Origin of the sequence: Lentisalinibacter orientalis (genome assembly GCF_040706535.1) — a bacterium.
GTDB lineage: Bacteria > Pseudomonadota > Gammaproteobacteria > Steroidobacterales > Woeseiaceae > Lentisalinibacter > Lentisalinibacter orientalis.
The window spans coordinates 281087-335859 of record NZ_JAPDRJ010000005.1; the positions used below are offsets into that span (position 1 = coordinate 281087).

A 54773-nucleotide genomic window follows, 5' to 3' on the forward strand; every position below is an offset into this window, starting at 1 on the left:
TCGCCGGCGGGCGCCTGGGCCATGGCGCGGCGGCCCGGCCGCGAGCGTTCGAATATCAGTGTGTCGCTCATCTTCGTCCTCGTCCTTGTCTTACTGTTCGAAGCCGAGCGCCCTCAGCGCCGCCTCGTAGTCGGGTTCGTCGCCGATGTCGTCGACCAGCTGGCGATGCACGACCGTGTCGTTCTCGTCCAGCACCAGCACGGCGCGGGCGAAGAAGCCGGCCAGCGGCCCGTCCTCGATCAGCACGCCGTAGTGCTCGCCGAATCCCTCCGAGCGGATGGCGGACAGCGTCTCCACCCCCGCGAGTTCGCATTCCCGGGCGAAGCGCTGCTGCGCGAACGGCGTGTCCACCGAGATCATCAGCATCACGATGTCCTCGTGCTCCCGGGCGTGGCGGTCGAAGACCTGCACGGACTGTCCGCACACGGGCGTGTCGATGCTCGGGAAGATGTTCAGGATCTTGCGCCGTCCCTGCCAGTGGGAGAGGTGCAGGTTGCGCAGGTCGCCGTCCACCAGGCGGAAGTCCGGCGCCCGCGAACCGACGGCCGGGAGATCGCCGGCCGTGTTCCAGCGCTTGCCGCGGAATGTGACGCCCGCCATCGCTCAGCCCGCGGCGCGCGCCGCTCTTCCGGCGCCGAGCACCTCGGCCATCGCCTCGGCGTAATGCCGGATATCCCCGTCGGTCTTGGTCTCGGTGGCGCAGACCAGCAGGACGTCGCCCAGCTCCGGATAGTCCGCGCTCACGTCGTAGCCGCCGAGCACGCCGCGGGCGGACAGCTCGGCCAGCACCGGCGCCACGGGCCGGTCCAGCCTGAGCAGGGCCTCGTGGAAGTAAGGCGTGTCGAACGCGCTTTCCACGCCGTCGATGGCGGTCAGCGCCTCGCACAGCGCCGTCGTGCGGTCATGGCATTCGGTGGCCACACGGGCCAGGCCTTCCTCGCCCAGCAGCGACAGATAGATGGTGGCCGCCGTCACCATCAGTCCCTGGTTCGTGCAGATGTTGGAGGTCGCCTTGGAGCGGCGGATGTGCTGCTCGCGCGCCTGCAGCGTCAGGGTGAAGCCGGGCTTGCCGTCCAGGTCCACGGTGCGGCCGACGATGCGGCCGGGCATCTGCCGCACGAAGTTCCTGCGGGCGGCCATGAAACCGAAATACGGGCCGCCCGAGGACAACGGCACGCCGAGGGGCTGGCCCTCGCCGCAGACGATGTCGGCGCCCTCCTCGCCCCACTCGCCGGGCGGCTTCAGCACCGCCAGCGAGGTGGGATTCACCACCGCGATCACCAGCGCGCCGAGCGCCCGGGCCCGGTCGGTCAGCTCGTCCATGTCTTCCAGCGTGCCGAGGAAGGACGGCTGCTGGATGACCACGGCCACCGGCGGCTCGCCCGCTTCCGCCAGCGCTTCCAGCCGTGTGAGGCCCGTGGCGGGATCCAGCGGCAGGTAGTCGAACTCCAGCCCCTGGGTGCCGGCAATGGCCTCGGCGACCTTGCGGTAGACCGGGTTCACGCCGGCGGCCAGCAGCACGCGCCGCGACTTCGCCCGGCGGTTGGCGCGCACGGCCATCAGGGCCGCCTCGGCGAGCGCGGAGGCGCCGTCGTACAGCGAGGCGTTGGAGACGTCCATGCCGGTGAGACCCGCCATCATGGTCTGGTACTCGTAGATCACCTGCAGCGTGCCCTGGCTCGCCTCCGCCTGATAGGGCGTATAGGCGCTGTAGAACTCGCCGCGGGTGGTGACCTCCCAGACCGCCGCCGGGATGTGGTGCTCGTAGGCGCCGGCGCCGATGAAGCAGAGCGGCGAGCCGTCCCGCGCCGCGCGCTCGCGCATCAGCCGCGTCACTTCCATCTCGCTCAGCGCGTCCGGGACGCCGGGCAGCTCGTCGATGACCAGCTCTGCCGGAATCTCCTCGAACAGGCGCTCGATGGAATCCACGCCGATGGCGTCCAGCATCGCGCGTATGTCTTCTTCGGTGTGCGGGATGAAAGGCATGTTCGTCTCCGTCGCTCAGTCTTCCGCCTCGGCCAGCAGCTGTTCGTACGCTTCCGCGTCCATCAGGTCGTCCAGTGCCGCCGGCGATGCGGGCGTGAGCCGCGCGATCCAGCCGTCGCCGTAGGGGTCGCTGTTCACCTTCTCGGGCTCGTCCGCCAGCGTGCCGTTGACCTCGTCCACCGTGCATTCGAACGGCGCATACACATCCGATGCGGCCTTCACCGATTCCACCACCGCGATGCCGTCGCCCGTCCCGGCGCTGTCGCCCTGCTCGGGCAGTTCGACGAAGACGAGGTCGCCGAGCGACTCCTGGGCGTGATCCGTGATGCCGAGCGTCACGGAGCCGTCGTCCTCGAGGCGGATCCACTCATGGTCTTTCGTGTATTTCAGGTCGCCCGGTACTTCGCTCATCTCTCTTCCTCCTGGCCGGCACGTCGCCGGATATCGTCTTGTCCGAATAGCGCTGTCAGACTTTCACTTCGCCGTTGCGCACGAACGGCGGCCTGACGATGCGCACGGGCAGATGCCGCCCGCGGATATCCACCGTCAGAGGCTCTTCCGCCCCGGCATCGATGCGGGCGAGCGCGATGGACCCGCCCACGGTGGGGCCGAAGCCGCCACTGGTGATCTCGCCCACCGTCGCATCGCCCGCGAGCACGGGCTGATGGTTGCGCAGCACGCCCTTGCCCTCCAGCACGAGCCCGACGAGGCGGCGCGGCACCCCGGCTTCCTTCTGCCGCTCCAGCGCCGCCCGGCCGATGAAATCCCGTCCGGGCGGGTCGAAGGCCACGGTCCAGGCGAGGTTCGATTCCAGCGGCGTCGTCGTCTCGTCCATGTCCGAGCCGTACAGGTTGAGGCCGGCCTCCAGCCGCAGCGTGTCGCGCGCGCCGAGGCCGCAGGGCTGCACGCCGGCCTCGGCCAGCGCCTGCCAGGCGGCGATCACCGTGTCTCCGCCGGCGATGATCTCCCAGCCGTCCTCACCCGTATAGCCCGTGCGGGCGACGAAATAGTCACCGTACTCGCCGGCGGTGAAGGGTTTCATGGCCAGCGCCGCCTCGCGCCGGTCGGCAGGCAGGAGGGCGGCAGCCTTCTCCCGTGCCTCCGGCCCCTGCACGGCCAGCATGGCAAGATCGGCGCGCTCGGTGATCCCGACGGCGTGGCCCTCGGCCTGCCGGCGCATCCAGGCGATGTCCTTCTCCCGGGTTGCGGCGTTGACCACCAGGCGGTAGTCGCCCGGCCCGCGATGATAGGCGATCAGGTCGTCCAGCACGCCGCCGTCCTCGTTCAGCATGCAGGTATACAGAGCCCGGTTGGTACCCTCTATCTTGCCGATGTTGTTCGCCAGCAGTCGGGCCAGGAAATCCGTGACCCCGTCGCCGGCGAGATCGACGACGGTCATATGCGAGACGTCGAACATGCCGGCCGACTCCCGCACGGCACGATGCTCGGCGAGCTGGGAGCCGTAGGCCAGCGGCATGTCCCAGCCGCCGAAGTCCACGATACGGGCGCCGGCATCGACATGCAGGGGGTAGAGTGGTGTGCGATTGCCCATGCTGGCTCCTCCGTTGACGGAAACGCGACGGACGTGGTCGTCCATCGCCCCTCTGTCCGGTTACCTGAGAGATCGGGCGGGCCTCGCCATGGGCCTTCCGCCGCACACCTTCGGTGGGCCGTTACCGGCCACTCTCCAGAGCCAATCAGCGTCCGCAGTCCCTATGCCTGAGCGTTTCCGGGCGAGTTGCGCCTTCGGCGATCCGGTCGTGCCGGATGCTCTCCCGCGGAGCCTGTCGATCGAGCTTCGGATCATAACTTATCCGCCGACCGGGTGACCAGCGGCCGCGGCGTCACAGCGGCAGGGCGGAGGTGGACTTCTTCTGCTTCAGCACGAAACTGGTGTTGGCCGTCTGCACGCCGGTGAGGCGGAGCAGCTTGCCGCTCAGGAAATCCTCGTAGCCCTCCATGTCCCGCGCGACCACCTTGATCAGGTAGTCGTACTGGCCGCTCATCGAGCAGCACTCCTGCACCTCGTCGCAGCGGCGGATCATCTCGTCGAACTCCCGGATGGTGTCGGGATGATGATCCTCCAGTGAGATCTGCACGTAGGCCAGCACCGGGAAGCCGAGCTCCTGGCGTGAGAGCCGCGCCACGTACTGCTCGATGACGCCCGACTCCTCCAGCCGCCTGACCCGCCGCCAGCACGGCGAGGGCGACAGCCCCACCTCCTTCGCGAGCTGCTGATTGGAGATGCGGGCGTCGCGCTGCAGCACCGAGAGGATGCGGCGATCGTAACTGTCCATAGGCAGTATATTTCTCTTAAACAAAAATCTGAAAAAGGATATTGCCGCCAAAGCGCTACAGAATGCAAATTTGAAATTGTTTTGCGCCTTGGAGGAGTTATTCTTTTCCTACGTACAAGCAACGGCAGAACCATGGGCAAAGGAATCACCTACACCGCGAAGACACCGGACGCCGACGGCCTGATCCAGTACACCGACACGGAGAATGCCGTCTGGCGTGAACTGATCACCCGCCAGAAGCAGGTGCTGCCGGGGCGGGCCTGCCGCGCGTTCGTGGACGCGCTGGACGTGCTGGGATTGCCCGAGGACCGGGTGCCCCAGTGTCCGGAGGTCTCCGCCGTGCTGCGCGAATGCACGGGCTGGGGCGTCAGGCCGGTGCCGGCGCTGATACCGCTGGACGAGTTCTTCTCGCTGCTGGCGAACCGGATGTTCCCGGCGGCCTCGTTCATCCGCGCCCCCGAGGAACTGGATTACCTGGAAGAGCCGGACATCTTCCACGAGATCTTCGGCCACACGCCCCACCTCACGGACAGCCGGTTCGCCGCCTTCACTGAGGCCTACGGCAAGGCCGGTCTGGCGGCGAGCGACGCCGACCGCGAGATGCTGGCGCGGCTCTACTGGTTCACCGTGGAGTTCGGCCTGGTCGAGACCGACGAAGGCATTCGCAGCTACGGCGCGGGCATCTGCTCCTCGCCGGGTGAGACCCGCTATGCGGTGGAAAGCGACGAACCGGAACGCGTGCCCTTCGATCCGATCGAAGCGCTGCGCACCCCCTACCGCATCGACATCTACCAGCCGCTGTACTTCGTGCTGGAGAGCTTCGACCAGCTGTTCGATCTGGCCAGGAGCGACCTGTCGGCGATGATCCGGGAGGCGCGCAGACTGGGCGACCGGCCGCCGAAATTCCCGCCGCTGCCGGAAGCGAAGAGCGCCTGAACCAAAACCGTAGGAGGGCCTTCAGGCCCGATCCATCTTTCGAATCGGGCCTGAAGGCCCTCCTACATGCCTCCTACATGGCTCCGTGCGCCGGGAATCGTTCCCGGGCGAACGCCGCCCGCTGCGCCGGCGTCGCCGCCGCATCATAGTCCCGGTCCACCGTCTCCAGCCGGGGCCGCAGGCCTGCCCGGTTGGCCAGCTGGATGTTGAGTCCGGGGCGCGCGTTCATCTCCAGGATCAGCGGGCCGAGATCCCGGTCGAGCACCATGTCCACGCCGACGTAGCCAAGGCCGGTCACGTCGATGGCCCTTGCTGCCGAAGTCAGGATGAAATCCCACTCGGGAATCCTGAGGCCGGCAATAGGGTGATAGGTATCCGGATGCTCCTCCACGATCTCGTTGCCTCTGACACCGTCCAGCGTGACGCCCCCGGCCATGTCGATACCCGCGCCGACGGCACCCTGGTGCAGGTTTGCCTTGCCGTGTGACGCCTTGGTGGGCAGACGCACCATGGCCATCGCCGGATAGCCCCGGTAGGTGATCACCCGGATGTCCGGCACGCCCTGGAAACTGACCTGCTCGAACAGCGGATCGAACTGCACGCAGTACTCGATCAGCGCCGTATCCGGCTCGCCGGTGAGGCTGTACTGGCCGCCGACGATGTTAGAGATGTGGAAATCGAGGGTGTCGCCGTCCCAGATCTGGCCGTCCACCAGCCGATAACGGTCGCGGCGCCGGCCCGACACCACGACGATGCCGTCGCCGCCGCTGCCGTGGGCGGGCTTCACCACGAAGCTCTGGTGATCGCCCACGATCTCGGGGATGCGGCCGGTATCGCCCTGGTTGTCGATGATCCCGTAGAGTTCGGGTACCGCCATGCCCGCCTCGATGGCGAGCTTCTTCGTGAGTACCTTGTCGTCCACCCGCGGATAAAAGCGGCGCTGATTGTGCTCCATGATGAACCGCGCGTTGCGCAGGTTCAGGCCGAGGACGCCCGCCTTGCGCAGCGCCCGCGCCCTGACGGCAGGATTGAAAAGGCGCAGGCTCATCGCTCCAGCACACCGCGAAAGCGCGCGAGCTCCACCAGCCGATAGCCCGTATAGCGGCCGGCCAGCAACACGAGCGCCAGCACGATCAGGAGCAGCTCGGGGAACGTGAACACGATGTGCTGCAGCCAGTCGATGCCCATCGCCAGATAAGCGAGCGCCGCCACCAGCAGGCTGCCCACCCCCGCCTTGAGGGCATCCCGCGGCCCGCGCTCCTCCCAGATGACGGACATCCGCTCGATGGTCATGGCGATGATTACCATCGGAAACAGCGCGACCGAGAGACCGGTCTCGATGCCGAGCTTGTGGAAGACGATGCTGATCAGCAGCATCAGCAACACCACGACGATCAGCACGGCCGTCAGCCTGGGCACGAGCAACAACCTGAGGCGCTCCAGCAGGAAGCGGATCGACAGACCCAGAGATACCAGCAGCGTGAACAGGAGAATGCCGCCGATCAGCTGCGTCTCCCGGAACGCAAGCGCGATCAGCACCGGCATGAACGTGCCGAAGGTCTCCACCCCGACGAAATTGCGCATGAACACCATCACGAGCGCGCCGATCGGGATCATCAGCAGCACGGCGTACACCGCCTGGGTACGGATGGGCAGGCTGAACAGGGAGAACTCCACCAGCCGGGAGCGGCGTTTCTCGGCGCGCTGACCGGCCACCTCAAGGGTATCGAGCTGGTTCTCCTGTACGGCGAGGTTCACTTCGAGCCCGCTGCCGCCCTGCACCGTCGCCAGCGGCTGATTGCCACGCCACCACACCAGGTAATCGTCCGGCAGGCCCTCCTCGCCGGTAAGCGGATCGAAATTCACCCAGCGAAAGCCGTCGTGGATTTCCAGCCAGGGGATGACCTCGGCCTGGCGGCTCTGTCCGGTCAGCATGATGCCGCGCATCATCCGCGCCGGGATGCGTGCAGCGGCCAGTATCTTCGTGACCGTGGAGACGAACCCGGCGCGGGTCTCCGACAGGCTGAGCAGCAGCTCGACGTTCTGCCCGGGACTGGGGTCGTTCAGCCGATGCAGCAGTTCGGCGGTGAACGAGGCCGGATCCGCGGATTGCTCGCGCACCTCGCCCACCAGCACCTGCACGGCCGTGTTGAAGGGTTCCTCCAGCGTGGGCGGCGGCGGGAACGGCGGCGTCGTGTCCGACTGGCGGCTGGACGGGTCCTCGTACAGCACCGCCCGGTAGTAAAGCGTCTGCGGACCGTCCGCGCGGCGGATCGCCCACTGGGCCTCGCGCCCGCCGCTATCGAAATTGACGCTGAACCCGTAGCCCTTCGAGACCGAGTTCTCGGTCATGAGCGTGTAGCCGGGAATCAGCGTGGGCAGTTGCAGCGTAGCCTTGATCGAGCCCGGCCCGCCGATGAAGCTGACCGCCGCTTCCACCGTCCAGACACTGGTCTGCTGGTCCTCGGTGACCGGCAGGCCCAGCACCTGCCACTTGTAGGCGAACATCGACAGGCCCGTCGCTGTGAGCAGCGCGGCGATGACGATGAGATAGCGTCTGCCCATGTCGCTCACGCGGCCGTCAGGCCGTCTCCGCCAGTCCCGTGGCATGGCGCACGGCCATGCGCTTCAGTGGGCCGATGCGATTGAACAGGCGCATGCCGTCCATGCGGATCCGGGCCACGGCCGGCGCCTCCACGCCGAAGAAACGCTGCAGCGCATCGAGGAACAGCAGCGTGCGCATGTTCTCGCCCTTGCGCGCCCGCTCGTAGCGCCGCAGCACGGGCCGGTCGCCGGGATCCTCGCCGCCGCGCCGGGCCGCCGCGATACAGCGCGCCAGTTCGCCGGCGTCGCTGAAACCCAGATTCACGCCCTGACCGGCCAGCGGATGCACCGCATGGGCCGCGTCGCCGGCCAGCACCAGCCGATGGCCGACATAGTCCGGGGCATACGAGGCGGCCAGCGGGAAGCTCCCCCTCGGACCGGCCACCGTGAGCGTGCCGAGCACGCCGTCCGTGGCCTCGGTCAGGCGCGCGCCCAGCTGGTCGTCGTCGAGGGTCATCAGCTGCTCGCACTCCGCGGTTGCGGTGGACCAGACGACGGAACAGCGCCCGTCGCCCAGCGGTAGCAGTGCCACGGGCCCGGTCGCCAGGAAGCGCTGCCACGCGGTCCGGCGATGGTCGCGCTCGGGCCGCACGTGGGTCACGAGGGCATCCTGGGGATAACGCCGGCTGCGCACCGGCAGTCCCGCCAGCCCGCGCACGGCGGAACGGGCACCGTCCGCACCCACGACCAACGCAGCGTCGACGCAGCCGCCGTCGGCGAGCACGAGCCTGGCCGCACGCTCGCCCGCCTCGAATCCCTCGACCCGGGCGCCGAAATGCCAGCGCAGCCCGGCTTCCTCGCGGCCCAGCGCGCCGTAGAGCGCGTCCCGGATCAACTCGTTCTCGACGATGTGCCCGAGTTCCGGCAGGCCCAGTTCGTCGGCGCCGAAGCGCACGGCCTCGCCGCCGTCGGCGCGGCCGCGGGCGTCCCAGACGCACATGGCGCCGTAGGTCCCGATGCGCGTGCGTTCCACCGCCTCCCACGCACCGCAGCACGCCAGCAGCGCGGCGGAGCCGGGCGAGACCGCGGAGACGCGCAGGCCGACGTCGGCGCTTTCGTCGAAGGACGGCGGGACGCCGGCATCGATCACGGCGAGGCGCAGCGATTCGTCTTCCCGGCGCAGCAGGGCGGCCAGCGCGAGGCCGACCATGCCCGCTCCGACGATGGCGACGTCGACCTCCGGCCTCACCTGAGCGGCACCCCCCGTGACAGACGCGGCAGGCGCCCGGCCAACCCCATGGTATGCCGCGCGAACGCCCGCTTCGCGCCGGGAATGATATCCAGACCGAGCATGCCGATACCGCGGGCGGCGCGGGCCGTCTCCAGCTCGCTGCCAAACAGCCGCACCAGGCCGTCGGTGAAGCCCACCACCTTGCGCTGATCGCCGCGGCGCCAGTCCGCATAGCGCGCGAGCAGCGCGGGACTGCCCGGATCGCCGCCCTCCGCGATGGCCTCGGCGACGAGGTCGGCCAGCGCCGCCACGTCGCGCATGCCCAGGTTGTAGCCCTGTCCCGCCACCGGATGCAGCCCGTGCGCCGCGTTGCCGATCGCGACCACGCGGCCCGCATGCAGGTGCTCCGCGCGGGTAAGCGCCAGCGGATAGGCCACCCGGCGGCCCACCCGGCTCAGGCGGCCGAGACGCCAGCCGAAAACGGCCTGGAACTCAGCCAGGAACGCGTCGTCGTCCAGCGCCGTCACCCGCTCCGCCTCTGCGGGCGGCAGTGTCCAGACGAAGGCGCTGCGGCCTTCCGTGAACGGCAGCAGCGCCACCGGTCCGTCCTTCGTGAAGCGCTCGTAGGCGACGTTGTCGTGGGGGCGGGACGTCGCCAGGTTGCCGGTGATGGCCACCTGTCCGTAGGGACGCTCGCGCATGCCGATGCCGACGGCGGCGCGCACCGCCGACCGTGCCCCGTCGGCTGCCACGAGCAGCGCCGCCTCCAGGCGCTCCTCGCCATCGCCATCGCCATCGCCGTCGCCACCGTCATGGCCATCCCCCCACGCCACGGTGGCGGTCACCGACTCTTCCGTCTGCGTCACCGCGGTGATCCGCGCGGGGCGATAGAGTTGCGGTCCGCCCTCTTGCGCCAGGCTCGCGAGCAGGGTCTGTCCCAGTACCCGGTTCACGACGACGTAGCCCAGGGCTTCCACGCCCTGTTCTTCAGCCTCGATGCGGCAGAAACCGAAGCTGCCCCGGTCCGAGACGTGGATGGCGCGGATGGGCGTGGCCGCCGCCGCGATGGCGGGCCACAGGCCCATGGCGGTGAACGCCCGCTGGCTGGCTCGCGACAGCGCCGTGGAACGGTCGTCGAAGCTCGGCTGGGCGGCGGCACCAGGTTCCACCGGCTCCACGACGGCCACGCGCAGGCCCAGCGGCGCGAGCGCCCGCGCGAGGCTCGCGCCCACCATGCCGCCACCCGCGATGATGATGTCGTATCGCTCGGTCATGGTCTCATCCCGACGCCATGAGCGCCTCGACCTCGTCCGGGTCCTTCGCCAGACCCTTCGACAGCACGTCCGGGTCGTCGCGGGTCACGGCCACGTCGTCCTCGATGCGCACGCCGATGCCCGCGTAGCGTTTCGGAATGCCGCGCTTCGCCGGGATATAGATGCCCGGCTCCACGGTGGTGACCATGCCCGGCTCCAGCACCCGCCATTCGTCGCCCACCTTGTAGTCGCCGACGTCGTGCACGTCCATGCCGATCCAGTGACCGGTGCGGTGCATGAAAAACGGCTTGTAAGCCTCGTCCTTCAACAGCCGCGGCAGGCTGCCGTCCAGCAGCTTCAGCTTCTTCAGCCCTTTGGTGATCACACGCACCGCCGCATCATGGGGGTCGTTCCAGTGATTGCCGGCGCGAGTCTTGTCGATGGCGGCGAGCTGCGCCTCCAGCACGACCTCGTAGACCGCGCGCTGCTCCGGCGTGAAGCGCCCGTTCACCGGGAACGTGCGCGTGACGTCCGAGGCGTAATAGTCGTACTCGCAGCCGGCATCGATCAGCAGCAGATCGCCGTCGGCGAGTTCGGCCGCATTGTCCGTGTAATGGAGGATGCACGCATTCGCGCCCCCGCCCACGATCGGCGGATAGGACGGCTCGGCCCGGCGCCGGCGGAACTCGTGCAGGAACTCGGCTTCCACCTCGTATTCGTGCATGCCCGGTCGCGTCACCTGCATCGCCCGTTTGTGCGCGTCTACGGCGATCTTCGCCGCCTTGCGCATGGCGGCGATCTCCGCGCGGCTCTTGTACAGGCGCATGTCGTGCAGCAGGTGATCCAGCGCCACGAACTCCTGCGGCGTATGGCCGCCCAACTTCACGGTGCGGCGTAGCGTGTTCACCCACTCGGTCACCCGGTGGTCGAATTCCTGGTAGATGCCCATGGTGTAGAACACCCGCGGTTTCGACTCCATGAGGCCGGGCAGGATGTCGTCGATGTCGGCCACCGGGAAGGCGTCGTCGGCTCCATAGGTCTCGACCGCCCCCTCCGTGCCGGAACGATGCCCGTCCCACTGCTCGCGTTCGGCGTCGCGCTCGCGGCAGAACAGCACGAACTCGCCCTGCTCGCGCTCCGGCACCAGCACGGCCACGGCTTCGGGCTCGGCGAAACCGGTGAGGTAATAGAAGTCGCTGTCCTGACGATAGCCGAACTCCACGTCGCGGCTGCGATGCCGCAGGGGCGCGGCAGGCAGGATGGCGATGGAGTCGCGGCCCATCATGCGCATCAGCTGGCGGCGGCGTCTGGCGAATTCTTTCGGGTTCATAGGATCCTGTCGGTCGGCCGGGTCGGCGCCCCCCGCGGGGCGTGAGTGCGCATTGTACCGGAGCGCGCTGCGCCCCGGCGCGGCAGCGGCTACTGGAGCCCGGACGGCGCCTCGTGCCGATCGCCCCGGATGGAGGCCAGTTCCAGGTAGAACAGCTGGACGGCCACGCGCAGGTACTCCACCAGCTCGGCCCAGGCCTCCTCGTCGCCGTCCGCGCCATCCTCCGCGCCTTCCTCCGCGCCATCTGCCTCGCCGGCCGTCGCCCGCGTGATCTCGCTGAGATCGGACAGCAGCTCGGCGAGGGGCTCCTGCCCGAGCCGCTCCGCGAGCGCCGGCCGGCTGCCCGCCTCCCCGAAGCCGTGCAGGAACCCCTGGGTCCAGTGCGCCATCGCGCCCGCTCGCTCGCCCATCGGCGACCTGTCGCCCGGTAGCAGGGGCGCGAAGCGGAAGGCAGGGTCTTCGAGTTCCGCGGCGGTCTCGCTCGCGATGTCCAGCAGCGCCCGGCGCGCGTCCGCCGGCACCGGCTCTTTGCCGAACAGGCTGGTTATCCAGCGCGGCCCGGCACGGCTGCCGTGCAGGCAGACGAGGCTGCACAGGGTGCCGTGTGCCTCGGGCGCATCGCAGGTGGCCCCGGCCGCAGACAGGGTCTCGTGGAGTCTCGTGTGGATGGCGTGGGGGTGGTCCGGCATGTCGATCCGAGGTGCTGGTCAGCCGTTCTGGTCCTGAGACGCGTTCGACGAAACGGGCTGCGGCCGGCTGCACGAAGCCCGGAGGCCATCGTAACATCGCCGCCGCCGTGGCGGCCCGCGTACGGGACACCGTCGATTGACCGGATACCCGCTCACTACTATATTGCCCTCATGAGCGATCAGGTACATCAGGCGTTCGCGCACGAACTGAAGCGTCTGGAGAAGCGTCTGGACGAGCTCGTGGCGGTCTGCAATCAGCTCCGCGAGGAGAACCGCTCGCTCCGCCACCGCCAGGACACGCTGATCGAAGAGCGGGCGAGCCTGTTGCAGAAGAACGAGCAGGTACGTGCACGCGTCGAGGCCATGATCGGCCGGCTGAAATCCATGGAGCACGGCGCCTGACGCCGCGCCCGGAACACGGCGGCAACGGGTAGACGACGATGGACGACATGTATGCCCATGTGAGCGTGCGTATCCTGGAGAAGGAATACCAGGTATCGTGTCCGGCGAACGAGAAATCGGATCTGCTGGACAGCGCAGAGCTGCTCAACTCGAAGATGAAAGAGATCCGCGACAGCGGCAAGGTCGTCGGTACGGATCGGATCGCCGTCATGGCAGCGCTGAACATGGCCAACGAACTGATCAAGGCACGTGCCCGCGACGAGGCGCTCGAAGGCAACGTGGCCGGACGTATCAGGGCGCTGTCCGACAGGGTGGAGGCTGTGCTGGGCGACAGCCGCCAGCTAGACTTCTGAACCCGGGCCGCCGCGGGCGGTCATAGACAAGTTACGGCACCTCCTGCAGTGTTCGACACCGGCTGGGAAGCCTTTCGACCCTAACTATCAACGTCGGGGTCAAAAGCCTGAAGGCAACATTGCGCAGATCCGCGATACGGCGGAAAGCCTGCGTTGTCTCGGCCGACCCCACCTTACGCTCTGGTTCGAGAGCGACGGCTGGTGACGGCACAGGCGGGAGGTGCCACCTCTCTCCCGCAGGACTAGGGCCCCATGCAGGCCGAGCGCGCAAGACACAGGCAAGCCGGACAGCGGGCCCGCCTCGCACTCGATCACGCGGCGCGTGAGCGTCATTCCGCCGCCATCTGCCGCCACCTCTCGCACAGCCCGCCCTGGCACGCGGCGCGGCGCATCGGCCTGTACTTTGCGGCCGCCGCCGAAGTCGACGTCAGCGATCTGTTCGTGGAAGCGTTCGCCAGCGGGCGCATGGTCCACGTACCGGTGGTCGGAGCGACAGGCCGCATGCACTTCGTCCGCCTGTCACGGGACGCGAACCTCGTCCGCAACCGTTACGGCATCTGGGAACCCGAGCGCGCATCCGACGCAATCTCTGCGCGGCAACTCGACCTCGTCGTCACGCCGCTGGCAGCGTTCGACGAAGCAGGAAACCGCATCGGCATGGGCGCCGGTTACTACGACCGGTGCTTCGCTTTCCTGCGTCATCGCCGACAGTGGCTGCATCCGAAACTCGTCGGCGCTGCCTTCTCCTGTCAGCGAGTCTCCGCCATACCCGCCGCCGCATGGGACATTCCGCTGTTCGCAGTCGCAACCGAGAACGGCATGTATCGCTTCCGGCGTTGACGTCGTATCGATCGCATCGCATCGATCACATCACATCGATGACGGCGACGAACAACTTCATCGTTATCGCAATGCTGTTCGCGCAGCCGTGCATGTGTCTGGAAACTTGCTGGAATTTTCAGTGTTTATGTATATACTCAACGCCGGGTACCCCGACACGGAGATGACATATGGCTACTACAGCTAGATCGAAGAAGAAGACGACGCGAAAGAAGAAGACAGCGTCGAAGCGCAAGACGACTGCGCGTAAGGCACCGGCAAGGAAGAAGGTGTCGAAGAAGAAGACCACTGCGCGTAAGACGGCAGCGAAGAAAAAGCGCACCGTGAAGAAGAAGGCGACCAAGAAGAAAGCAACGAAGAAGAAGGCCACCAAAAAGAAAGCCGCCAAGAAAAAGGCGACCAAGAAGAAGGCCACCAAAAAGAAAGCGACCAAGAAAAAGGCCGCCAAGAAAAAGCGGACCGTGAAGAAGAAGACCAAGAAAAAGGCGACCAAGAAAAAGGCAACCAAGAAGAAGGCTGCCAAGAAAAAGCGGACCGTGAAGAAGAAGGCGACCAAGAAAAAGGCCTCGAAGAAGAAGGCTAGCAAGAAGAAAGCTAGCAAGAAGAAAGCTAGCCGGAAGCGCTGAGCGCAGTGGGAATCGGTAAGTAGCCCAGAGCCTTACCGGTCGCTGACACCCTCCGCCGGGAGACGTGCAGCGATGGAATCCCGACTTGAGGAATGTGCCCGCTCCGGCGGGCACATTCCGTTAGGGCACGGGGATGGCGCAACGGCCGGGGCCGGTGGTACAAGAGGCCGGTAGACGACGGCCGCCACGATGCCGATCTCACGGACAACGAACAGAGCCGGAAACCGCGATGGACCAGACAGAGAAGAAACGCCAGGCCGCCCGGGCGGCGCTCGAGTACATAGAGATGGGGACTGCCCTCGGCGTCGGCACGGGCTCCACCGTCAACGAACTGATCGAGTTCCTGCCGGAGGTGGCCGATCGCCTCACCAGTGTCGTGTCGAGTTCCAGCGAGACGACTCGGCGCCTGCAGGCTAAAGGCATCGAGGTCAGCGAACTCAACAGCGTCGGCGATCTGGACCTCTACATCGACGGTGCGGACGAGGCCACCAAGCACTTCCACCTGACCAAGGGCGGGGGCGGCGCGCTCACGCGCGAGAAGGTGATCGCCGCTGCCTCGCGCAAGTTCGTGTGCATCATCGACGACTCGAAACTCGTCGGCATGCTCGGCGGTTTCCCGCTCCCCATCGAGGTGATCCCGATGGCGCAGGCCTATATCGCACGGCAGATCATCCGCTACCGCGGACAGCCTATCTGGCGCGAGAACTTCGTGACCGACAACGGCAACCACATCATCGACGTGCACAATCTCTCCATCGCCAACCCGGTGGAGATGGAGACTCGCTTCAACCAGCTGCCCGGCGTCGTAACCGCGGGGCTGTTCGCGCATCGGCCGGCCGACGTCCTGCTGGTTGCGGGACGCGACGGCGTGCGCACGATGCAGCGCTGAGGGCCGCCGAAGACCGGCCGGCCCGCAGGCGGGCCTCGGTTCGAACCAAGGGTCTCATCCGCGAAGTCCCCACAAATACAAAAGGGCCCCTGACGGGGCCCTCTTGTATTTGGCTGGGGGACCAGGATTCGAACCTGGGTTCTCGGAGTCAGAGTCCGATGTCCTACCGCTAGACGATCCCCCAATAACCCTGTCGCGCGGCCGCGATCAACGCTTCGAGAACTGGGTGGCGCGGCGGGCCTTGCGCAGGCCGACCTTCTTGCGCTCCACTTCACGCGCGTCGCGCGTCACGTATCCGGCCTTGCGAAGGCCGCTGCGCAGAGACTCGTCGTACTCCATCAGCGCCCGCGTCAGGCCGTGGCGGATGGCGCCGGCCTGGCCGGTGGTGCCGCCGCCGATGACGGTCACGTCCACGTCGAAGCGATCCTCGAGCTTGGTCAGCTCGAGCGGCTGGCGGACGATCATCCGGGCCGTCTCGCGGCCGAAGAACTGATCCAGCGGACGCTTGTTGACCGTGATCCTGCCCTCGCCGGGCTTCAGGAACACCCGTGCCGTGGAGGTCTTCCGCCGGCCCGTACCGTAAAACTGCATGTCACTCATGTTCTGTTCCCTGTGCCGCCGGCTCAGATGTCGAGCTCGATCGGCTGCTGTGCGCTGTGCTGATGCTCCGGCCCCGCATAGACCTTGAGCTTGCCCATCATCTGACGGCCGAGCCGGTTCCTGGGCATCATGCCCTTGACCGCCGACTGGATCACCCGCTCGGGTGCCTTGTCCAGCATCTGTTCCAGCGAGCGGGACTTCAGGTTGCCGATGTAGCCCGTGTGATGGTGGTACATCTTGTCCTTGAGCTTGTTACCGGTCACCCGCACCTTTTCGGCGTTGATGATGATCAGGTAATCGCCGGTATCCACGTGGGGCGTATATTCCGGCTTGTGCTTGCCGCGCAGCCGCCGCGCGACCTCGGTGGCGAGGCGGCCCAGGGTCTTGCCCGTGGCATCCACGATGTACCAGTCGCGCCGGACTTCGGCCGGTTTTGCAGAGAAGGTCTTCATCAACAGTTACTCAAATGTCGTCCGGTAACCCGGTTCTGGTTGAAACCCGGCTCCCGTCGGGGCCGGAGGCCGTCGGCGCGGCACGGAAAATGCTCGTGCCAACGACGAAAAGCGCGAAATTATAGCCTCCGCAGGCGGGCGATGCAACGGCGGCTGCCGCTCCGGCCCCGCAGCCCGCCGGCACCGGAGCCCCCGGCCCTCACGGCGCCGGCACTCGTCCTGGAACTGTCGTCCTGGAACTCTCGTCCTAGAACTCGTACTCCAGCGAGATGGCCGTGAACGTATCCGTCTTCTCGCTGCCCGCGGGCACGGTGGTATTGCGGCGGATGGTGTAGGACGCCTTGAGGGCGAGCTCGCCGATCAGGCTGGCCTTCACCTCAGTCACCGATTCCATGAAAGTGTTCTCCGCGCCGGACTCGACGAGGAAGTTCTGGCCGAATTCCGCGTTTTCGCTCAGCTTCAGGGTGTAGTCGAGCGAGCCGCGCAGGATGGTCTCGTTCTCCGAGGTCCCGTCCCGCAGGTCCGACTGGCGCAGACCGATGCCGGCTTCCCCGTTCAGGGTATGGCGATCGCTGTGCAGGATCCGCCGACCGTAGCCGACGGTCTCGGACATCTGCTGGTCGTAGCCGCTGAACTTGTCCTTCTGCCAGCGCACCCGGCCGAAGACGTAATTGAACTCACTGAAGGAGTATTCGCTCTTCCACGCGGCGAGATAAGCCTCCGCCGTGGTCTGTTCGTCCTGCTGGGCACCGACGGCCGAGACCTGCGCCAGATGGTCCCAATTGCCGCTCGTGTACTCCACCTCGGCGGCCGCGGAGACATTCAGCGTCTCGGAGTTACCAGTCGTCGAGAGGTAGCCCAGGCTCGCCTTGCCGCTCCAGGGGCCCTCGTCCTGGGCGTGACCGGGGGCGGCGGCGAGAACCATCAGCAACGAAAGGGCCGTGGCGAGTGTCTTGCTGTTCATTGGTCTTGCTCCGTAAGCTCCATCCTGCGCATCGACGGTGCATCCCGGCGATCCGTGCGCAAACCGCGCGCAATCCTAGGCCAACTCCCCGGAAATTGCATCCGCTTTGTCCAGCCGCGAAACCGCGACACCGGAGGGGCCGTTGCTATAATCGACGCATGCATGGACGGAACCGCAGCCTGCCCGATCGCTTCCTGGCGAGTGCCGACAACGCACTGCGAACCCTGTTCGCGCCGCCGGGCGGCAGCCGGCCCAACCCGGGTGCGGAACGGCCGAAGGCGGAACTCTCGCCGGAGCAGGCCAGACACGTCGCCGGGCTGATGCGCATCAACCATTCCGGGGAGGTCGCCGCGCAGGGCCTGTATCAGGGGCACGCAGTCGTCGCCCGGGACCCGGCCGTGGCCGAGGAGATGCAGCACGCCGCCGAGGAAGAGACGGATCACCTGCGCTGGTGCGCGCAGCGGCTGCAGGAACTGGACGCGGCGCCCAGCAGGCTGGCGCCGTTCTGGTATGCCGGCGCCTGGACCATCGGCGCGCTGAGCGGACTGGCCGGGGACCGCTGGAGCCTGGGTTTCATCGCGGAGACCGAGCGGCAGGTGGTCGAGCACCTGAACGGCCACCTGGACCGGCTGCCGGTCGAGGACGAACGCAGCCGCGCCATCCTGCAGCGGATGGCGGAGGAAGAGGCGGTGCACGGCGCCGCCGCCGCCGAATCCGGCGGCAGCCGCCTGCCCGCCCCGGTACGGGGGCTGATGCGGGCCACGGCGAAGGTGATGACACGGACCGCCTACTGGTTCTAGCCGGCTGCGGGGGCCGCCGGCTTGCCCTTGTTGAGCGTCTGTCACAAAATAGCTGTTGGATCCAGCGAGGGGGCTCGAATGCCAACGACAGCGAAGAATCTGAGCGACGTACCGGCCATCAACCGGTTCCTCAGCTACTGCCGCGTGCGCACCATCCCGTCGAAGACGGTGATGATCCACGCCGGCGACCTCCCCGACATCCTCTACTACATCGTCGACGGCTCGGTCGAGGTCATGATCGAGGACGAGGACGGCAACGAGATGGTGCTGGCCTACCTCAACAAGGGTCAGTTCTTCGGCGAGATGGGCCTCTTCTACGAACAGCCGACGCGCAGCGCGTGGGTGCGCACCCGCACCGAGAGCGAGATCGCGGAGATGACCTACCCCCGCTTCCGCCAGATCGCCAGCGAGAGCCCGGGCCTGGTCTTCGAGCTGGCCACGCAGCTGGCGAGCCGGCTGGATCGCACCAACCGCAAGCTCGGTGATCTGGCTTTCGTGGACGTCACCGGCCGCGTGGCCCACGCCATCATGGATCTGTGCAACGAGCCGGATGCCATGACCCATCCCGACGGCATGCAGATCAAGGTCAGCCGCCAGGAACTCTCGCGTCTGGTGGGCTGCTCCCGCGAGATGGCCGGCCGGGTCCTGAAAGTGCTCGAGGAACAGGGACTGGTCTCCGCGAACGGCAAGACCATCGTGGTCTACGGCGCGCGGCCGAAACGCTAGCCGCTCGCGGGCGGCCGTTCAGTCGGACTGCCCGGCCTTCGCTATATTCCCTTTCATGGCGCGGATGGTCGCGGCGTAGTCGTCGCTGCCGAATATCGCCGAGCCCGCCACGAACGTATCGGCACCCGCGGCCGCCACCGCGCCGATATTGTCCACCTTCACGCCGCCGTCGACCTCCAGCCGGATCTCCCTGCCTGATTCGTCGATGAGCCGGCGCACCGCGCGCAGTTTGGTCAGCGCCTCCGGAATGAACTTCTGCCCGCCGAAGCCCGGATTCACCGACATGATCAGGATCATGTCCAGCTTGTCCATCACGTGGTCCAGCCAGGAGAGCGGCGTCGCGGGATTGAACACCAGCCCGGCGCCGACACCCTGCTCGCGGATCAGCGCGAGGCTGCGGTCCACGTGGCGCGAGGCCTCCGGATGGAACGTGATGTAGCTCGCGCCGGCCGCCGCGAAATCGGGGATCAGGCGGTCCACGGGTTCCACCATCAGGTGGACGTCGATGGGCGCCGTCACGCCGTAGTTGCGCAGGGCCTCGCAGACCAGCGGGCCCACCGTCAGGTTCGGCACGTAATGGTTGTCCATCACGTCGAAGTGGACCATGTCGGCGCCGGCCACGAGCACGGCGTCCACGTCTTCGCCGAGCCGGGCGAAGTCCGCCGACAGGATGGAAGGAGCGATCACGGGCTGCACGACGCTGTCTCCGGTGTTGTGTGGCACGGCACTGTAGCCAAGCGCGCGCGCCGTGTATAGCCGGCCCGACCTATCTGAAACCGCGCCGGGCCTTCAGCGACTCGTAGGCGTTGCGGATCTCGCGGGTGCGCTGCTGCGCGCCCGCCAGGTCCTCCGGGCTGATATCCTTCGAGGCGAGCTTGTCCGGATGGTAGCGGTTCATCAGGCGACGGTAGGCCTGCTTGATGTCCGTATCGCTGGCGGACTCCGGCACCCCCAGGACCTCGTAGGCGTGGTCGACGAGCTTCCTCTCGGCACGGCCCCGTTCCGAACGGGCGAAACCGCGCTGGGCCCGCAACACGGCCTCCATCTGGGCGAACTCCACGCGGCCGATGCCGAACTCGCCCGCCATGGCCCACAGGAGCGCGCGTTCGCGTTCGTGCATGCGTCCGTCGGCGAGGGCGATGCGCAGCTGCAGGCGCAGGAACGCGCGGCCGAGATCGCCGCCGCGGCCGGCCAGCGCGGCCAGACGCTGCAGCCGGCCGCGTAACGGGTAGTCCGGGCGCTTGCCCTGGTTGAACCACTCGATGGCGGAACGGGTATCGTCGGCCGACAGCCCGAGTTCGTGCATGATCCGGCGCGCGGCTCCGATCTCGGCTTCGCTCACCCGCCCGTCGGCCTTGGCCAGGTGGCCCATGGTCTCGAACGTGATGCGCAGGAACTCGGCGGGCAGGCGGGCAGGCCCAACCCGGGACTGCCGCCATTTCGCATAGCCCCGGTCGAACTGGTGGCCCAGCAGCACGCCGAGCAGGGCCAGCAGGGGCCGGCCCGTGGCGAGACCCAGCAGGCCGCCTGCGAGCTTGCCCCACCAGTTCAACGACGCCGTCCATGCCCTTGCATAAGCGGGGATGCTACCCCGTTTGCTGGCGCCGTTGCACTGCGCCGGGCGGGGCGGTTGCCCGCGTCGCGCCGCCGGTCCATCATCCCGGCTTTACCGCGGGGAAGCGCCCATGGCCGAGCAGAGCAGCGACGTCGTATTCGAGTCCAGCGTGACCGGGCTGGAGCTGATCGGCCGGGGCAAGGTCCGCGACCTGTGGGCGGTGGACGACGACCATCTGCTGATCGTCGCCACCGACCGGCTGTCGGCCTACGACGTCGTGCTGCCGGACCCGATCCCGGGCAAGGGCGGCATCCTCACCCGCATCTCCCGGTTCTGGTTCGCGCGCACGGCGGGCATCGTTCCGAATCATCTGAGCGACCTGCCGCTGGAGGCCGTCATCACCGATCCTGCCGAGCGTGCGCTGCTCGGCGAGCGCAGCATGGTCGTGCGGCGGCTGCAGCCACTGCCGATGGAGGCCGTGGTCCGCGGTTACCTGATCGGCTCCGGCTGGCGTGACTACCGGGCGAGCGGCGCCGTGTGCGGCATCCGGCTGCCGCCGGCCCTGCCCCAGGCCGCGCGGCTGGACGAGCCCCTGTTCACGCCGGCCACCAAGGCCGCCGTCGGCGATCACGACGAGAACATCAGCTTCGACACGCTAACGCAGATCATCGGACGGGAGCGGGCGATGCAGGTCCGCGAGCTGTCCCTGCGCATCTACACCGAATGCGCGGACTACGCCCGGCAGCGGGGCATCATCATCGCCGACACGAAGTTCGAGTTCGGCGTGGACGAGACCGGTACCCTCTACCTGATAGACGAGGTGCTCACGCCCGACTCATCCCGATTCTGGCCGGCGGCGTCCTGGCGCACCGGCGCGAGCCCGCCGAGTTTCGACAAGCAGTTCGTCCGCGACTACCTCGATACCCTGGACTGGGACAAGCGCGCACCCGGTCCGCGTCTGCCGGCGGAGGTCATCGCCCGCACGCGGGAGAAATACCTCCGCGCTCTGGAGTTGCTCACCGGCGAGACCGTTCCGACCAGCCGCGGATGATGGCGGCGATCTCGCGCACGCCGTCAGTCAGCGCCGCCGGACCCGGCTGCAGTATCTGCGCCGACTTCACCTCGTAGAGGTCGCCATGGCGCACCGCGGGCACCGCGTCCCAGCCCGGGCGCTCCGCCACCCGCTCGGGGCGGAACTTCTTGCCGCACCAGGAACCGATCACGATGTCGGGGGCAGCGTCGATGATGGGGGCGTCGTCGGCGAAGATGCGGTTCTTCGCCAGCGGCTCGTCCGCCATCGCCGGGAAGCAGTCCTCGCCACCGGCAATGCGGATCAGCTCGGCCACCCAGCGTATGCCGGTGATGCGCGGCTCGTCCCATTCCTCGAAGTAGACGCGGGGCCGATGCTCCAGCGCGGCGGCGCCGGCGCGGATGGACTCCAGGCCCGCCTCCAGTTCCCCGGCATAGGCCCGGGCCCGGGATTCGCAGCCGACCATGCCGCCGAGCACCCGGATCATCTGCAGGATCTCCGTCACCGAGCGATGATTGAACACGTGCACCGGCACGCCGCGCCGGATCAGCTCGGCCGCGATGTCGGCCTGCAAGTCGGAGAAGCCCAGCACCAGGTCCGGCTCGAGCGCCATGATGCGGTCGATCTTCGCGCTGGTGAACGCGGAGACCTTCGGCTTCTCGCGCCGCGCGCGCGGCGGCCGCACCGTGAATCCGGAGATGCCGACGATGCGGTCCTCCTCGCCGAGCGCATACAGCGTCTCGGTGGTCTCCTCGGTCATGCAGATGATGCGGTTGGGATAGTCGTTCATGCGCAGGCCCTTCGTCCGCCCGTCTCGCTCGTGCCCATTCGAATCCACTCGTCTCTATTCGTGCCGCAGACTCGGGCGCAGGGGGCTAATGTACAATCGGCGACGGCCCGTGCCAAAGAAGGCGACACCGCACCCATGCTGGATTCCCTGATCCGTTACCTGCAGCGATTCCTGTGGAGCCCGCAGTTCTCCGGTCTCCCGCCCGTGCCGGCCTTCGGCATCGCTTTCCTGCGCTATGTCTGGGCCATCGTCCGCGATCTGATGAGCGGACAGCTGACGATGCGGGCCATGAGTCTGGTCTACACCACCCTTCTCTCCATCGTGCCGCTGCTCGCGTTCAGCTTCTCGGTGCTGAAGGGATTCGGCATCCACCGGGAACTCGAGCCCCAGCTGACCGAATTCCTCGCGCCGCTCGGCAGCCAGGGGGAGCGGATCGTCACCACCCTGATGAACCTCGTCAACGACGTGGACGGCGGTGTGCTCGGCGGCGTCAGCCTCGCGTTCTTCATCTACACCGCCTTCTCGATGGTGCAGAAGATCGAGGAGAGCGTGAACTACGTCTGGCACGTCAGCAACCCGCGCAGCATAACGCGGCGCTTCACGGAGTATTTCAGCGTGCTGCTGATGGGGCCGGTCGTGCTGGTGGTCGCCCTCGGCATCATCGCCTCCATCCGCAACAACGCGCTCGCCGAACGGCTGATCGAGATCGAGCCCTTCGGCACGGCCATCGTCGCGGCAGGCCAACTCACGCCCTATCTGCTCGCCATTCTGGCCCTGACCGTCCTGTACAAGCTGATCCCGAATACCCGGGTGAAGTTCCGCGCAGCGTTCGTCGGCGGGCTGACCGCCGGCATCCTGTGGGCGACCACGAGCGCCGTGTTTGCCAGCGTGTTCGTGGGCGCCGGAGGCCGAATCCAGGTGGTGTACGCCAGTTTCGCCATCGCCATCCTCGCACTCATGTGGCTGTATCTGAACTGGCTCATCCTGCTGCTCGGCGCCCAGATCGCGTTCTATAACCAGAATCCGGGCTTCCTGCGCCTGGGCCACCGGGAGACCCGGCTCGCGAACAGCCTGCGCGAGCGGCTGGCGCTGAACGTCATGTATCTGGTGGGGGCCGCCTTCCGCGGCGGGTCCGGTTGCCGGACGGTGCGCGAGCTGGCGAAGGAGCTGGCGATCCCGGGCATCGTCATCTCCCAGGTCGTCACGAATCTGGAGGACGCGGGCCTCATCACCAGCACCGAGCAGGAACGGCTGGTGCCCGCCCGGGAGCCTGCGCGCATCGGACTGCAGGACATCCTGGACGCGGTGCGCGAGGGCGGCGACACCGGCTCCTGGCGGCCGCCGTCGTGGACGCCCGCCATCGCGGACCTGGGCGAGCGGATCGACGAAGCGCTGGAGGCCGTGGTGGACGAACGGACCCTGAGCGATCTCCTGGATCAGCTCGAAGACCGCAATAGCCAGGCCGGGTGACGGTCCCCGGTGCCAGAGCCTCAGGGCCGCCGGAAAAGGCCGGGCGCGTTCAGTTGCCGGCGACGGTCATTTCGGCGACGAGCACCGAGCCGCAGCGGATGACGCCCCTCAGATCCTGGTCCCGGCCCACCGCGACGATGTTCCGGTACAGCTCGCGCAGGTTGCCCGCGATGGTGATCTCGCTGACCGGATAGGCGATCTCGCCGCCCTCCACCCAGAAACCGGCGGCGCCCCGGCTGTAATCGCCGGTGACCGCGTTCACGCCCTGGCCCATCAGCTCGGAGACGATCAGGCCGCGGCCCATCTGCCGGGTGAGCGCCTGCAGACCGTCGGCGTTACCCTCCACCAGCAGGTTGTGCACGCCGCCGGCGTTGCCCGTGGTCTCCAGCCCCAGCCGGCGTGCCGAGTACGTGGAGAGCACGTAGCCCTGCAGCACGCCGGCGGAGACCAGATCCCGGTCCGCGGTGGCCACCCCCTCGCGGTCGAACGGGGCGCTGCCGAAGGCGCCGGGGATGTGCGGGCGCTCGAGGATATTCAGGAAGTCGGGGAACAGCGTCTCGCCCGCGGCATCCAGGAGGAACGACGAGCGCCGGTACTGGGCCGTGCCGCTGACGGCGCCCACGGCATGGCCGATGAAGCCCCGGGCGAGCTCCGGCGGGAACAGCACCGGGACCTTCGCCGTCGTGACCTGACGGGCACCCAGGCGCCGCAGGGTGCGCTCTGCGGCCTTCGCGCCTACGGCTTCCAGCGCCTCGAGCGCCGCCGGGTCCCGGGCGGCGGTGTAGTGGTAGTCCCGCTCCATGCCGCCGTCGTCGCCGGCCAGCACCGCACAGCTGATGCTGTGGCTGCTGCGCCGGTAGGCGCCGAAGAAGCCGTGGCTGTTGCCGTAGGCCCTGACGCCCCGGCTGGTCGCCACGGTGGCGCCCTCCGAGTTGCTGATGCGCCGGTCGCTGTCGAGCGCGGCACCCTCGCAGCGGATGGCCATCTCCCGCGCCGCCTCCGGGGAAATCTCCCAGGGATGATCCAGCGCCAGGTCGGGCGGATCCACGGCGAGCCTGGCGGGATCCGCGAGGCCGGCGCAGGGATCCTCGGCGGTGCGCCGGGCGATGGAGCAGGCCCGCTCCACCGCCTCCGTGATGGCCTCCGCGCGGAAGTCGGACGTGCTCGCGCTGCCCTTGCGGCGGTCGAAGTAGACGGTGACGCCGAAGGAGCGGTCGTTCTGATACTCCAGCGTCTCGATGTCGCGCATCCGTGCGGTCACCGAGAGGCCGAGATCGTGGCTGACCGCCGCCTCGCACTCGTCGGCGCCGGCCCGCGCCGCCGTCTCCAGCGCCTGCGACACCAGGTCGGCGAAGCGCCGCTCCTCCGCCGGGCTGATCTCCAGGGTATGACTCATGGGGGCTCCTTCGCGATCCGGCACTGTCGTGGACTGTCGTACACGACAGTGCCGGGGATTCTAAACGGGCGCGGGGCCGGTGACGAGGCGGCACGCTCCCCACCCCGGGTCACCGCTCGCCCCTGGTCGCGATACAACCGGCGCGTCCGCCCCTGTAGAATGCCGCCATGGACGTGAAGGTCGGCATCATCATGGGTTCGGTCTCCGACTGGGACACCATGGCCCACGCGAGCGAGACACTGCACGAGCTCGGCATCCCCCACGAGACCCGGGTGGTCTCTGCACACCGCACCCCGGACCTGCTGTTCGAGTACTGCGAGACGGCGGCCGGCCGGGGCCTCGGCGTGATCATCGCCGGTGCCGGCGGCGCGGCCCACCTGCCCGGCATGGCCGCCGCAAAGACGCCGCTGCCGGTGCTGGGCGTGCCGGTGCAGTCGAAGGCACTCTCGGGCATGGACTCGCTGCTCTCCATCGTGCAGATGCCCGCGGGCATCCCGGTGGGTACGCTCGCCATCGGCAAGGCCGGCGCCGTAAACGCCGCTCTGCTCGCGGCGGCCATCCTCGCTGTCGGCGACGCGGACATCCGCCGTGCGCTGGAGGACTACCGCCGGCAGCAGACCGAGAAGGTGCTCGCGCGTCCCGACCCGGCTGCCGACGACCCGGCCGCAGTCTGACCGTCATGCGCGTCGGAGTGGTCGGCGGGGGACAGCTGGGCCGCATGCTCGGCCTGGCGGGCCTGCCGCTGGGACTGGAATTCGTGTTCCTCGACCCTGCGCCCGAAGCGCCCGCCGCGGCGGTGGGCGAGCACATCGCCGCCGACTTCGACGAGCAGGACGCCATCGCCGAGCTGGCAGCCCGGTGCGACGTCGTCACCTACGAATTCGAGAACGTGGACGTGGACTCCCTCGCTACTGCGGCCGGCGACACGCCCGTGTACCCGCCGCCCGGGGCGCTCGCCACCGCGCAGGACCGGCGCAACGAGAAGCTGGCGTTCGAGGCGGCCGGCATCCCGGTGGCGCCCTGGCGGACGGTCGACAGCCGGGAGGAGCTGGAGGCCGCGTGCAGCGCCATCGGCCTGCCCCTCATCGTGAAGACCCGGCGCCTCGGCTACGACGGCAAGGGCCAGCGTCGCATTCTGCGCGAAGCCGACATACCGGCGGCCTGGGAGGCACTGGCCGGCGTGCCGCTGCTGGCCGAGCGGCTGGTCCCCTTCGACCGGGAGGTCTCCGTCATCGGCAGCCGCGGCGCAGACGGGACACTCGCCTGCTACCCCCTGACGGAGAACGTCCACCGGGACGGCATCCTGCACACCTCCTCGGCTCCCGCGGCGGACGCCGGGCTGCAGACACTGGCCGAGACTCATCTCCGGTCGCTGGTCGATCGGCTCGACTACCGCGGCACCATCGCCGTCGAGTTCTTCGTCGCCGGAGGGCGTCTGCTGGGCAACGAGTTCGCCCCGCGGGTCCATAATTCCGGCCACTGGACCATCGAGGGCGCCGCCTGCAGCCAGTTCGAGAACCACCTGCGGGCGATCTGCGGACTGCCGGCCGGCGACTGCCGCGTGCGGGGCCATGCCGGCATGCTGAACCTGATCGGCGCGATGCCGGCGGCCGCCGGCATCCTGGCGGTGCCCGACGCCCACCTGCACGACTACGGCAAGTCCCCGCGCCCCGGGAGGAAACTGGGCCACGTCACGGTCGTCGCCGACGCGCCGGAGGAGCGGGACCGGCGCCTGGCGCGGCTGGAGGCGCTGGTCGCTGCCGGGACTGAGAACCGTTCCCTGTAAGAGCGCCTGCTTTTGGTGTTAATGTTTAAGGTTGTTCCGGGGTAAGCCCGGAGGATCGACCGGCAGACCATGTCCTATCTCGAGCACTTCAAACTCGCCGAACAGCCCTTCCGGCTCACCCCGGACCCGGCCTTCGTCTACTGGAGCAAGCAGCACGCTCGCGCCAAGGCGTACATGGAGTCGACCATCTGGCTCGCCGACGGGTTCGTGGTCATCACCGGCGAGATCGGCTCGGGCAAGACCACCCTCATACAGTCGTTCCTGAACGAGCTGGGCGACGACGTCGTCTACGCCATGGTGTCGCAGACCCAGCTCTCGCCGAGCCAGTTCCTGCAGGCCGTGCTGGCGGAGTTCGGCTTCAAGCCGTTCCAGGCCCGCAAGGCCGAACTGCTGGACATGCTGAATATGTTCCTCGTCGAGCAGTACGGCGAGGGCAAGAAGGTGGTGCTGATCATCGACGAGGCGCAGAACCTCAGCCCGAAGGTGCTCGAGGAGATCCGGCTCCTGTCGGGCATCGAGACCCACAAGGAGAAGGTGCTGCGCATCATCCTGGCCGGCCAGCCGGAGCTGAAGGACAAGATCGAGTCGCCGCGGCTGAAGCAGCTCACCCAGCGGGTGCGCCTGCGCTTCCATCTCGGCCCGCTCACCAACCGGGAGATGCGCGAGTACATCGGCCATCGGCTGAAGGTGGCCGGCGCGGACGCAGAAGAAATCTTCGCCGAGGATTGCCTCGACCTCATCTATCGCCGCACCGGCGGAGTGCCCCGACTGATCAACACGCTGTGCGACACGGCGATGCTGTGCGCTTTCGCCGAGGAGCAGACGCTCATCACGCCGGAGATCATCGAGACGGCGCTGGAGGAGCTCGCCTGGGAGGTCGAGGCCCCGGCGGCCGAGCCCACCGAACATGCCGAACCCGGCAACACGGGGCAGATCCTGCGCCCCGTCTCACTGGACCCGCGGGATACCGGCGAGATGACGCTGGCGCGCATCGACGTGCGCCTGCAGGGCAAGGTGGTGGAGACTCACAACCTCGAGGTGGGGCGCACGGTGATCGGACGCACGCCGGACAACGAGATCCGCATCGACAGCAAGTACGTTAGCCGGCACCACTGCCAGATCGTGAGCGACCTGGAGCGCTCGGTGCTCGAGGACCTCAACAGCACCAACGGCGTGTTCCTCGGCAAACACCGCATCAAGAAGAAAAGCCTCGAGGACGGCGACGTCATCGTCCTCGGCAAGCACGAACTCGTCTACACCGACCTGCGCGACGCGGAGCTCGAGGAGGACGAGGAAGCGGACGAGGACGAGCTGGCCGAAGCCGCCGAAGAGGCGGAAGACGAGGACGATGACGACGAAGAGGACGAGGACCTCTACGCCACCTGATCCCTACTCGGGTACGTCGCTCTCCCGCTCGCGCTCCATGCGCCGCTGCCGGTGGTCCCGGCGCTTCAGCAGCACGACGATGCCGCCCAGCAGCGAGAACATGCCCACCACGAAACAGATGGAAGGCCAGTACCAGTAGTCGAGGTACAGCGACGCCGCCAGCGCGATACAGCCGGCCAGCAGGTAGAAGTACGGGACCACCTCGTAGATCGGTTTAGAAAGCCACATCGCTCCCCCTGAGCTCGACGACGGTCCCCGGTGACGGGCGTCCGTGCTGGTCGGACCCATCTAATTAATGCAGCGCGGGGACCGCGTCAAGCGCAGGATGCCCGGGGAGCGGGCCGGAAACGATACGGAAACGGTCGGGAAACGGTCCGGAGACGGGCCGCGGAGCCGGCGTCTCAGTCCTTGCCGCCGCGGAACAGGCGCAGCAGACGCGCGCCCAGGGACTCGCCGAAACTGTCGATATTCATGTCACGCGGGGCCTCCATGGGCCGCTCGCGCAGGCTTCTGGCGAATTCCAGTGCGGCCGGATCCAGCTCGGATTCCGTATAGGTGCGTTCGAAGTCCATGATCAGTGCCACCTTTGCTGACAGTGGCCATGGAGATTAGCCGGACGGGCAACGGATTGCAGTGACGCCTTTCACAGAGCGGGCTGCCAAGCCGGCCGCCTGCCGGCGGGTTCAGCTCGTGCCGCCCACCGTGATGCGGTCCACCTTCAGGGTAGGCTGGCCGACGCCGACGGGCACCGACTGCCCCTCCTTGCCGCAGACCCCGACGCCCGTGTCGAGCTTGAGGTCGTTGCCCACCATGGACACCCGCGTGAGCACGTCCGGGCCGTTGCCGATCAGGGTGGCGCCCTTGACCGGCGCGCCGATGCGGCCCTTCTCGATCAGGTAGGCCTCGCTGGCGGAGAACACGAACTTGCCCGACGTGATATCGACCTGACCGCCGCCGAAGCTGGGCGCGTAGAGCCCGTACTCCACCGACTCGATGATCTCGCCCGGATCGTGCGGCCCCGCGAGCATGTAGGTATTGGTCATGCGCGGCATGGGCAGATGGGCGAAGGATTCGCGGCGGCCGTTGCCGGTGGGCGCGACACCCATCAGGCGCGCATTCATCTTGTCCTGCATGTAGCCCTTGAGACGGCCGTTCTCGATCAGCACCGTGCAGGACGACGGCGTGCCCTCGTCGTCGATGGTGAGCGAGCCGCGACGTCCCGGCAGGGTGCCATCGTCGACGATGGTGCAGAGCTCGGAGGCGACCTGCTGGCCGATGCGCCCGGAGAAGGCGGAAGTGCCCTTGCGGTTGAAGTCGCCTTCGAGGCCGTGGCCGATGGCCTCGTGCAGGAGCACGCCCGGCCAGCCCGGTCCCAGCACCACCGGCATGCTGCCGGCCGGCGCCGGCACCGCCTCGAGCTGGACCAGCGCCTGGCGCACCGCCTCCCGGGCGTAATCCATGACACGGTCGTTCTCGAGGAAGAAGGTGAGGTCCGTGCGACCGCCGCCGCCGCTGTAGCCCTGCTCCCGGCGGCCGCTCTGCTCCACGATGACGTGGACGTTGCAGCGGACCAGCGGACGGGAATCGGCCCCCATGGTGCCGTCGCTGCCGACGATCATCACCAGGTCGTGGGAGGCGACCAGGCTCACCACCACCTCCTTCACCCGGGAGTCCAGCGCGCGGGTCTCCCGGTCGACACTGCGCAGCAGTTCGGTCTTCTGCTCGTCGCCGAGACTCGACACCGGATCGGTCGCCGGGTAGAGCGCCGGCGGCTGGTTGCGGCTCCAGGCCTGCACCTGCGCGTCGCCGCCGCCTGCGGCGATGGCGCGGGCGGCATCGGCGGCCTGCTCCAGCGCCGGCAGCACGAGTTCGTCGGAATAGGCGAAACCGGTCTTGTCGCCGTAGATCGCCCGCACGCCCACGCCCTGCTCCTGGCTGTAGCTGCCTTCGCGGACGATGCCGTCCTCGAGGCTCCAGCCCTCGAAACGGGAGCTCTGGAAATACAGGTCGGCCGCGTCGATGGAACGCCGCATGATGGCGCCGAGCGTCCGGCTCAGGTGACCCTCGTCGAGCCCGGCGGGGTCCAGCAGTTCCTTCTGCGCCGTCTCCAGCGCGTTCGTTTCGGTCACAGTGAAAGCCTCCGTTCGGGCCTGGCTGTCCGGCCAGGCGCCCGTCCTTGCCGGTAGCCGTCTATCCTATCAGACGGGGCAGCGCTCACTCGCCCTGGTTCAGGCAGCCCGCCAGCTCGCTGGTGGCCCCGAAACGGCGCGCATCCGTGCGCTCGATGGTCGGGTCGTCGAAATCGCCGCTCACCTGGTAATAGGCCTGGCCGAGCTCCTGCAGGGGCTTCTTGAATATCTGGGAGAACAGCAGCAGCGCCGCCGCGGCCGGTGGGCCGCCGACGACGGCGCCGACCGCGGGCAGGCTGCTGCCGACGTCGGCGCTGACCAGCGCCGTCTGGTTGTAGTCCCGCTGGGCCAGCCCGGCGCGGCCCACCACGCCGATATCGGCCACCGAGCCTTCCAGGGTGAGGTCGCAGGTATAGGCGTCGCCGTTGACGATACGGAACGTGCCTTCGATCTTGTCGAAACCGAGGCCCTTGTTGAACACGTCGCGGAAGTCGAGGGACAGGCGGCGGGGCAGCGCCGCCACAGACAGCAGGCCGAAGACCCGCCCCGCGCCGGGATCCACCTCGTCCAGCTGGCCGTTCAGGATTCGTAAGGAGACCTCGCCATCGAGCTCTTCGAGGAACTCGGCGCGCGGCGGACCCGAGATCGACAGGTCCAGGGTCACGGTGGCCTCGTCGGCATTGATGCCCGGGAAATAGCCGAGCGCGCTCAGCGTCTCCTTCACGTCGGTACTCTGGAGGCGCCCGGAAAGGCCGGCACGCTGACCCGCCGGATCCGTGAGGTCCACCCGCCAGCCGGCGCCGCCGGTGAACTCGAAGGTGGCTGCGCTCGCGGTGAGGTCGTCGCTCTCGATGCCGGTCTCGGTCTTGCGGAAAGTGGCCGACACCGCGCCGAAATCCCGCTCGCCCAGCCGGAAGTCGGCAATCCGCACGTCCAGCGGCGGATACTGGGCCGGGCTGCCCGGATCGCCGGCTTGCGGATCGGCCTCGACGAGGTGCAGGCGTTCCATGTCCAGCACCAGCGGGCGGCCGTCGGCGAGGTCGGCCGGCACGATGATCGAGCCCGCGGCGGTGGGTCCTTCCACCTGCACCAGCCAGTCGCTGGGGTTGCGCTCGAGTTGCAGGCCGACGCTGCGGGCGCGCTGGCCGTAGGCATAGAGATCGCCCACGGTCAGATCCGCGGCGCGGATCAACCCGCCAGGCGCGGTTTCTCCCGCCGTGGCTCGATCGAGCCAGTCGCCGAGCCGCAGCCGCTCCAGGCTGCCCGTGAGGTAGAGACCGGAACCCGTCGGCAGCGATGGCAGTCCCGGGCCGAGGTGGACGTTGCCGCGTCTGAGGCGCCAGCCGTCGGCTTCCCGGCCCACCTCCGCGGTCCACTTGGCGGTCTGGCCGTAGAAGCCGGTGATCCCGAGCAGGCCCGGTTCCGGAAATACGACCTCGAAACTGAACGGCCAGGACTCGTCCGCTGTCTTGGCCACAGGCTCGGGCAGGCTCACGCTCATCCCCTCCAGGCGGGACTCGACCCGGATGGTGACCGGCGGGCCGTCTTCCTGCCCGGCCTTCGGAAAGCGCACCGTGGCCCGATAATCGGTCTCACCCGCGATCTCTCCGGCGAGGGGGAGACCCGCCTCCTCGACCAGCGCCTCCGCGCCGATGCGGCTCTCCGCCAGTGCGATCGCCGCGACGTCGCTGCTCGCCTCGCCGGCAGAGGTCAGCTCGATCTGCACCGGGCTGCCGAGGAAGACGGCCTCGATATCCTGTCCCTCGACGCCGGAACGAGTGATGCGCGCGGTGCCCGCGATCGCCGTGAGGGGATGCGGGAACCCCGCCAGGGAGAGCCGCCCGTCCGTCGTGCTGACGGCCGCCTCCACGGCGTATTCCTGGATACGCGTCACGGGCATGGTGAGATCGAGTGCCACGCTCGCCGGACCCGCGGCCGTGACGTCGGCGAGGCGGCCGCCGAACAGGCCCGAGAGCGGCGACGCCTCGGCGTAGGCGACGACGTTAGCCAGGGTGCCGGTCGCCGCGCCGCGCACCTCCAGCATGCCCTTGCGCAGGTCTTCGATCGCCGCATAGACGTTCTCGATGGCGGCGCCCTTGGTGACGGCGGAGTTCTCCGTGCTGGAGAGGCGCATGCCCTCCAGCACGACTTCGCCGTCGAGCTGCTCGATATCCGGCCACTGCAGCGCGAAACGCATGACGGCGTCGCGGATGCTGGTGCGGGCACGGAAGACGCCCTCGCCGTCGTCGAACGGGAAGTCGGCCAGCGCACCGTCGAAACGCACCGTGCCCCGCTCCGCCCGGCCCGCGACGAGGGCCTTCTCCACCCATTCCACGGCGAGGCGCGGCATGACGCGGACGGGCAGATAGCGGGGTGTGCGCGACAGGTCGGTGAGCCGCCACTCGCCGGTGAAGTCCAGCCGCGGCGAAGATGCCTCGGGGCCGCCGGGCAGATCCAGCTCGAAGCTGCTCTCTGTGGCGAGCCACTCGTCCTCCAGGATGAACCGGTCGCACAGCACGGTGAGTCCGCTGCCGGTGCCGCGCCAGACCACCGTGGCATCCGCCCGGGTGAAATCGATCGGCGCGGCCAGAACCTCCGGTGCATCCAGGACCAGCGTCCGGCTGTCGATCACCAGGCGGCCGTTGGACTCGTCGGCCCGCACGCTGCCCGAGATACCTCGGACACCGGGAACGGAGCCGTGGGGCGCGATACCGGCATCGCGCAGCTCGGCCTCCAGCGAATAGGTGAGCGGCACGGCCTCGGGCAGGCCGTCCACGCGCAGCCGCAGCGACACCAGATCGCCGCTGGGGTCGTAATCGGCATAAGGCTGCGCCACGGCGGCGGGCAGCCAGGCCGCGAAGGGGCGGATGTCGTCCATGGAGAGGAAACCGGACTCGACCTCGAGAGCCGTGAGGCGCGAGTCCCCGTCCGTCTCCGCCGAGACCTCGAGGAAGCTGTCCGGGCGCAGGGTGTCGCCGCGTTCGATCCTGAGATCGTTCACCGCCGCCAGCCAGCCGCCGTCGTTCAGCGCCCACTCCAGCCGGGCGCTCAGATCGTAAGGCGTCGGTGGCGGTGCGTCGCCGGCGACCGCGGGCGCCAGCCCGCGCGCCTCCAGCGTGGCCCCCGCCCTGCGCAGCAACCCGTCGCGGAACCGGGACCAGATCTCCACATCGGCAATACCGGCCGCCGGCGCCGGCCACTCCTCGGGCAGGATGGAGGCCAGCCGGCCCAGGTCCAGATCGCTGGCTTCCACGTTCACGTCCCACACGGGCGCGCCGCCTTGCCGGCCTCCCCGGCGCGTCGCCAGGATGCGCAGCGCGCTGCCGAGCTCGCTGCCGGGCTCGAGCCGGGCCTCCAGCTCCTGGTCTTCGCCGGAGCGGTTCCACTCGAGACTGGTCAGCCGCGCCTCGAGCGGGCCGCCCCGGGCACGGGGATCGCTGTAGGTGAAATCGACGTCCTCCAGCACGATGCGGATGTCCCGGGGCAGGTCGCTGCCGGAGACGTCCTCGGAGGTCTCGGCCGCGCGGCCCTGGACGGCGAAACGGCCGTCGCCGAGCCGCTCCACGGTCACGCTCGTGCCGGTCACCGCGAGCCGGCCGACGCTGATGCGACGTTCCCGGAGCACACGCAGGATGGCCGCGCCCACGCTCACCTCGTCGGCATCCAGCACCGCATCGCCGGTGCCGGGGTCGATCAGCGTGACGTCGGTGAATATCAGCTCCGGACCGTTCAGCCGCCAGCGGGCGTCGATGCGCTCGAATTGCACGTCGAGGCCGATGGCGGCGCTGGCCCGCGCACGGATCTCCTCCCGGTACTCGGGCAGCTCCGGCAGCATCAGCCGCAGCAGCCCCACCCCCACCGCCAGCAGGATCACCAGCGCGGCGACGGTGTAGGCGAAGAACTTCAGCGCGCTTGCGGCGTAGCGGTTCATCTGCGTCCGGTCAGAGCAGCACCACGTCGAAGTGGTCCTGGGCGTACAGCGATTCGGTCTGCAGCCGGATGGGCTTCCCGGTCAGCTCCTCCAGTTCCGCCAGGCCGGCCGATTCCTCGTCCAGCAGCAATTCGATGACGTCCTGGTGGGCGAGGACCATCAGGCCCTCGAAACTGAACTGCCGGTGCTGGCGCAGGATCTCGCGGAAGATCTCGTAGCAGACCGTCTGCGCCGTGCGTACCTGTCCCCGGCCCTCGCAGGTTGGACAAGCCTCGCACAGGATATGTTCCAGGCTCTCCCGGGTGCGCTTGCGCGTCATCTCGACGAGCCCCAGCGGCGAGACCTGGGTGATCTGGTGGCGGGCATGGTCGGCGGCCAGCGAGCGCTCCAGTACCTGCATGACCCGGTCCCGGTGCTCGGCCTCCTCCATGTCGATGAAGTCGATGATGATGATACCGCCCAGGTTGCGGAGCTTGAGCTGGCGCGCGATCGTTACCGCGGCTTCGAGATTGGTACGGTAGATCGTCTCTTCCAGGTTGCGGCTGCCCACGTAGCCGCCGGTGTTCACGTCGACGGTGGTCATCGCCTCCGTCTGGTCGATGATGACGTAGCCGCCGGACTTCAGGGGCACCGTGCGGTCCAGGGCCTTGCGGATCTCCTCCTCCACGCCGTACAGGTCGAAGATGGGCCGGCGCTCGTCGTACAACTCGACGATGGGCTCGAGGTCCGGCAGGAAACGCCGCGTGAAGCCTTTCATCTTCTCGAAGGTGCGCCCGTTGTCCACGCGGATGCGCTCGATGTTGGCGCTGACGAGATCGCGCAGGATGCGCACGGGCAGCGGCAGGTCCTCGTGGATCAGCCCGATGCCGCGCTGCGCCCGCGCCTGCTCCTGAATGACCTCCCACATGCGCTGCAGGAAGATCATGTCCGCCCGCAGCGCCTCGACGCCGGCTCCCTCGGCCGCCGTACGGACGATGTAGCCGTGCTCCGGTGCCTCCGGCATGATCGCCTCCATCAGGCTCTTCAGCCGCGCGCGCTCGGCCTCGTCCTCGATGCGCGAGGAGATGCCGATGCCGCTGCCGTGGGGCATCAGCACGAGAAAGCGCGACGGCAGCGTGACGAAGGTGGACAGCCGCGCGCCCTTGGTGCCGATGGGGTCCTTCAGCACCTGCACCACGATCTCGGCGCCCTCGCTGACCAGTTCGCGGATATTCGCCTGGCGGGGGCGCTCGCCATTGGTGGCGCCATTGGTGGCGCCATTGCCGGTGCCACCGCCGGGGACGTCCTCCACCGGCGTGGGTGCGACGATGTCGGAGGCGTGCAGGAACGCAGTGCGCTCGAGGCCGATATCGATGAAGGCCGCCTGCATGCCCGGCAGCACCCGCGAGACCTTGCCGCGATAGATATTGCTGATCAGGCCCCGCCGCGCGGCCCGCTCGATGAAGATCTCCTGCAGCACGCCGTTCTCGAGCACGGCGCCGCGGACTTCCCGCGGCGTGACGTTGATCAGGATCTCTTCACCCATCGCTCTCTCGCTTCCCTCCGGCCGCCGCCAGCGCCAGCAGGTTTACTCCCACGGCGGCCAGCAGCTCCCCGGTCTCGTACAGCGGCAGTCCCACCACACCGGAGTAGCTGCCCTCGAGTCCGGTCACGAACAGCGCACCGAGGCCCTGGATGGCGTAACCGCCGGCCTTGTCTCGCGGTTCGCCGCTGGCCCAGTACTGCCGCATCTCCCCCTCATCGAGTTTCCTGAGCCGGACCCGGCTCACCGCCGTGCGGACCGCAGTCCGGCCTCCCTGTACGACCGCGACGGCCGTGTAGACCTCGTGGGAGCGTCCGCCCAGCGCGCCCATCATACGCCGGAAGTCCGCCGCCGAGGCAGGCTTGCCGTAGATCTCGCCATCGAGAACCACCGCGGTATCGGCCCCGATCACGACGGCTTCCGGGGCGTCCGCGGCCGCCGCCTCCGCCTTGGCAACCGCGAGCCGCTCCACGTAGTCCCGCGGCGTCTCCCCGGGGCGGGCGGTCTCGTCGACGCCCACCGGTCGCACCACCGTTTCCAGACCGTACGCGGCCAGCAGCTCCCGGCGCCGGGGCGATGCCGATGCCAGCACCACCGCTCCGCTGTGGGGATCCGCGCCGCTCATCATGCCCGATTCATGCCAGAGTCATACCGGATTCATACTCGATGGTACGGATGGCCGGCGATGATGGTGGAGGCGCGGTACAGCTGCTCGGCCAGCACCGCGCGCACCATCTCGTGGGGCAGCGTCAGCGGCGAGAGCGACCAGCGGAAATCCGCCGCGGCGAGGAACGATGCGTCCAGCCCGTCGGCGCCGCCGATCACGAACGCGATGTCCCGGCCCTGGGCGAGCCAGCCGGACAGCCGGGCGGCGAATGCTTCGCTGTCGAGTTCGCGGCCGCGCTCGTCGAGGGCGACGACCCGCTCGTCCGGACGCAACACCCCGCGTACCCGGTCCGCCTCGGCGGCCTTCACCTCGGCGTCGGGCTGTCGCGCGGAGCGCCGGGCGCCCGGCACTTCCACGAGCTCCGTGCGCCACTGGGGCGGCAGGCGCTTCGCGTACTGCTCCCAGGCCTGCGCGACCCAGGAACGGGGCCGGCCGCCGATGGCCACGACTCGCACGCGCACGGCAGCCGCTCAGCGCTCTGTCGACGCGGCGCTGTTCCGGGGCTCGCTGATGTCCCAGAGCTTCTCCAGGTTGTAGAAGTCCCGGGTCTCGGGCTGCATGACGTGGACCAGCGCATCCTGCAGGTCGACGAGGATCCAGTCGCCCTTCTCCTCGCCCTCCACACCGTAGGGCTTGAGCCCCGCCTCGCCGGCACGCTCGATGACCCGGTCGGCGACGGATCTGACGTGGCGGTCCGAAGTGCCGCTGGCGATGATCATGTAATCGGTGATGGTCGTGAGATGGCGCACGTCGAGCACCTTGACGTCCCTCGCCTTCAGATCCTCCAGCGCCTCCACCACCAGATCGCGCAGCTCTTCACTGTTCATGCAGTCTCCCGTAGTCGTTCGTCATCCGTACCGTCTCCGCTCATTCCCCGCCGCCGTCGTCGCCCGCCGGCGCCCGGTAGCAGCCGCTCTCGTGGATGAGGTCCCGCACTGCGTCCGGCATCAGGAAGCGCGGATCGCGCCCGGCCCTGACCAGCGCCCGGATGTCCGACGAGGAGATCTCGAGCTGGGTCACGGCATGGATATAGATGCTGCCCGCGCGTGACTCGTGCAGATCGCCGATGCGTCCGGTGCCGCGGTCCACCAGGAGCTCGCCGAGGGGTCCCATGTCGGGCGCGCGCCAGCCGGGCCGGTGCGCCACGATGATGTGGGCGAGCTGCAGGATCTCGCGCCAGTGGTACCAGCGGGGCAGACTCAGGAACGCATCCATGCCCACGATCAGGCAGAGCGAGCGGGTGGGATACTCCGCGCGCAGAGCCGCCAGGGTGTCGACGGAATAGGACGGCCCCTCGCGCTGCAGCTCCCGGTCGTCCACCACGAAACCGTGCTGGGCCTCCGTCGCCAGTTCCACCATGCGCACGCGCAGGGCGGCATCCGCGATGGGCGTGCCCCGATGCGGCGGCGTGCCGCAGGGCATGAACCTGAGCTCCGACAGCCGCAGTTCCTGCAGCAGCTCGAAGGCCGTCCGCAGGTGACCGTAGTGGATCGGGTCGAAGGTCCCGCCGAATACGCCCATGGGATTCATCGGCGCGCGACCTCCCCGCCTGTGGCCCGTCTCCTCACGCGGCCCGCCGCACCCGGGGCCCCTGCGCCATGCCCGTCGTGAGCGCCACGAGCTCCTGCCAGGGCTGTCCCGGTGCGCGGCCCTTGACCACCTGGTCGGCGAGGGCCGCCCGGCGCATCAGCGCATGCAGGCTGGCCGGGCTGTGCCGCCCGATGCAGGCGCGCAGCAGGTCCTCCCGGCTCGACCAGACGCCCCGTTGCTTCAGGCTGCGCGCCAGCGCGACCCCCGCTTCGAGGTCGTCGCGGACCAGCGCGGCGGTGCGCAGCTCCCGGGTGAGCGCCCACAACACCAGCACCGGCTCGACGCCTTCCGCGCGCAGCGAACCCAGGATGCGCAGCGCCCGATCCGCGTGACCGGCGACGGCCGCATCGCTCAGTTTGAAAATATTGAAGCGGGCGCTGTCCGCGACGGCGGCCTCCACCTGGTCCGCGTCCACGGGCCCCTCGCCGTGCACCAGGCGCAGTTTCTCGAGTTCCTGGGCAGCCGCGAGCAGATTGCCCTCGACCCGGTCCGCCAGCAGCCGCACCGCATCGCGGGTGGGCTCCAGGCCCAGCTCCCGCATTCGTCCGGCGATCCAGTCAGGCAGAGCGCGGGCATCCACGGGCCAGACCTGCACGACAGCGCCCGCCGCGTCGAGCGCCTTCACCCACTTCGAAGACAGCTGGGCGCGTTCCAGCTTCGGCGCCGATACCAGCACCAGCGTGTCCGGCGGCAGGGAGGCGGTGAGTTCCACCAGGGTTTTCGACCCGGCATCGCCCGGCTTGCCCGTGGGCAGGTGCAGCTCGAGGATCCGCTTCTCGGCGAACAGCGACAGGCTCGCGCCGCCGGCCAACACCCGGTTCCAGTCGAAACCGCGCTCCGCCGTCAGGACCTCGCGGTCCGCATAGCCCTGCTCCCGGGCCCGGGCCCGGATCGCGTCCAGTGCCTCGGCCACGAGCAGCGGCTCGTCGCCGGTCACGAAGTAAAGCGGCAGGATGCGTTCTTTAAGGTCGGCCTTGAGCTGGGCGGCGCTGATTTTCACTCTGCAATTTCGGGCTCGGTATTGCGCCGATCATACATGGGCGGCGCGCGGGCAGGGAACCTCGGCGACCCGGTCAGGGCGTGGACAGCTGAGCGAGCGCGATGGCCTCGTCTTCCAGAAGCACCGGGATGCCGTCCTCGACGGGATAGGCGATCCGGTCGTCCTCGGTCACCAGCGCCTCGTCCAGACGCCGCTCCACCGGACTGCCGTCGTGGCGCAGCAGACGCCCCTCGGAGACGGCCGCGTTCAGTCGCTCGAGCACGTCCGGCGTCGCCGGGTGCAGGGACTTGTGGGTGACTGGGCAGCAGAGGATTTCCAGCAGTTTTCGCTTCACGGGATGTTCTTCCGTCAGGTTTCCACAGATGATTTCGCGAGGGTGATGCCGCTCGACTGTCGCGTGGCAGTGGCCGCGGTTCGGATGCCGGCATTGCCGCCAGAAATGTAATGTTATATCTTTCAATACCGGCCGGCGCCGGATCACCCCGCTAGCGTAACCCCAGGTTCCCGTGGAAAACACCCCCTCACTACATCGACGGCGCCTCGATCGCCTCGCGGTCGCGTTGTCCGGGCTCTGCCTGTTGCATTGCCTCGCCCTGTCGCTGGCGACGGTGGCGGCGCCGGCCATGGTCGGCCTCGGCTTCGACGGCGGCTGGACCCACGTGGCCATGCTGGCGCTCGTGATACCCCTGAGCGCCATCGCCCTGCCGAGAGGCTACCGCGAGCACCGCCGCAACTCGGTGCTCTGGCTGGGCGGCGCCGGGCTCACCCTGCTGGTGCTGGGCGCCACGCTGGGGCACCACGTCTACGGCCCGGCGGCCGACACCGCACTGACGATGGCGGGTGCCGTCGTTCTCGGACTGGCCCACGTGATGAACGCGGTGTGGTGCGGCCGGCCCGCGCCGCGGCACGGTTGAGCGAGCGGCCGGGAGCAGTCAGGCACTCGGCCAGGGCCCCTGCGCCGACCCCGGATACGGCTCGCCCCGGAGTACGGCTGCCAGCCCGGCCCGGCCGTGGCGTTCTGCGGCAGCCAGCAGCGGCTTCCTGTCGTCGTCCCGCGGGCGGAAGCTGCCGTCGAGAGCGAGGCACCGCTCCAGTACCGCCAGAGCCTCCTCCCAGGCGCCGGCGCGCCCCAGCCGTGCGATGTAGTCGCGGCCGAAATTGATCTGGGCGCGGGTGGATTCCCACTCGCCGAATGCGTCGAAGAACCATCGCCAGGCCTCCACGCCGTCGTCGTTGCGCTCCAGCCACTGGCGGACGTAGGCCAGGCCGGCCGGACCGTTGCCGCGGCTGACGTGGGCGTACGCGTGGTCCAGCACGGACCTGCGCTCGCGCTCCGCCGCCTGCCGGCGCCGGGCTGCGTCGACCTCCGGCGCGCGCCGCACCGGAAGACCGAGCGCATCGCGACGGGAATAGAACACCGCACCGCTCAGGCTGAACAGGAGCACCACCTGGTAGGCGGCCGCGAGGAATCGAAGCAGTTCCGGCAGCCCGGCGGCGAGGCGGTTCACCAGCGCAGCGACCGCAGCGGCGGCGAATATCCAGCCGTAGGTGGCACCCGTCTTCCCGATCGTGTCGAGCAGTGCGAGCGGGCGCAGCATCTCCAGCGGCGACTGGGTCACCGCCAGCCGTAACGCGGCGGCAGGGAAGAGGAAGGCGGCCGCGTAGAGCAGGACGTTCGCCGCGCCGCCGTGGCCTGCACTTGCCAGCAGCACCGCCCCGAAACTCGCGATCGAGATGGCCGCCCAGGCGCCGAGCATCCACAGCCGCGTGGCTGGATTGAACAGGTCCACTTCCGCCACCGGCGGCTCCTCGCCCAGTGCCCGGGCCCGCAGCACGGCGAGCAGGTATTTGGCGCCGCCGACGCTCAGCAGCACCGCCAGCCAGAGGCCGAACAGGCCCGCCTTGACCGCCAGCAGCGCCAGCGCCGCGAAGCAGACGATGGCGACGGCGAGGCCGCCGTGGGTGACGGGATATACGAGTTCGCGGAGAAACTCCCGCGGCGTCATCGGCGCGGCTGGGGTTCGCCGGCGGCGTCCTCCGGCTCCGGCACCGGGTCGTAGCCGCTGCCGCCCCAGGGATGGCAGCGGCCGATGCGGCGCAGCGCGAGCGCCCCGCCCTTCAGCGCACCGTGGCGGGTGATGGCCTCGCGGGCGTATTCGGAACAGGTCGGCTGGTACCGGCAGTTCGCGCCCAGGAACGGGGAGACCAGGATCTGGTAGCCGCGGATCAGGCCGAGGAGCAGGCCGCGCAGGAGCCGGGCGCCCATCAGGCGGTCGTGCCGGCGCACTCCGCCGCCGCCCGCGCGCGGATGGACTTCAGCATGGCCATCAGCCCGTTGCTGCGGGTGGGGCTCAGGTGCTCGTCGAAACCCAGCGCCGCAATGAAGGAGGGCTCCGCCGCCGCGATGTCCTCCGGCGGGCGGTCGTCGTAGACCCGCAGCACCACCGCGATGAGCCCCTTGACGATGGCCGCGTCGCTGGTAGCCCGGTAATGCATGCGGCCGTCCTCGGCGGAGGACACCAGCCAGACCTGGGACTGGCAGCCCTGCAGCTTGTTCTCCTCCGTCATCTCGTCGGCGGGGAACTCGGGCAGCCGCCGGCCCAGTTCGATCAGGTACTGGTAGCGGTCCATCCAGTTGTCGAAGAAACCGAATTCCTCGATGAGTTCCTGCTCGGCCTGGTCGATCTCGCTCATAGTCCTCAGCTCGCCACACGCCAGCGCGTGCCGTCCGGTCCGTCCTCGATCACGATGCCCCGCGCCTCCAGCTCGTCGCGGATGCGGTCCGCCTCGGCGAAGTCCCGGGCCTTGCGGGCCGCCTGGCGCTGCGCGAGCAGTGCCTCGATCGCCTCGGCATCGGGCAGCTCGTCGCCGCCGGCTGCGAACCAGGCCTCCGGGTCGTCCTGCAACAGGCCCATCACGTCTCCGCTGGCGACCAGCATGGCGGCGAGACGGCGCCGCTCTGTTTCGTCCTGCGCCTTGTTCACCCGCCGGGCCATATCGAACAGCGCCGCCATGGCCCGCGGCGTGTTCAGGTCGTCCTCCAGCGCCGCCAGGAAGTCCGCCGCCGGTTCCGCGCCGGCAACCTCTTCCGCCGTCGGCGCAGCCGCACGCAGGGCGCCGTACAGGCGGTCGAGCTTGCGGCGACATTCGGTGATCAGGTCCTCCGTCCAATCCAGCGGCTGGCGGTAATGCGCGGACAGCAGCGCCACCCGCACCGCTTCGCCCGGCCAACGCTCCAGCAGGTCGCGCACCAGCAGCACGTTGCCGAGGGACTTGGACATCTTCTCGTGCTCGACGTTCAGGAAACCGTTGTGCACCCAATAGCGCGCGAACTGCCGGCCGCCGTGGGCGCAGGTGCTCTGGGCGATCTCGTTCTCGTGATGGGGGAACATCAGGTCCTGGCCGCCGCCGTGGATGTCGATGGTCTCGCCGAGATGAGTCTCGGACATCGCCGAGCACTCCAGGTGCCAGCCGGGCCGGCCGCGGCCCCACGGGCTGTCCCAGCCGGGCAGGTCCTCGCCCGAGGGTTTCCAGAGCACGAAATCCGCGGCCGCCCGCTTGTACGGCGCCACTTCCACCCGCGCGCCGGCGATCATCTCGCGCAGGTTGCGCCGGGACAGCGCGCCGTATTGCTGGTACGCGTCCACGTCGAAGAGCACGTGCCCCTCTGCCTCGTAGGCATAGCCCGCGTCCATCAGCGCCCGGATCATCGCGATCATCTGCGGGATGTGCGCGGTGGCCCTCGGCTCGACGTCAGGCGGCAGCACGCCGAGGGCCGCCATGTCCTCGTGATAGGCGTCTGCGAAGCGCTCGGTGATGGCCGAGATCGGCTGGCCCGTATCCTTCGCAGCCTGGTTGATCTTGTCGTCCACGTCGGTGATGTTGCGGGCGTAGATCAGGCGGTAGCGGCGGCGCAGCAGGCGCGCCAGCACGTCGAAAACGACCGCCGGGCGGGCGTTGCCGATGTGCGCGAAGTTGTAAACGGTGGGCCCGCAGACGTACATGGTCACGCGCTCCGGATCCCGGGGCTCGAAGGGGACTTTCTCCCCTCGCATCGTGTCGTGGAGTTGGATCGTCATGGCGCTGCGAGATTCTCTGAGATTCTCCAGGGAAACCTTGTCGGCAGAAAACAACGGAAAATTCCGGGTCGGCCGACCATGATAGCAATACTGGACCGGCTGTCGATCGCCTATAATGGCGGGTTTTCAACCCAACGCCCAGGAGCAGACATGGCGGAGCCGACTGTCAGGTTCGAGACGCGCCGCAGCGTCGAGCAGGTGGAGGAAGGTCGCGAACTCGCGCCCCGCTTCGACGAGCACGGGCTGATCCCGGTGGTGACCACCGATTACGAGACCGGCGAGCTGCTGATGCAGGGCTACATGAACGCCGAGGCACTGGCGTGCACCATCGAGACCGCCGAGGCGCACTACTTCAGCCGCAGCCGTCAGGTGATGTGGCACAAGGGCGCCACCAGCGGCCTCGTGCAGCACGTGCGCGAGATGCTGATCGACGACGATCAGGACTGCGTCTGGCTGCGCGTCGAGGTCGCCGGCAGCGGCGCCAGCTGCCACGTGGGCTACCGCTCCTGCTTTTACCGCAAGGTCCCGCTGGGGCCGGACGCCGCCGGCGGCCCGATGGAGCTCGAGTTCACCGAGACGGAGAAGGTGTTCGACCCGGAAGCAGTCTACGGCGACGCGCCGAACCCGACCGTGCTCTGACGCCGTGGCGTTCTCCGCTGCACGCCGCCGTATCGGTCGCATCGGCCGCCTCGTCTGGGTCCGCCGTGTCGGTCCCATCGGCCTTGCCGCAGTCGCCGTCGCGCTGGCCGCCGGCCCGGCCGGGGCGGCCGGCGCGCAGGGCCTGACCGGCGACGACCTGGTCGAACTGAAGCGCCTGTCGGAACCGGCGGTGGCGCCCGATCGCAGCGCCGTGGCCTACACGCTGCGGGAGACCGACCGCGCAGCCGACCGGGGACGCACCGATATCTGGCTCCTGGCGCTGCAGGAAGACGCGGCGCCGCGCCGGCTCACCAATCACCCGGAGAACGACACGTCGCCGCAGTGGAGCCCGGACGGCGAGCGGCTGTATTTCCTGTCCGCCCGCAGCGGCACCCGCCAGGTCTGGATGATGCCGCTCGATTTCGGTGAACCGATCCGGGTCACCGACTATCCCGTGCCGGTATCGACCTTCCGCCTCTCCCCCGACGGCACGACGCTCGCCTTCACCGCCGCCGTGCTGCCGGACTGCGAGGCGGACCTCGCGTGCACGGCGGAGCGACTGGCCGCGCGCGCCGAGAGCCCGGAGACAGGCCGCGTCTATGACCGACTCATGGTCCGCCACTGGGATCGCTGGGAGGACGGCACGGTCTCGCGCCTGTTCACCGCGTCCCTCGGCGGGGACGGCCTGGCCGGCGAGGCGCCGCCCCGGCTGGCATCCGCGGGACTGCTGGCGGAGATCCCGTCCCGGCCCTTCGGCGGCGTCGCGGACTACGTCTTCTCTCCCGACGGCCGGGGCCTCGTCTTCACGGCCAAACCCGAAGACCGGCAGGAGGCCTGGTCCACGGACTATGACCTCTACGCCGTCGCCGCCGGCGGCGGTCGGGTGCGGAACCTGACCGGGGAGAATCCGGGCCGGGACGGCCATCCGGTGTTCTCGCCGGACGGCGAACGCCTGGCCTGGCTGTCGATGGCGACGGCAGGCTACGAGTCGGACCGCCGGCGCATCATGCTGCGTGAAACGGACTCCGGCCGCACCCGCCAGGTGGCGCCGGAGTGGGACCGCTCGCCGAGCGAGATCGCGTTCTCGACGGACGGACGGGAAATCTACGCGGTGGCCCAGGACTGGGGCCGGCGGCTCCTGTTCCGCATCGACATCGAGAGCGGCAGCGTGCTGCCGCTGACCGCGGCCGGCACGGCCGGCAGCATCAGCGTCGGGCCGGAATCCGTCGTGTTCGTGAAGCATTCCCTGCGCGCGCCGGCCGACCTGCACCGGCTCGACCTGGAAACCCTGGCGCTGGAGAAGATCACGGCGGTCAACCACGAGCGCCTCGCCGATATCCGCATGGCGGAGTTCGCGCAATTCAGCTTCCCGGGCTGGAACGACGAGACCGTGTACGGCTACGTGATGGAGCCCGCCGACCGGGACCCCGAGGCGAAATATCCGATCGCCTTCCTGATCCACGGGGGCCCCCAGGGCAGCTTCGCGGACCAGTTCCACTACCGCTGGAACCCGCAGGTCTACGCCGCGGCGGGCTACGGGGTCGTGTTCATCGATTTCCACGGCTCCACCGGCTACGGCCAGGCGTTCACCGACTCCATCAACGGCGACTGGGGCGGCAAGCCCCTCACCGACCTGAAGCGCGGCCTGGAGGCCGCACTGGCCGCCTACCCCTGGCTGGACGGCGAACGCGCTTGCGCGCTGGGCGCCTCCTACGGGGGCTACATGATCAACTGGATCGCGGGCAACTGGCCGGAGCGGTTCCGCTGCCTGGTCAATCACGACGGTCTGTTCGACCTGCGCATGATGTATTTCGCCACCGAGGAACTCTGGTTCCCCGAGCACGAATTCGGCGGCCCGTATTACGCCGGCCCGACCGCCTACGAGAACCACAACCCGGTGCACTACGTGACGAACTGGCGCACGCCCATGCTCGTGGTCCACGGGGCTCTGGATTACCGGGTACCCGGCACCCAGGCGCTGGCCACCTTCGCGGCGCTGCAGCGCCAGGGCGTGGAGAGCCGCCTGCTGTGGTATCCGGACGAGAACCACTGGGTGCTGAAGCCCGCGAACAGCGTGCAGTGGCACCGGGAGGTGCTGGGCTGGCTCGAGCGCTATCTCGCCCGCTGAGGGTGTCGTTCAGGGCCTTCCCAGCAGGCGGGCGAGGCGATCGCCGGGACCCGACGGGCCGGCGCCCTCCAGCTGGCGCGCCTCCAGGTAGTACTCGATGGCGCCACTGAAGCACAGCGCGTAGCCGGCCAGTTCCGTCATCTCCTCCATCGCCAGCTTGGCGATGCGCCGGTAGTCCTCGCCCTGCAGCACGCGCCAGAAGGCCTCGTGGCCGATCAGGTTGGAGAACAGGAACAGCACCACCGCGCCGGCGAACAGCAGCGTGGCCGCCGGCGACGGCCACAGCCGCGCCCAGCCGACGGCGTAGCGGCGCCGGTGGCGCAGCAGATAGGCGCCGCCGAGGGCGACCACGACGGCCAGCAGCACCTGCCAGAGGTTGTCGGCGAACCAGAGATCCAGGAAGTAGTCGAGTTCGCGCACCAGGCAGGCCAGCGCCAGGGCGGCGAAACCGATCGCGACCGGCCGCTGACCACGGTGCCACCAGGCGACGGCGCCGAACACGAGCCCGCTGACCACGATCAGCACGAGCTGCAGGGACTCGACCAGGGAGTACTCGCTGGTACCGAGCGCGTCGGACGGGCCGCGGAATACCTGCAGGCCGAGGCTGCCCGGGAACTCGACCTCGAGCAGGACGAGCAGGCCCACCAGGCCGCCCGTGGCGAGGGCGTAGGCCGCGTAGCGCAGGAATACGGTCATGGTGAAGGCCCTGCCGTGACGGGTCGACCACTATAGGAGACCCGCTCCCTCGCAGCCAGGATTCTTGCGCCGGGCCGCTCCTGGTTCACTCCCGCGTCAATCCCGGGCCGCCCTCAAGCCGCGGCCCCGCGCAGCGCCGCCCGCGGCCGTCCGCATCCGTCCACCAGTCCTTCGCGGCGCAGCCAGGCCAGCGCATCCGCGGCGTCCTCGCGGAACCAGACGGCCGCACTGCCGAGCCGGAAACTGTAGCCCCAGGCGTCCATGTCGGCGAACAGGCGCTGGCGGTCGACCCCGGGCAGGGCATCGGCAAGCAGCACCTGGAGATAGCAGACCGCGCATTCCTCCAGGTCGTCGCCGCCGGCATCCGTATCCAGGCCGGCGCGGCGCGCGGGCGACAGGCAGACGTAGTGCGCCCCCTCGTGCAGCAGCGAATGCACCGGGGTGTCGCCCCGGTAGTAGAGCGTGCGGCCCACGAGCCCGGCCTCCGGCTCGCCCCAGTAGCTGCCCGGTATGGGGCTGGCGTCGGGCAGTCGCTCGGTGCGGAGGCGGTAGGGCGCGAACAGGGCGCGGATGGCCGCGTCCGCGAGGTCGGCACAGCGGAGCATGATCAGTCGATGCTGGCGAGCTGGCGCACCACCTGACGGACGAGGTCGCGGATCAGCGCGTCACGCAGCATCTCCTCCTCGCGCCGCTTGCCGAGCACCTGCGTCTCCTCCCAGGTGTAGTCCTGGGTGAGCGTGATGCGCTGGGGCGCCAGCACCGTGCCCTCGGTGGTCCGCACCGAATACTCCACGGTGTAGTAGATCTCGAACTCCCGCGGGACGTTGCGGGCGGACACCGACAGCACCCGCTGGCCTGTCTCGTCCCGGGAGATGTCGAGCACGGCGGATGCCAGGGCCGGGTCGTCCGTCACCTCCACGCCACGCGCCTCCAGGGCGGTTCCCAGCGCGCGGTGGAAGGCGGTGTAGCGGTCGGCCGAGCTGATATAGGTGCGCGCGATCTCCGGCGGCAGGCTCTCGCTGCCCTGCAGCTGGAAGCCGCAGCCGGCCAGTACGAGGGCCGGCAAAAGGACCGGCAACCGGGCCAGCAACCGGTCGAGGAGCCGCTCAGACCACCACATTGACCAGCTTGCCCGGCACGTAGATGGTCTTGCGTACGGTCTTGCCCTCGGTGTGGCGGCGTACGTTCTCGTCCGCCATCGCGCGCTCGACGACGGCGTCCTTGTCGGCATCCGCCGGCACGCTGACGCGCGCACGCAGACGGCCGTTGACCTGCACCACCACCTCGATGGTGTCCTGGGCCAGCGCGGACTCGTCCACCGCGGGCCAGGGCTGGTCCACCAGCGCCGATTCGTGGCCGAGCGCCTGCCAGAGATCGTGGGTGACGTGGGGCACGATGGGCGCGAGCATCAGCACGATGGCCTCCATCGCCTCCTGGCGCACGGCCCGCAGTGCCGGTTCGTGGCCCTCGGTGCGGTTGATGGCGTTCAGCAGCTCCATCACGGCCGCCACCGCCGTGTTGAAGGTGTAGCGACGGCCGATGTCGTCGCTCACCTTCGCGATGGTCTCGTGCAGCTTGCGGCGCAGCGCGGTCGCCGCCTCGCCAGCCTCGCCGCCGGCCTCGACCGGACCGCCCTGCACGTGCTCGTACACCGTCTTCCACAGGCGCTTCAGGAAGCGGTTGGCCCCGGCCACGCCGGAATCCGACCACTCCAGCGCCTGGTCCGGCGGCGCGGTGAACATCATGAACAGCCGCACAGTGTCGGCGCCGTAACGCTCCAGCAGCTCCTGGGGGTCCACGGTGTTGCCTGCCGACTTCGACATCTTCACGCCGTCCTTCAGCACCATGCCCTGCGTCAGCAGGTTGGTGAACGGCTCGTCGGCGGCAGACAGGCCGCAGTCGCGCATCAGCTTCTGGAAGAAACGCGCATAGAGCAGATGCAGGATGGCGTGCTCGATGCCGCCGGTGTACTGGTCCACCGGCATCCAGTAGGCCTCGCGCTCGTCCAGCATGGCGTCCGCGTCGGGGCAGGTGTAGCGGGAGAAATACCAGGAGGACTCCACGAAGGTGTCGAAGGTGTCCGTTTCCCGGCGGGCGGCAGCGCCGCATTTCGGGCACTCGGCCTCGACGAACGCTGGCATGTCCTTCAGCGGCGAGCCCGCGCCGGTGATGGTCACGTCCTCGGGCAGCACCACCGGCAGATCCTTTTCCGGCACCGGTACGGCGCCGCATTCGCCGCAGTAGATGATCGGTATCGGCGTGCCCCAGTAGCGCTGGCGGGAGACGCCCCAGTCGCGCAGCCGGTAGTTCACCGTGCGCCGGCCGATGCCCTCGGCCTCGAGCCGGTCCGCGATGGCGTCGAAGGCCTGGCGGAAGTCCATGCCGTCATAGTCACCGGAGTTCACCACGATGCCGTACTCGGTGAAGGCGCCCGCTTCCATGTCCGCCTCCGAGCCGTCCGCCGGGCGGATCACCTGGCGGATGGGCAGACCGTGCTTGCGCGCGAAATCCCAGTCACGCTGGTCGTGGCCCGGCACCGCCATCACGGCGCCCGTGCCATAGCCCATCAGCACGAAGTTCGCCACCCACAGCGGCACTTCCTCGCCGGTGAAGGGATGGACGGCGGAGATGCCGAGCGGCATGCCCTTCTTCTCCATGGTCTCCATGGCCGCCTCGGCGGCGTGGGTGGAGCGGCATTCGGCCAGAAATGCCTGCAGCTTCGCATCGCCTTCGGCCGCCTGCACCGCCAGCGGGTGCTCCGCCGCCACCGCCATGTAGGTGACACCCAGCAGCGTATCCGGGCGGGTGGTGTAGACCGTGAGCGGCGCCTCCTCGCCGGGCACGCGGAAGGCGATCTCTACGCCCTCGGAGCGGCCGATCCAGTTGCGCTGCATCACCTTCACCGGCTCCGGCCAGCCGTCCAGGCCGTCCAGCGCCTCCAGCAGCTCGTCGGCGTAGGCGGTGATCTTCATGAACCACTGGGGGATCTCCCGGCGCTCCACCAGCGCGCCGGAACGCCAGCCCCGGCCGTCGATGACCTGCTCGTTGGCGAGCACGGTCTGGTCCACCGGATCCCAGTTCACCACCGAGTTCCTGCGGTACACCAGGCCCTTCTCGAACAGCTTCGTGAACAGCCACTGCTCCCAGCGGTAGTACTCGGGCCGGCAGGTGGTGATCTCGCGGCGCCAGTCGTAGGCGTAGCCCAGCCGTTTCATCTGGCCGCGCATGTAGTCGATGTTCTGATAGGTCCATTCCGCCGGCGGCACCTCGTTCTTGATGGCCGCGTTCTCGGCGGGCATGCCGAAGGCGTCCCAGCCCATGGGCTGCAGCACGTGGCGCCCCTGCATGCGCTGGTAGCGGGCGATCACGTCGGAGATGGTGAAGACGCGGACGTGGCCCATGTGCAGGCGTCCGCTGGGATAGGGGAACATGGTGAGACAGTAGAACTTCTCCCGGCCGGGATCCTCGTCCACCTCGAAACACCGGTGCTCTTCCCAGTAGCGCTGGGCGGCCGGCTCTATCGCCTCCGGCCTGTAATTGCTGTCCATCGTCTGCCGTCTTCAGCCAACCCGATCAGGACCGGCAAGGATACATGAGGCACCCGGCGGCCGGTACCGCCGTCAGCGGCGCCGCAGCGCAGGCCACGCGGCCGCGGCGAGCAGCGCGAGGCAGAGCCCCACCACCGGCCAGTTGCCTGCGGCGGCATAGGGGGTGAGTCCGGTGCGGGGCTGCACCCGCGCCCGCAGCACCGCCGTCTCGAACTGGGGCGAGCGCGAGTGGATGCGGCCACGCGGGTCGATGAACGCGGTGATGCCGGTGTTGGTGGCGCGCAGCTGCCAGCGGCCGGCCTCCAGGCTGCGCACGCGGGCGATCTGGAGGTGCTGATGGGGCGCGATGGAGTCGCCGAACCACGCGTCGTTGCTCACGTTCACCAGCAGCGTCGCCTCGGGCAGCGCATAGAGTTGCTCGGCGCCGAAGGCGTCCTCGTAGCAGATGGTCAGTGCCACCTTCTCGCCCGCGGCCTGCAGCAGTTCCGGGCGCTCCGGCCCGGCCGCCGTATCCGTGTACGGCAGGCTCATCAGCCGCATCCACTCGCGGATGAAGTCGGGCACCGGAAAGTACTCGCCGAAAGGCACCAGGTGCCGCTTGCGATAGATCCCCTCGCCCGGGCCCAGCAGCAGGACGCTGTTGCTGTAGCCGCCCAGGTCCTCGTCGTAGTCCATGATGCCGAGCAGCAGCGAGGCGTCGCGCGCCTCCATGACCCGGTCGATGGCGGCGAGATAACCCGCCACCTGGCTCGTCTCGGCGGGCACGGCCACCTCGGGCCAGACGACGATGTCCGCGTCCGCCTCGGCCAGCGTCAGCCGCCGGTACAGGGCGAGCGTCGGCGCCCGCTCTTCCGGCAGCCACTTGCGGTCCTGGGTGATCGCCCCCTGTACGAGGGAGGCGCGCAGGGGCTCTCCGTCGGCAGCGGTCCACTCGACGCGGGCCAGCCCGGCACCGACCGCGGGCACGGCGACGAGGAGCGCCGCGACCGGCACCCGCCAGCGGGGTTCGCGCACCAGCACGATCAGCGCCGCCGCCAGCACGGCCACGGCGAGGCTCGCGCCGTAGACGCCGGCCACGGGGACGAAACCGGCCAGCGGACCGTCGGTCTGGCTGTAGCCCAGCGACAGCCAGGGGAATCCGCTCAGCAGCCAGCCCCGCAGCCACTCCATGGCCACCCAGGCCGCCGGCAGCACCCACAGCACGTGACGGGTGTCGCAGGCGGTCAGCCGCGCGACGAGCCAGGCGGTGCCGGCGTAGTACACCGCCATGATCAGCACCAGCCCCAGCATGAGGAAGACGGACAGCGCCGCCGGCGCGCCGCCGAAGATGGTGATGGAGATGTACAGCCAGTAGGTGCCGGAGAGGAAGGCGCCGGCGCCGAAGGCGAAGCCGGCGGCGGCGGCCCGGCGCGGCGTGCGGCCGGGCCACAGCGCGGCGCCCGCAGCGACGACCAGCGGTGCATACCACCACCAGCCGAAGGGCGCGAAGGCCAGCGGCAGCGTGAGCCCCGCCGCCAGGCTCAGGAGTCGGGGATAGCCGGACGCCGCTTGCAGGGCCTCTCGCATGCCGGACGACGTGCGGGACGGACCCCGGCCGGGGCTACTCGCCCACGGCCTCGGCGAGCGGCGACACCTCCAGCAGGTCGATGCGCCGGCGGTCCGCCCGGGTCACGGTGAACCGGTAGCCACCGTACTCGATGGCTTCGGAGCGGCGCGGCAGATGTCCGAGTTCGTGCATGACCAGGCCGCCCACGGTGTCGTAGTCGTCGTCGCTGAAGTCGGTATCGAAGTGCTCGTTGAAGTCCTCGATGCGGGTCAGCGCACGGACGGCGTACACCGGGCGGCCGCCCTTCTCGCCCGCCTCCTGGATATAGGGCATCTCCTCCGGGTCGTGCTCGTCGTCGATCTCGCCGACGATCTCCTCCAGCACGTCCTCGATGGTGGCGAGCCCCGACACGCCGCCGTACTCGTCCACCACGATGGCCATGTGGTTGTGGCTCGCGCGGAATTCCTTCAGCAGCGTGTTCAGGCGCTTCGCCTCCGGGATGAAGACGGCCGGCCGCAGCCAGCGCACGATGTCCTCGCTGGAGTACTCGGCCTGGCCGACGAAGCGCAGCAGGTCCTTCGCGAGCAGGATCCCCAGCACCTCGTCCCGATCCTCGCCGATGACGGGGAAGCGGGAGTGCCCGGATTCGATGATGATCTTCAGCATCTCCTCGACGGGCCGGTCCTTCTCCAGGACCACCATCTGCGAACGGGGGATCATCACGTCCCGCACCTGGGTGGCGGAGACTTCCAGCACGCCCTCGAGCATGGCCTGCTCTTCGGGGTCGAATATGTCCCCCGCCTGGGCGTCCTTGATGATGTTGAGGATCTCTTCACGGCCCCTGGGCTCGCCCCGCAGCGCCTTCAGCAGGCGACTGAACAGACCGGGCGGCTCGGAGCCGTTGCTACTGGGAGGTTTGTCTTCCGTCATGATTCCGATAGAGGCGGCGCAGATCGCGCCGAGCTGGATATTGTAGCAGTGTCCATGGATTTCAATCCTCCCGATAAGGGTCCGGATGGCCCAGTTCCGCGAGGATCTCCCGCTCGAGGCCCTCCATGCGGGCGGCCTCGTCCGGCGTCTGGTGGTCGTAGCCGGCCAGATGCAGGGTGCCGTGGACGATCATGTGGCACCAGTGGCTCTCCGCCGTCTTGCCCTGCTCGACCGCTTCCCGCGCCACCACCGGCGCGCAGACCACGAGATCGCCCAGCGGATAGTCCACCTCGCCGGGCAGGCCGGGGTCGCCGCCGGGGAACGCCAGCACGTTGGTCGGGCGGTCCTTGCCGCGCCAGGCCGCATTCAGCTCCCGGCTCTCGGCCTCGCCGACGATGCGCACCGTCAGCTCCCGCGCATCCGCCTCGACCCCCGCGCGGCGCAGCGCCGCCTCGGCCCAGCGGCGGAGCACGTCCCGACCCGGGATGGCCGCGGCGTCCTCGCCGGCCCGGCCGTCGCCGCCGTCGTCGAGGGCCAGCTGCCTGACCAGCGCGAGAGACACCGCTCGGACCTCTTGCTGCGACTACAGCTCGCCGTCGCCGTGGGCGTCGTAGGCTTCCACGATGCGCTGCACCAGCGGATGACGGACCACGTCGGAGGCGGTGAAGTAGCTGAAGCCGATGCCCTCGACCCCGCGCAGCACGTCCATGACGTGGCGCAGGCCCGACAGCTGCCCCTTCGGCAGGTCGATCTGGGTGACGTCGCCGGTCACCACTGCCCGGGAGCCGAAACCGATGCGGGTCAGGAACATCTTCATCTGGGCGGCGGAGGTATTCTGCGCCTCGTCCAGCAGCACGAAGGACTCGTTCAGCGAGCGGCCGCGCATGAAGGCGAGCGGTGCCACCTCGATGACGTTGCGCTCCACCAGCCGGCCCACACGCTCGAAGCCCATCATCTCGTAGAGGGCGTCGTACATGGGGCGCAGGTACGGGTCGACCTTCTGGGACATGTCGCCGGGCAGGAAGCCGAGCCGCTCCCCCGCCTCCACGGCGGGGCGCACCAGCACGATCCGGCGCACCTCGTCGCGCTCCAGCGCCTCTATGGCGGCGGCCACAGCCAGATAGGTCTTGCCGGTGCCGGCGGGGCCGATGCCGAAGGCCAGGTCGTTGTCGCGGATCTGCACCAGGTAGTGGCGCTGGTTGGGGCCGCGCGCGCGGATGCGCTTGCGCGGGGTCTTGATGAGCGTCTCCTCCGACTGCTCCCGGGCCGGCGCCTCCGTGCCGGCATCCTCGTCCGCAGGCGCTTCGCGCGCCTCCATCGCCGACTCCTGCAGACAGATGTGCACCCGGTGCGGATCCAGGTGTTCGCTACCGGTCAGGCGGAACAGCTCCTGCAGCACCTGCTCGCCGGCGCGCGCCGCACCCGCCTGGCCCACCACCCGGAAACGGTTGCCCCGGTTGGCGATCTCCACGCCCAGTCGGCGTTCGATTTGTCTCAGGTGTTCGTCGAACTGGCCGCAGAGATTGGCCAGACGGTTGTTGTCGGCGGGCTCCAGGACGATGTCCCTGGCTTCGTTTACGGATTCCAAGAGAAGAGGAGACTCCCGGTTCGAGTTGACAGGTTTCTAGACTAACCCCTCCTCATGACGAGGGGAAGTCAGGAGGCGCGGCGCCGGGCCGGCGGCGCGACCACGCGTCCGCGCAGGGAATTGGGCATCGCCTCGGTGATCTGCACGTCGACGAATTGGCCGATGAGCGAATCGTCGCCGTCGAAGTTCACCCAGCGCATGTTCTCTGTGCGGCCGGCCACCTGTCCCGTATGCCGGCGGGCGCGGCGCTCGACCAGTACCCGCTGGGTCGTGCCGACCATCGCCTCGCTGATCGCCGCCGCCTGCTGGTTGATGCGGGCCTGCAGCAGCGCGAGACGGCGCTTCTTCTCGTCGGCGGTGACCTCGTCCGGCAGCGAGGCCGCCGGTGTGCCCGGCCGCGCGCTGTAGATGAAGCTGAAGGACTGGTCGAAGCCCAAGTCGGCGATGAG

59 protein-coding genes, 1 tRNA gene, 1 other RNA gene and 1 riboswitch (2 of these 62 running past the window's edge) are annotated in these 54773 nt (G+C 68.9%); of the genes, 17 read left to right on the forward strand and 44 right to left on the reverse strand.

What is annotated here, in order from left to right; genetic code table 11:
- The 6 genes from gcvPB to ACJMK0_RS17085 form a co-directional block, all read right to left on the reverse strand.
- A protein-coding gene (gcvPB, locus tag ACJMK0_RS17060; RefSeq protein ID WP_405240146.1) for an aminomethyl-transferring glycine dehydrogenase subunit GcvPB crosses the window boundary here: on the reverse strand, positions 1-71 show its start. It extends 1405 nt beyond the left edge of the window; 71 of the gene's 1476 nt are visible here — the first part of the coding sequence; it begins with the start codon at positions 69-71; its stop codon lies off the left edge, out of view.
- A gap of 19 nt (positions 72-90) precedes the next feature.
- Positions 91-600 carry a thiol peroxidase gene (gene tpx, locus ACJMK0_RS17065; protein WP_405240147.1) on the reverse strand — a complete coding sequence of 170 codons (510 nt, stop codon included), beginning with the start codon at positions 598-600 and terminating at the stop codon, positions 91-93.
- Positions 601-603: 3 nt separating this feature from the next.
- Positions 604-1986: an aminomethyl-transferring glycine dehydrogenase subunit GcvPA gene (gcvPA, locus tag ACJMK0_RS17070; RefSeq protein ID WP_405240149.1), complete on the reverse strand. Its 1383-nt coding sequence runs from the start codon at positions 1984-1986 to the stop codon at positions 604-606.
- A gap of 15 nt (positions 1987-2001) precedes the next feature.
- Positions 2002-2397, reverse strand: coding sequence for a glycine cleavage system protein GcvH (gcvH, locus tag ACJMK0_RS17075; protein WP_405223580.1), 396 nt, complete (start codon positions 2395-2397; stop codon positions 2002-2004).
- Between the two features lie 55 nt (positions 2398-2452).
- Entirely contained in the window at positions 2453-3538 is a 1086-nt protein-coding gene (gene gcvT / locus ACJMK0_RS17080) for a glycine cleavage system aminomethyltransferase GcvT (RefSeq protein ID WP_405240151.1), read from the reverse strand.
- 145 nt (positions 3539-3683) lie between these two features.
- Positions 3684-3774, reverse strand: a riboswitch (glycine riboswitch).
- Positions 3775-3830: 56 nt separating this feature from the next.
- On the reverse strand, positions 3831-4283 hold the full coding sequence (locus ACJMK0_RS17085) for an Lrp/AsnC family transcriptional regulator (RefSeq protein WP_405234064.1): 453 nt from the start codon (positions 4281-4283) through the stop codon (positions 3831-3833).
- 132 nt (positions 4284-4415) lie between these two features.
- Between ACJMK0_RS17085 and phhA the strand changes: the two genes are divergently transcribed.
- On the forward strand, positions 4416-5219 hold the full coding sequence (gene phhA / locus ACJMK0_RS17090) for a phenylalanine 4-monooxygenase (RefSeq protein ID WP_405240153.1): 804 nt from the start codon (positions 4416-4418) through the stop codon (positions 5217-5219).
- 73 nt (positions 5220-5292) lie between these two features.
- Here phhA and ACJMK0_RS17095 read toward each other — a convergent pair whose 3' ends face one another.
- From ACJMK0_RS17095 to ACJMK0_RS17120, 6 genes are all read right to left on the reverse strand, one after another.
- Positions 5293-6267: an alpha-L-glutamate ligase-like protein gene (locus tag ACJMK0_RS17095; protein ID WP_405240154.1), complete on the reverse strand. Its 975-nt coding sequence runs from the start codon at positions 6265-6267 to the stop codon at positions 5293-5295.
- Positions 6264-7784, reverse strand: a complete 1521-nt coding sequence (locus ACJMK0_RS17100) for a UUP1 family membrane protein (RefSeq protein ID WP_405240155.1) — start codon at positions 7782-7784, stop codon at positions 6264-6266. The genes ACJMK0_RS17095 and ACJMK0_RS17100 overlap by 4 nt, the downstream gene beginning before the upstream one ends.
- A gap of 16 nt (positions 7785-7800) precedes the next feature.
- Positions 7801-9012, reverse strand: coding sequence for a UbiH/UbiF/VisC/COQ6 family ubiquinone biosynthesis hydroxylase (locus ACJMK0_RS17105; protein WP_405240157.1), 1212 nt, complete (start codon positions 9010-9012; stop codon positions 7801-7803).
- Complete coding sequence (ubiH, locus tag ACJMK0_RS17110) at positions 9009-10268, reverse strand: 2-octaprenyl-6-methoxyphenyl hydroxylase (protein ID WP_405240159.1); 1260 nt, start codon at positions 10266-10268, stop codon at positions 9009-9011. Before ubiH ends, ACJMK0_RS17105 begins: the two co-directional genes overlap by 4 nt.
- Before the next feature lie 4 nt (positions 10269-10272).
- Positions 10273-11577, reverse strand: a complete 1305-nt coding sequence (gene pepP / locus ACJMK0_RS17115) for a Xaa-Pro aminopeptidase (protein WP_405240161.1) — start codon at positions 11575-11577, stop codon at positions 10273-10275.
- 89 nt (positions 11578-11666) lie between these two features.
- Positions 11667-12266 carry a UPF0149 family protein gene (locus ACJMK0_RS17120; RefSeq protein ID WP_405240163.1) on the reverse strand — a complete coding sequence of 200 codons (600 nt, stop codon included), beginning with the start codon at positions 12264-12266 and terminating at the stop codon, positions 11667-11669.
- A gap of 171 nt (positions 12267-12437) precedes the next feature.
- Between ACJMK0_RS17120 and ACJMK0_RS17125 the strand changes: the two genes are divergently transcribed.
- From ACJMK0_RS17125 to rpiA, 6 genes are all read left to right on the forward strand, one after another.
- Positions 12438-12668, forward strand: coding sequence for a TIGR02449 family protein (locus ACJMK0_RS17125; RefSeq protein WP_405223599.1), 231 nt, complete (start codon positions 12438-12440; stop codon positions 12666-12668).
- Positions 12669-12706: 38 nt separating this feature from the next.
- Entirely contained in the window at positions 12707-13021 is a 315-nt protein-coding gene (locus ACJMK0_RS17130) for a cell division protein ZapA (protein ID WP_405240165.1), read from the forward strand.
- 37 nt (positions 13022-13058) lie between these two features.
- A non-coding RNA gene (gene ssrS, locus ACJMK0_RS17135) (6S RNA) lies at positions 13059-13245 on the forward strand.
- Positions 13246-13273: 28 nt separating this feature from the next.
- Positions 13274-13861 (forward strand): 5-formyltetrahydrofolate cyclo-ligase, encoded by a 588-nt coding sequence (locus ACJMK0_RS17140; RefSeq protein ID WP_405240166.1) that lies wholly within the window; start codon positions 13274-13276, stop codon positions 13859-13861.
- A gap of 170 nt (positions 13862-14031) precedes the next feature.
- Positions 14032-14487 (forward strand): hypothetical protein, encoded by a 456-nt coding sequence (locus tag ACJMK0_RS17145; protein WP_405240167.1) that lies wholly within the window; start codon positions 14032-14034, stop codon positions 14485-14487.
- Between the two features lie 229 nt (positions 14488-14716).
- Positions 14717-15376 carry a ribose-5-phosphate isomerase RpiA gene (gene rpiA, locus ACJMK0_RS17150; RefSeq protein WP_405240169.1) on the forward strand — a complete coding sequence of 220 codons (660 nt, stop codon included), beginning with the start codon at positions 14717-14719 and terminating at the stop codon, positions 15374-15376.
- A 110-nt stretch (positions 15377-15486) separates the two neighbouring features.
- Here the strand turns inward: rpiA and ACJMK0_RS17155 are convergent.
- The 4 genes from ACJMK0_RS17155 to ACJMK0_RS17170 form a co-directional block, all read right to left on the reverse strand.
- Positions 15487-15560, reverse strand: a tRNA-Gln gene (locus tag ACJMK0_RS17155).
- A gap of 23 nt (positions 15561-15583) precedes the next feature.
- The gene (rpsI, locus tag ACJMK0_RS17160; protein WP_405240171.1) at positions 15584-15976 is read right to left on the reverse strand and encodes a 30S ribosomal protein S9; all 393 of its coding nucleotides are present in this window, start codon (positions 15974-15976) and stop codon (positions 15584-15586) included.
- 23 nt (positions 15977-15999) lie between these two features.
- A complete protein-coding gene (rplM, locus tag ACJMK0_RS17165) occupies positions 16000-16428 on the reverse strand; it encodes a 50S ribosomal protein L13 (protein ID WP_405240173.1) in 429 nt (142 codons plus the stop codon).
- Between the two features lie 247 nt (positions 16429-16675).
- Entirely contained in the window at positions 16676-17392 is a 717-nt protein-coding gene (locus ACJMK0_RS17170; RefSeq protein ID WP_405240175.1) for a DUF481 domain-containing protein, read from the reverse strand.
- Between the two features lie 158 nt (positions 17393-17550).
- Between ACJMK0_RS17170 and coq7 the strand changes: the two genes are divergently transcribed.
- On the forward strand, positions 17551-18192 hold the full coding sequence (gene coq7, locus ACJMK0_RS17175; RefSeq protein ID WP_405240176.1) for a 2-polyprenyl-3-methyl-6-methoxy-1,4-benzoquinone monooxygenase: 642 nt from the start codon (positions 17551-17553) through the stop codon (positions 18190-18192).
- A gap of 78 nt (positions 18193-18270) precedes the next feature.
- Positions 18271-18918: a cAMP-activated global transcriptional regulator CRP gene (gene crp, locus ACJMK0_RS17180; protein ID WP_405223615.1), complete on the forward strand. Its 648-nt coding sequence runs from the start codon at positions 18271-18273 to the stop codon at positions 18916-18918.
- An 18-nt stretch (positions 18919-18936) separates the two neighbouring features.
- Here the strand turns inward: crp and rpe are convergent, their stop codons facing one another.
- Both rpe and djlA read right to left on the reverse strand, forming a co-directional pair.
- A complete protein-coding gene (rpe, locus tag ACJMK0_RS17185; RefSeq protein WP_405240178.1) occupies positions 18937-19614 on the reverse strand; it encodes a ribulose-phosphate 3-epimerase in 678 nt (225 codons plus the stop codon).
- Between the two features lie 70 nt (positions 19615-19684).
- Positions 19685-20470: a co-chaperone DjlA gene (djlA, locus tag ACJMK0_RS17190; protein WP_405240180.1), complete on the reverse strand. Its 786-nt coding sequence runs from the start codon at positions 20468-20470 to the stop codon at positions 19685-19687.
- 133 nt (positions 20471-20603) lie between these two features.
- On the opposite strand from djlA, the gene ACJMK0_RS17195 reads away from it, so the two are divergent.
- Entirely contained in the window at positions 20604-21524 is a 921-nt protein-coding gene (locus ACJMK0_RS17195) for a phosphoribosylaminoimidazolesuccinocarboxamide synthase (RefSeq protein ID WP_405240182.1), read from the forward strand.
- Here ACJMK0_RS17195 and ACJMK0_RS17200 read toward each other — a convergent pair.
- Positions 21490-22293: a cobalamin-binding protein gene (locus ACJMK0_RS17200; protein WP_405240184.1), complete on the reverse strand. Its 804-nt coding sequence runs from the start codon at positions 22291-22293 to the stop codon at positions 21490-21492. The genes ACJMK0_RS17195 and ACJMK0_RS17200 overlap by 35 nt on opposite strands.
- 135 nt (positions 22294-22428) lie before the next feature.
- Here ACJMK0_RS17200 and ACJMK0_RS17205 point away from each other — a divergent pair, with 135 nt between their 5' ends.
- A complete protein-coding gene (locus ACJMK0_RS17205) occupies positions 22429-23763 on the forward strand; it encodes a YhjD/YihY/BrkB family envelope integrity protein (RefSeq protein WP_405240186.1) in 1335 nt (444 codons plus the stop codon).
- A 49-nt stretch (positions 23764-23812) separates the two neighbouring features.
- Here the strand turns inward: ACJMK0_RS17205 and pmbA are convergent, their stop codons facing one another.
- Positions 23813-25159, reverse strand: coding sequence for a metalloprotease PmbA (gene pmbA / locus ACJMK0_RS17210; protein ID WP_405240188.1), 1347 nt, complete (start codon positions 25157-25159; stop codon positions 23813-23815).
- Positions 25160-25326: 167 nt separating this feature from the next.
- Between pmbA and purE the strand changes: the two genes are divergently transcribed.
- The 3 genes from purE (at position 25327) to ACJMK0_RS17225 (ending at position 28331) form a co-directional block, all read left to right on the forward strand.
- Positions 25327-25833 (forward strand): 5-(carboxyamino)imidazole ribonucleotide mutase, encoded by a 507-nt coding sequence (gene purE, locus ACJMK0_RS17215; RefSeq protein WP_405240190.1) that lies wholly within the window; start codon positions 25327-25329, stop codon positions 25831-25833.
- Positions 25834-25838: 5 nt separating this feature from the next.
- On the forward strand, positions 25839-26945 hold the full coding sequence (locus tag ACJMK0_RS17220) for a 5-(carboxyamino)imidazole ribonucleotide synthase (RefSeq protein WP_405240191.1): 1107 nt from the start codon (positions 25839-25841) through the stop codon (positions 26943-26945).
- A 69-nt stretch (positions 26946-27014) separates the two neighbouring features.
- Positions 27015-28331: an AAA family ATPase gene (locus ACJMK0_RS17225; protein ID WP_405240193.1), complete on the forward strand. Its 1317-nt coding sequence runs from the start codon at positions 27015-27017 to the stop codon at positions 28329-28331.
- A 3-nt stretch (positions 28332-28334) separates the two neighbouring features.
- On the opposite strand, the gene ACJMK0_RS17230 is transcribed toward ACJMK0_RS17225, so the two are convergent.
- The 11 genes from ACJMK0_RS17230 to ACJMK0_RS17280 form a co-directional block, all read right to left on the reverse strand.
- On the reverse strand, positions 28335-28559 hold the full coding sequence (locus ACJMK0_RS17230) for a hypothetical protein (RefSeq protein WP_405223633.1): 225 nt from the start codon (positions 28557-28559) through the stop codon (positions 28335-28337).
- A gap of 173 nt (positions 28560-28732) precedes the next feature.
- Positions 28733-28903, reverse strand: coding sequence for a hypothetical protein (locus ACJMK0_RS17235; RefSeq protein WP_405240194.1), 171 nt, complete (start codon positions 28901-28903; stop codon positions 28733-28735).
- Between the two features lie 111 nt (positions 28904-29014).
- Positions 29015-30460, reverse strand: a complete 1446-nt coding sequence (gene tldD / locus ACJMK0_RS17240; protein ID WP_405240196.1) for a metalloprotease TldD — start codon at positions 30458-30460, stop codon at positions 29015-29017.
- An 85-nt stretch (positions 30461-30545) separates the two neighbouring features.
- The gene (locus ACJMK0_RS17245; protein ID WP_405240198.1) at positions 30546-34391 is read right to left on the reverse strand and encodes a YhdP family protein; all 3846 of its coding nucleotides are present in this window, start codon (positions 34389-34391) and stop codon (positions 30546-30548) included.
- Between the two features lie 10 nt (positions 34392-34401).
- Complete coding sequence (gene rng / locus ACJMK0_RS17250; protein ID WP_405240199.1) at positions 34402-35916, reverse strand: ribonuclease G; 1515 nt, start codon at positions 35914-35916, stop codon at positions 34402-34404.
- A complete protein-coding gene (locus tag ACJMK0_RS17255) occupies positions 35909-36541 on the reverse strand; it encodes a Maf family protein (protein ID WP_405240200.1) in 633 nt (210 codons plus the stop codon). Before ACJMK0_RS17255 ends, rng begins: the two co-directional genes overlap by 8 nt.
- Before the next feature lie 29 nt (positions 36542-36570).
- A complete protein-coding gene (rlmH, locus tag ACJMK0_RS17260; RefSeq protein ID WP_405240202.1) occupies positions 36571-37041 on the reverse strand; it encodes a 23S rRNA (pseudouridine(1915)-N(3))-methyltransferase RlmH in 471 nt (156 codons plus the stop codon).
- Between the two features lie 9 nt (positions 37042-37050).
- Positions 37051-37407, reverse strand: a complete 357-nt coding sequence (gene rsfS / locus ACJMK0_RS17265) for a ribosome silencing factor (protein WP_405240204.1) — start codon at positions 37405-37407, stop codon at positions 37051-37053.
- Between the two features lie 40 nt (positions 37408-37447).
- Positions 37448-38110, reverse strand: a complete 663-nt coding sequence (nadD, locus tag ACJMK0_RS17270) for a nicotinate-nucleotide adenylyltransferase (protein WP_405240206.1) — start codon at positions 38108-38110, stop codon at positions 37448-37450.
- A gap of 34 nt (positions 38111-38144) precedes the next feature.
- Complete coding sequence (gene holA, locus ACJMK0_RS17275; RefSeq protein ID WP_405240208.1) at positions 38145-39170, reverse strand: DNA polymerase III subunit delta; 1026 nt, start codon at positions 39168-39170, stop codon at positions 38145-38147.
- 73 nt (positions 39171-39243) lie between these two features.
- Positions 39244-39504, reverse strand: coding sequence for a Trm112 family protein (locus tag ACJMK0_RS17280; RefSeq protein WP_405240210.1), 261 nt, complete (start codon positions 39502-39504; stop codon positions 39244-39246).
- A gap of 172 nt (positions 39505-39676) precedes the next feature.
- Here ACJMK0_RS17280 and ACJMK0_RS17285 point away from each other — a divergent pair, with 172 nt between their 5' ends.
- Positions 39677-40084 (forward strand): MerC domain-containing protein, encoded by a 408-nt coding sequence (locus tag ACJMK0_RS17285; RefSeq protein WP_405240212.1) that lies wholly within the window; start codon positions 39677-39679, stop codon positions 40082-40084.
- Between the two features lie 18 nt (positions 40085-40102).
- Here ACJMK0_RS17285 and ACJMK0_RS17290 read toward each other — a convergent pair whose 3' ends face one another.
- The 4 genes from ACJMK0_RS17290 to cysS are packed head-to-tail and all read right to left on the reverse strand — an operon-like array spanning position 40103 to position 43249.
- Entirely contained in the window at positions 40103-41176 is a 1074-nt protein-coding gene (locus ACJMK0_RS17290; protein WP_405240214.1) for a hypothetical protein, read from the reverse strand.
- Complete coding sequence (gene yidD, locus ACJMK0_RS17295; RefSeq protein WP_405240216.1) at positions 41173-41436, reverse strand: membrane protein insertion efficiency factor YidD; 264 nt, start codon at positions 41434-41436, stop codon at positions 41173-41175. Before yidD ends, ACJMK0_RS17290 begins: the two co-directional genes overlap by 4 nt.
- Positions 41436-41864, reverse strand: coding sequence for a SufE family protein (locus ACJMK0_RS17300; protein ID WP_405240218.1), 429 nt, complete (start codon positions 41862-41864; stop codon positions 41436-41438). The genes yidD and ACJMK0_RS17300 overlap by 1 nt, the downstream gene beginning before the upstream one ends.
- Before the next feature lie 5 nt (positions 41865-41869).
- Positions 41870-43249 carry a cysteine--tRNA ligase gene (gene cysS / locus ACJMK0_RS17305; protein WP_405240220.1) on the reverse strand — a complete coding sequence of 460 codons (1380 nt, stop codon included), beginning with the start codon at positions 43247-43249 and terminating at the stop codon, positions 41870-41872.
- A gap of 150 nt (positions 43250-43399) precedes the next feature.
- Between cysS and hisI the strand changes: the two genes are divergently transcribed.
- Both hisI and ACJMK0_RS17315 read left to right on the forward strand, forming a co-directional pair.
- Complete coding sequence (hisI, locus tag ACJMK0_RS17310; protein WP_405240222.1) at positions 43400-43888, forward strand: phosphoribosyl-AMP cyclohydrolase; 489 nt, start codon at positions 43400-43402, stop codon at positions 43886-43888.
- Positions 43889-43892: 4 nt separating this feature from the next.
- Positions 43893-46016, forward strand: coding sequence for a S9 family peptidase (locus tag ACJMK0_RS17315; RefSeq protein ID WP_405240224.1), 2124 nt, complete (start codon positions 43893-43895; stop codon positions 46014-46016).
- Between the two features lie 9 nt (positions 46017-46025).
- On the opposite strand, the gene ACJMK0_RS17320 is transcribed toward ACJMK0_RS17315, so the two are convergent.
- The 9 genes from ACJMK0_RS17320 to miaB form a co-directional block, all read right to left on the reverse strand.
- Positions 46026-46712, reverse strand: coding sequence for a hypothetical protein (locus ACJMK0_RS17320; protein WP_405240226.1), 687 nt, complete (start codon positions 46710-46712; stop codon positions 46026-46028).
- 113 nt (positions 46713-46825) lie between these two features.
- Positions 46826-47317 carry a hypothetical protein gene (locus ACJMK0_RS17325; RefSeq protein WP_405240228.1) on the reverse strand — a complete coding sequence of 164 codons (492 nt, stop codon included), beginning with the start codon at positions 47315-47317 and terminating at the stop codon, positions 46826-46828.
- 2 nt (positions 47318-47319) lie between these two features.
- The gene (locus tag ACJMK0_RS17330; RefSeq protein WP_405240230.1) at positions 47320-47832 is read right to left on the reverse strand and encodes an LPS-assembly lipoprotein LptE; all 513 of its coding nucleotides are present in this window, start codon (positions 47830-47832) and stop codon (positions 47320-47322) included.
- A complete protein-coding gene (gene leuS, locus ACJMK0_RS17335; protein WP_405240232.1) occupies positions 47819-50260 on the reverse strand; it encodes a leucine--tRNA ligase in 2442 nt (813 codons plus the stop codon). The genes ACJMK0_RS17330 and leuS overlap by 14 nt, the downstream gene beginning before the upstream one ends.
- Before the next feature lie 72 nt (positions 50261-50332).
- The gene (lnt, locus tag ACJMK0_RS17340) at positions 50333-51826 is read right to left on the reverse strand and encodes an apolipoprotein N-acyltransferase (RefSeq protein ID WP_405240234.1); all 1494 of its coding nucleotides are present in this window, start codon (positions 51824-51826) and stop codon (positions 50333-50335) included.
- Between the two features lie 34 nt (positions 51827-51860).
- Positions 51861-52736, reverse strand: a complete 876-nt coding sequence (locus ACJMK0_RS17345; RefSeq protein ID WP_405240236.1) for an HlyC/CorC family transporter — start codon at positions 52734-52736, stop codon at positions 51861-51863.
- A gap of 61 nt (positions 52737-52797) precedes the next feature.
- On the reverse strand, positions 52798-53223 hold the full coding sequence (ybeY, locus tag ACJMK0_RS17350; protein ID WP_405240306.1) for an rRNA maturation RNase YbeY: 426 nt from the start codon (positions 53221-53223) through the stop codon (positions 52798-52800).
- A 96-nt stretch (positions 53224-53319) separates the two neighbouring features.
- Entirely contained in the window at positions 53320-54324 is a 1005-nt protein-coding gene (locus ACJMK0_RS17355; protein ID WP_405240237.1) for a PhoH family protein, read from the reverse strand.
- A gap of 68 nt (positions 54325-54392) precedes the next feature.
- A protein-coding gene (miaB, locus tag ACJMK0_RS17360; protein ID WP_405240239.1) for a tRNA (N6-isopentenyl adenosine(37)-C2)-methylthiotransferase MiaB crosses the window boundary here: on the reverse strand, positions 54393-54773 show its 3' end. The gene runs 969 nt beyond the window's last position; 381 of the gene's 1350 nt are visible here — the last part of the coding sequence; its start codon lies off the right edge, out of view — the gene reads right to left on this strand; the stop codon is at positions 54393-54395.

Coding starts and splice junctions, on each gene's coding strand:
- ACJMK0_RS17255 (WP_405240200.1), bottom strand. CDS start 36,541: ATGATGAGCGGCGCGGATCCCCACAGCGGAGCGGTGGTGCTGGCATCG.
- pmbA (WP_405240188.1), bottom strand. CDS start 25,159: ATGAGTCATACCCTGGAGATCAGCCCGGCGGAGGAGCGGCGCTTCGCC.
- ACJMK0_RS17230 (WP_405223633.1), bottom strand. CDS start 28,559: ATGTGGCTTTCTAAACCGATCTACGAGGTGGTCCCGTACTTCTACCTG.
- ACJMK0_RS17290 (WP_405240214.1), bottom strand. CDS start 41,176: ATGACGCCGCGGGAGTTTCTCCGCGAACTCGTATATCCCGTCACCCAC.
- gcvH (WP_405223580.1), bottom strand. CDS start 2,397: ATGAGCGAAGTACCGGGCGACCTGAAATACACGAAAGACCATGAGTGG.
- coq7 (WP_405240176.1), top strand. CDS start 17,551: ATGCATGGACGGAACCGCAGCCTGCCCGATCGCTTCCTGGCGAGTGCC.
- ACJMK0_RS17330 (WP_405240230.1), bottom strand. CDS start 47,832: ATGTGGTGGTCTGAGCGGCTCCTCGACCGGTTGCTGGCCCGGTTGCCG.
- ACJMK0_RS17200 (WP_405240184.1), bottom strand. CDS start 22,293: ATGAACGACTATCCCAACCGCATCATCTGCATGACCGAGGAGACCACC.
- ACJMK0_RS17130 (WP_405240165.1), top strand. CDS start 12,707: ATGGACGACATGTATGCCCATGTGAGCGTGCGTATCCTGGAGAAGGAA.
- ACJMK0_RS17195 (WP_405240182.1), top strand. CDS start 20,604: ATGGCCGAGCAGAGCAGCGACGTCGTATTCGAGTCCAGCGTGACCGGG.
- hisI (WP_405240222.1), top strand. CDS start 43,400: ATGGCGGAGCCGACTGTCAGGTTCGAGACGCGCCGCAGCGTCGAGCAG.
- ACJMK0_RS17300 (WP_405240218.1), bottom strand. CDS start 41,864: ATGAGCGAGATCGACCAGGCCGAGCAGGAACTCATCGAGGAATTCGGT.
- ACJMK0_RS17225 (WP_405240193.1), top strand. CDS start 27,015: ATGTCCTATCTCGAGCACTTCAAACTCGCCGAACAGCCCTTCCGGCTC.
- rsfS (WP_405240204.1), bottom strand. CDS start 37,407: ATGAACAGTGAAGAGCTGCGCGATCTGGTGGTGGAGGCGCTGGAGGAT.
- cysS (WP_405240220.1), bottom strand. CDS start 43,249: ATGACGATCCAACTCCACGACACGATGCGAGGGGAGAAAGTCCCCTTC.
- rpsI (WP_405240171.1), bottom strand. CDS start 15,976: ATGAGTGACATGCAGTTTTACGGTACGGGCCGGCGGAAGACCTCCACG.
- ACJMK0_RS17100 (WP_405240155.1), bottom strand. CDS start 7,784: ATGGGCAGACGCTATCTCATCGTCATCGCCGCGCTGCTCACAGCGACG.
- rpiA (WP_405240169.1), top strand. CDS start 14,717: ATGGACCAGACAGAGAAGAAACGCCAGGCCGCCCGGGCGGCGCTCGAG.
- rng (WP_405240199.1), bottom strand. CDS start 35,916: ATGGGTGAAGAGATCCTGATCAACGTCACGCCGCGGGAAGTCCGCGGC.
- ACJMK0_RS17095 (WP_405240154.1), bottom strand. CDS start 6,267: ATGAGCCTGCGCCTTTTCAATCCTGCCGTCAGGGCGCGGGCGCTGCGC.
- purE (WP_405240190.1), top strand. CDS start 25,327: ATGGACGTGAAGGTCGGCATCATCATGGGTTCGGTCTCCGACTGGGAC.
- ACJMK0_RS17235 (WP_405240194.1), bottom strand. CDS start 28,903: ATGGACTTCGAACGCACCTATACGGAATCCGAGCTGGATCCGGCCGCA.
- tpx (WP_405240147.1), bottom strand. CDS start 600: ATGGCGGGCGTCACATTCCGCGGCAAGCGCTGGAACACGGCCGGCGAT.
- gcvT (WP_405240151.1), bottom strand. CDS start 3,538: ATGGGCAATCGCACACCACTCTACCCCCTGCATGTCGATGCCGGCGCC.
- pepP (WP_405240161.1), bottom strand. CDS start 11,577: ATGAACCCGAAAGAATTCGCCAGACGCCGCCGCCAGCTGATGCGCATG.
- crp (WP_405223615.1), top strand. CDS start 18,271: ATGCCAACGACAGCGAAGAATCTGAGCGACGTACCGGCCATCAACCGG.
- ACJMK0_RS17325 (WP_405240228.1), bottom strand. CDS start 47,317: ATGCTCCGCTGTGCCGACCTCGCGGACGCGGCCATCCGCGCCCTGTTC.
- ACJMK0_RS17145 (WP_405240167.1), top strand. CDS start 14,032: ATGGCTACTACAGCTAGATCGAAGAAGAAGACGACGCGAAAGAAGAAG.
- ubiH (WP_405240159.1), bottom strand. CDS start 10,268: ATGACCGAGCGATACGACATCATCATCGCGGGTGGCGGCATGGTGGGC.
- ACJMK0_RS17125 (WP_405223599.1), top strand. CDS start 12,438: ATGAGCGATCAGGTACATCAGGCGTTCGCGCACGAACTGAAGCGTCTG.
- phhA (WP_405240153.1), top strand. CDS start 4,416: ATGGGCAAAGGAATCACCTACACCGCGAAGACACCGGACGCCGACGGC.
- ACJMK0_RS17085 (WP_405234064.1), bottom strand. CDS start 4,283: ATGGACAGTTACGATCGCCGCATCCTCTCGGTGCTGCAGCGCGACGCC.
- ACJMK0_RS17345 (WP_405240236.1), bottom strand. CDS start 52,736: ATGACGGAAGACAAACCTCCCAGTAGCAACGGCTCCGAGCCGCCCGGT.
- ACJMK0_RS17205 (WP_405240186.1), top strand. CDS start 22,429: ATGCTGGATTCCCTGATCCGTTACCTGCAGCGATTCCTGTGGAGCCCG.
- ACJMK0_RS17220 (WP_405240191.1), top strand. CDS start 25,839: ATGCGCGTCGGAGTGGTCGGCGGGGGACAGCTGGGCCGCATGCTCGGC.
- leuS (WP_405240232.1), bottom strand. CDS start 50,260: ATGGACAGCAATTACAGGCCGGAGGCGATAGAGCCGGCCGCCCAGCGC.
- ACJMK0_RS17320 (WP_405240226.1), bottom strand. CDS start 46,712: ATGACCGTATTCCTGCGCTACGCGGCCTACGCCCTCGCCACGGGCGGC.
- ACJMK0_RS17245 (WP_405240198.1), bottom strand. CDS start 34,391: ATGAACCGCTACGCCGCAAGCGCGCTGAAGTTCTTCGCCTACACCGTC.
- rplM (WP_405240173.1), bottom strand. CDS start 16,428: ATGAAGACCTTCTCTGCAAAACCGGCCGAAGTCCGGCGCGACTGGTAC.
- nadD (WP_405240206.1), bottom strand. CDS start 38,110: ATGAATCCCATGGGCGTATTCGGCGGGACCTTCGACCCGATCCACTAC.
- yidD (WP_405240216.1), bottom strand. CDS start 41,436: ATGGGCGCCCGGCTCCTGCGCGGCCTGCTCCTCGGCCTGATCCGCGGC.
- gcvPA (WP_405240149.1), bottom strand. CDS start 1,986: ATGCCTTTCATCCCGCACACCGAAGAAGACATACGCGCGATGCTGGAC.
- ACJMK0_RS17120 (WP_405240163.1), bottom strand. CDS start 12,266: ATGCCGGACCACCCCCACGCCATCCACACGAGACTCCACGAGACCCTG.
- lnt (WP_405240234.1), bottom strand. CDS start 51,826: ATGCGAGAGGCCCTGCAAGCGGCGTCCGGCTATCCCCGACTCCTGAGC.
- ACJMK0_RS17140 (WP_405240166.1), top strand. CDS start 13,274: ATGCAGGCCGAGCGCGCAAGACACAGGCAAGCCGGACAGCGGGCCCGC.
- ACJMK0_RS17170 (WP_405240175.1), bottom strand. CDS start 17,392: ATGAACAGCAAGACACTCGCCACGGCCCTTTCGTTGCTGATGGTTCTC.